Below are 56123 nucleotides of genomic sequence, written 5' to 3' on the forward strand. Positions count from 1 at the left end.
CCGCCGTGTCGAACCAGTCGTCGACGCTGCCGTCCCCCGGGTCGGCGTGCGGGGTGTCGGGGAGGGTGCCCGCCGGGCCGTCGTAGACGGTGTCCCACCAGCCGTCGTCGGGCCGGGGCGGCTGTGCGGGTGCACCCTGCTTGCTCATCTGGCGGCTCCTGCTCGGTCCGTGGGTCGCGCGCCGCCCCCGGCGGGCCGGGCTCGACGTCATTGTTCTCCAAGTGCAACGACCCTGTCCGGGTTTCGGCGACAACCGGTCACCCATCGGAACATCCCGGCCACCGCGCCGACCAGCCGGTTCGTCGTCCGCGCCGCGGGTGCGGCGGCGTGGGCGTCACCGCCCGGTCGGCTTCCGGTTCGCCTCCGGTCGGCTCCTGGTCCGCTTCCGTTCCGTCCAGGCTTGCCGGATGTGCCCGGAGCAGGGTGTTTCCTGGAGATCCGGGCGTGTCGGCCCCCGAAAATGAGGGCCGATGGGGGGCATCGCTTCACACGTTCGGCTGATTAAATGTCCGCATGACCGCGTCGGCCCCCAGCTCGCCCCGACCGGGGTGGGCCGCACCGGCGGGCCGCCCGGTGGGTGCGCTGTTGGTCCTTCTGCTCGTCGCCCTGCTGACGATGCTGCCCTGCGCGGGCCAGGCGAAGGCCTTGGACGGGTCCAACCCTCCGGTGCCGGCCGCGGCCCCGGTCAGTGCCGTCAGCGTGGTCAGCGTCGAGGTCGCGACCGGACAGGCGCCCCACCCCGGCCACGGAGGCCGGGCCACCAGGCCCGCCAAGGCCGCGAAGCTCGTCGGCTCCGCCGGGACCGCCCAGGCTTCCCCCGGCGATCGAGGTGACCGAGGCGACCGGGCCTCCCCTGGCGACCCGGGCGACCGGAGCGACCCGGGCGGCAAGGCCGCGAAGGCCTCCGACCACCGCCGGATCGCCGAGGGCCAGAGCCAGGGGCACTGGATCCTCTGCACCGCCGACGGCGAGCCCCCGCGCAACAACGGCTGCTCCAGCCATCCGTACTGCCCGCAGGACGCCCAGCTGCCGAATCCCCCGCCGCAGCCGCTGCCCGTCGTGCCACCCGTCGCCCCGGCCGCGGCCGAGGCGCTGCCCCGGGTGGTGCCCGCCGGCCTGCTGGACGGTTCGCACTCGGCGCCCGACCTGCACGAGCTCCAGGTCCACCGGTCCTGAGCGGAACCCACCGCCGGCGCTGCCGCCGGCGGATCCGCCCCGCCTCACCTTCCAGCTGACCGTCGCCACCGACCGGTGCGCGGCGGAGACAAGGACACCGCCATGGGTTCCGCCTCCAAGCAGTCCAACAAGTCCGGCGGCAAGCAGGCCGGTCTCGACCGCCGCGCCCGGATAGCCGAGCTGCGCGCCGCCGAGCAGCGCCGCGACCGCCGCAACAAGATCGTCGCCTCGGTGGCGGCCGGTGTGCTGGTGATCGGCGCGATCGCCACCGGCACCTGGGTCGTCATGGACCAGAACCAGAAGAAGAAGGACAAGGAAGCCGCCGCCAACGCGGACATCCCGGGCGTGAAGACCTTCGGCGACCTGACCCGCAACCACGTCAAGGAGAAGGTCACCTACCCGATGACCCCGCCGGTCGGCGGCGACCACAACGCGATCTGGCTGGACTGCATGGGCCACGTCTACGACCAGCCGGTCGAGAACGAGCGCGCCGTCCACTCGCTGGAGCACGGCGCGGTCTGGGTGACCTACAACGGCAAGGCCACGCCGGACGACATCAAGACCCTGTCCGACAAGGTCAAGACCACCCCGTACTCGCTGATGAGCCCGTACCCGGACGAGCAGGGCACCATCACCCTGAACGCCTGGAGCACCCAGCTCGTCGTGGACAGCGCCAGCGACCCCCGGGTGAACCAGTTCTTCACCAAGTACGTCCAGGGCAAGCAGACCCAGGAGCCGGGCGCCTCCTGCACCATGGGGCAGATGTGACCGCCGACCCGGGCCGTCCCGAGGGGTCCGCTGCCAAGGGGTCCGCTGCCGAGGGAGGCGCGTCCGAGGCCGCTGTCGGGACGGCCGCCCAAGCCGTCACCGGAGCCGTCACCGCCGAGGACGGCGGGGCCGCCGCGCCGCGCCGCCGGCGGATGTGGTGGCCGGCCGCGCTGGCGGCCACCGTGGCGCTGGCGCTCGGGGTGCCGGCCCTGGTGGCGAGCGGGACCTCGGCCTCCGGCAGCTCGCTCTCCGTCCCGGCGGACGACTCGCCCGAGGCCGGGTTCGCCCGCGACATGGCGACCCACCACCAGCAGGCGGTGGACCTGTCGTTCGCCGTCCGGGACCGCACCGGTGACGAGCCGACCCGCACCCTCGCCTTCGACATCATCAACACCCAGGCCAACCAGCGCGGGATGATGATGGGCTGGCTGGACCAGTGGGGGCTGACGCAGCACGTGAACGCCAAGCCGATGGCGTGGATGAAGATGGGCCACGAGTACCAGGCGCACGACGGTTCGCTGATGCCCGGCATGGCCACCAACACCCAGATCGCGAAGCTGCGTTCGCTCAGCGGGCGGGACGCCGAGGTGTTCTACCTGCAGCTGATGATCGAGCACCACAAGGGCGGCGTCGAGATGGCCCAGGGCTACGTGGACCTGGCCAAGAACGACACCGAGAAGCGGCTCGCGCAGTCGATGGTGATCGCCCAGACCTCGGAGCTGCAGCTGATGACCGACATGCTCCAGGAACGCGGCGCCGCCCCCGGCGTGCCCGCCTCCTGAGCCGGCTCCCGAACCGGCTCCCGAACCGGCCCAGCGTTCTCGTTCCCCGGACGGCCGGGGCACGGCCGACGGTCCCGTACCGTCCGCGCCGCGCCCCGGCCGTCCGCCGTACCACCTCCCGGAGACCCCTCACATGACCCCCGACCCCGCCGGTGCCCCCACCGGTGCCGCCGACCCCGCCGGCGCCCCGGACCGCCGCTGGCTGATCGCCGGGCTGGGCAATCCCGGCCCCTGGTTCCGGCAGACCCGGCACAACGCGGGCTTCCTGGCCGTCGACCGGCTGGCCGAGCGGCACGGCGCCCGGTTCCGGCGGCGCGGGATCGCCACCCTGGTCGCGGAGATCGAGGTCGACGGCCGGCCGGTGCTGCTCGCCAAGCCGCTGTGGTTCATCAACCTGTCCGGCCGCCCGGTGGCCGCGCTGCTGCGCCGGTACGGCGTGCCGGTGGAGCGGCTGGTGGTCGTGCAGGACGACCTGGACTTCGCGTTCGGTTCCGCCCGGCTCAAGCGCGGCAGCGGGCCCGGCGGCCACAACGGGGTGCGCTCGGTGGGCGAGGTGCTCGGCACCCGCGACTTCGTCCGGCTGCGGTTCGGCATCGGGCGTCCGCCGAAGGGGCAGAGCGTCGGCGACTTCGTGCTGAAGAAGTTCTCGGACGACGAACTGGCCGTGATGCCCAGCGAGTTGGACCGTTGCGCGGACGCCCTGGAGACCCTGGTGCGGCTCGGCCTGAACCGCGCCCAGGACACCCTGAACGCCCGCCCCGCACCTGACGCCGGTCACGGTACGGAGGCCGGTCACGGCGCGAAGACCGGTCACGGCGCGGAGGCTGACCATGGCGGGCGCTGAGGACCTCCGGCGTTCCCTGTGGAGCGCCGGACCCGGCGACGACGCGCGGCAGGACGACGGGCGGTCGGCGCTGACCGCCGAGGCGGTCGCCGAGGCCGAGCACCTGCTCGGCGTCACCCTCCCCGCCGCCCTCCTGGAACTGCTGCACCACCGCGACGGCGGCGAGGTCGCGGACGACCGGAACGCCTTCCCCACCAGCCGGCCGACCTCGTGGAGCGGCGACCACGTGCCGTTCGACTGGCTGCTGGGCATCGGCCGCCGCGAAGGGGCGCTGTCCCTGCTCGACAGCCCGTACCTGGTCGCGGAGTGGGGTCTGCCCGCGCCGGTGGTCCTGTTCTCGGGCGAGGGACCGTGCTGGCTCGGGCTGGACTACCGGGACGGCGGCCGGGACGGGGAACCGTCCGTCACCTGGTTCGAGGCGGACCTCGGCCGGGAGTTCCCGCTCGCCCCGGACTTCCGGTCGTTCCTCGAAGGCCTCACCGCGGCCGACGACTTCGAGTGAGAATCCCCGGGCGCCCCTGGAGCGTGCCCGGTCCACAGGCTGCGGAACGGGCTGCGGAGCGGGTGGTGGGCCGGGCGGGTGAGGAGCGCGGCCGCCGCCGCGACCGCCGCGAGGGCGAACAGCACCGTCCGCCCACCGGACGCCGCGCCCGCCAGGTGGACACCGAGGACGGACAGCGCCATGCCGAGCGCCGTACCGAGGCTGCGCGCCATGTTCACCATGCCGCCGCCGACCGCCGAGCACTCCGCCGGGACGGCCCGCATCACCAGCGCGTTGTTGGCCGGCAGCAGCAGGCCCAGCCCGTACCCGGCGACCAGCAGCGGAGCGGCCGACGCGATCGAGGCCGGCAGCAGGGCGAACAGCAGCAGCCCGCCCGCCGCGACGGCCGCGCCGAGGCGGCACCTGGCCACGTCCGACCAGCCCGCGGGCAGCAGCCCGCCACCGACCGTCGCGGCGACGGCGAACGCGGCGGGCAGCAGAGTGACGAGCAGTCCGGCACCGGCCGTCGACACGCCCGCGCCGGTCAGCAGGACGGGGCCCAGCACCAACGGGCAGAACAGCAGCAGGTACCCGATCAGCGCGAGCACCAGGCCGGACCGCACACCCGGGGTGTTGACCAGCCCCGGCGCAAGGATCGGCCGCGCCGCCCGCCGCTCCTGGCGCACCAGCGCCACGGTGAGCACGGCGGCGGCAAGCAGCAGGACGGTGACGGCCCAGCCGGGCAGCGGCAGGCCGGAGGCGGTGGAGAGGGCGAGCAGCAGCGCTGTGGTCGCGCCGGTGAGCAGCAGCATGCCGGGCAGGTCGAAGCGGGCGTCGTCCCGCGCAGGACCGGCCAAGGGACCAGCCGAGGGACCCGCCGGTCGCCGCGTCCGGGGGCTGGGAACGAGGCCCCCGCCGCCCGTCCGGGTGCGCGGCAGCAGGTACCAGCCGGCCAGGATGCCGAACACCGCGATCGGCACATTGACCCAGAACACCCAGCGCCACGAGGCGTGTTCGACCAGCAGCCCGCCGAGGCTGGGCCCGAGCGCCAGCCCGAGGCCCTGAGCGGAGGCCTGGATGCCGAGCGCGCGCCGCATCGCGCGTTCGGGCACACCGCGTGCGACCAGGGCGACACTGTTGGCCTGCATCATCGCGGCGCCGACGGCCTGGACGGCGCGGCAGCCCACCAGGATCCAGAGGCTGCCGGCGAATCCGGCGCCGAGCGAGGAGAGGCCGAAGACGGCGAAGCCGCCGATGTACATCGTCTTGCGGCCGGCCAGGTCGGACAGCCAGCCGATCGGGGCCAGCAGGGCGACCAGGACGAGCAGGTAGGCCAGGGCGACCCATTCGACGGCGGCGAAGCCCGCGTCGAAGTGGTGGCCGATCGCGGGAAAGACCAGGGCGATGACGCTGGCGTCGAGCTGGCCGAGGAAAGCGCCGAGGCAGACCGTGCCGACGGCCAGCCAGTGGGCGTGGCGCCAGCCGGCGATGCCGCGGGGGCGGGGCCGCTCGGTGAGCAGCCGGGCGGCGAGGGCGGTGGCGTTCATGCCACAAATATATCGGATACAGATATGTTCTTTCTACGAGCAGCTCGCCCTGCGATACGAAGCGCCCCACAGGGCGTCCGTACCGCGTCCACATCGCGTCCGCACCCGCGTCCGCTAAGCGGACCGCGCCCCCGAAACGCCCTGTACCAGGAGATACGCTGTCCGCCATGCCGTCGTCACCGCACGTTCCCGATTCCGCCACCGAAGGCCCGGACCCGGCGGTCGAGCACGCCCGGCAGCTGACCGACACCGTCACCCGGCTGCGCCGCGCCCTGCGCAGCAGCATCCGCACCGACTACCCGTGGGAGTCCCTGCCGATGGCGCAGGTCGAACTCCTCCAGACCCTCGCCGCCGCACCGCTGCGGGTCGGCGAACTCGCCGCCCGGCAGCGACTCGCCCCCAACACCGTCAGCGGACTGGTCGGCAAGCTGCTCGACGCCGGCTTCGTCGACCGCCAGGCCGACCCCGGCGACCGCCGCACCGCCCGGATCGCCCTCACCCCGGCCGGCCGGCGCCAGCTGGACGACTGGCAGCACGCCCACGAACGCCGCATCGCCACCGCGCTCGGCACCCTCGACCCCGCCGACCGCGAGGCGGTCGTCCACGCCCTGCCCGCGCTGGAACAGCTCGCCCGTGCCCTCGCCCAGCCGGGCAGCGGTACCGGCACCGGCACCGACTGACACCGGCACGGACTGACACCGAGGGCCCACCCCGCGGACAAAACCACTGGTCACCGCCCCGGGCCGAGCACTACCCTCCCCGGCATGACCACCGCACGGGTACGGATCGAGCCCTGGACGGACGCCGACCTGGCGCTGCTGCGCCGGGTCAACACGCCGGAGATGAAGAAGCACGTCGGCGGACCGGAGACCGAGGAGCAGCTGCTCGTCCGGCACGGCCGCTACCTGGACTTCGTCCCGTCCGGCCTCGGCTGCATGTACCGGATCGTGCTGCTGCCCGACGACGGTGCCGCGGACGGCGAGGCCTCGGACGGCGCGGCTGCGTACGGCGGGACCGCCGCGGGCGAGGCCGTCGGCACGGTCGGCTACGGCACCCGGACCTGGGAGGGCGAGACCGTCCACGAGATGGGGTGGAACGTCCTGCCCGGTCACCAGGGCCGGGGCATCGCCGTCACCGCCACCCGCGCCGCCGTCGCGGCCGCCCGCCGCGAGGCCGCCCACCGGTACCTGCACGCCTTCCCCTCGGTGGACAACCCCGCCTCCAACGCGGTGTGCGCCAAGGCCGGGTTCACGCTGCTCGGCGAGACCGAGTTCGAGTTCCCTCCCGGCCGGTTCATGCGCAGCCACAACTGGCGGGTGGACCTGCGCGCCTCGGAGTGACCCGCCGGCTGGGAACGGGGCCCTGAACCGGGCTCGGAGCGGCGCCCGGAAGGGGTTCAGAAGAGGGTGCCGCTCTCCAGCTCCAGCAGTCGGCGCTTGCGGTCCACGCCCGCCGCGAAGCCGGTGAGCGAACCGTTGGCGCCGAGCACCCGGTGGCAGGGGCGCACGATCAGCAAGGGGTTGGCGCCCACCGCGCCGCCGACCGCCCGGACCATCCGCGGCTCCTGCCCGGCCAGTTCGGCGAGTTCGCCGTAGGTGACGGTCCTGCCGTACGGGATCTCGTCCAGCGCGGCCCAGATCCTGCGGCGGAACTCGGTGCCCACGGGTGCGAGCGGCAGGTCGAACTCGGTGCGCTCGCCCGCGAAGTAGGCGGTCAGCTGGGCGACCGGCTCGGCGAGCGCCTCCGGGTCGAGGACCCAGTCGTCGGCGGGCTCGGCCAGCGCGTACTTCTGGCCCGGCGCGGTGACGGTCGCCAGCGCGGCCGGCCCGCCGTCCTCGGGCAGGACGCCGCTGAGCAGCAGCCGGCCGAAGGGGCTCTCCATGGTCGTGTAGACGGTGGTGGTGGCGGCGGCGCTGTCCGTGGTGGCAGCGCTGTCGCTGCCGGTGGTCGGGTCGGTGATCGGGTCGGTGGTGCTCATGCTGGTGCGTTCTCCGTTCCGGTGCTGGTGGTCGCGGGGCCGGCCCACAGCCGGTGGACCGCGTAGGAGCGCCACGGCGCCCAGGTCTCGGCCGCGTGGGCGGCGGACTTCGGGTCGCCGGGGGCGCCGAGCCGGACGAGGCCGTGCTTGACGCCCACGTCGCTCGGGAGGAAGACGTCGGGGTCGGCGAGCGCCCGCATCCGCAGGTAGCCGACCGTCCAGGGGCCGATGCCCGGCAGGGCCAGCAGCCCGGCCGCGGCCTCCTCCCGGTCGACCCCGCTGTCGAGGCTCACCGTGCCCTCGGCCAGGGCCGCGCACAGTCCGGTGAGCGCGCGGCGGCGGGCGGCGGGCATCGCGAAGTCCTCCGGGTCGGCGGTGGCCAGCGCCGCCGCGGTCGGGAAGAGCAGTCGCAGGCCGCCGCTGGGCTCGGGCAGCTCGGTCCCGTACTTCTCGGCGAGCCGCCCTGCCAGGGTACGGGCCGCGCCGACGCTGATCTGCTGGCCGAGGACGGCGCGGACGGCGAGCTCGTGCGGGTCCACGTGGCCGGGCGAGCGCAGCCCGGGACGCTCCCGGACCAGCGGACCGAGCACCGGGTCGGCGCCGAGCTGCTCGTCGACCGCGAGCGGGTCGGCGTCCAGGTCGAAGAGGACGCGCAGGCGCTGGACGGCGGTCGGCAGGTCGCGCAGGTCGGCGAGGAACAGGCGGCAGTCCAGCCAGCCGCGGGTGCGCGGGTCGTCCGGCGCCAGGCCGTCGACCTCGGCGATGCCGTGGCCGTACGGCAGCGCGAGGGTGCGCCGGTACGTACGGACGCCGGGGAACGCACCGGGGACCACCTCCTCCACGCCGGGAACGGCCCGGAGGGCGAGGAAGTCGATCAGGTGCTCGCTGTCCAGCGGGCCGCGGTAGGCGAGGCGCAGGGTCAGGCCACCGGCCGGGGTGGCGGTGCGGCGGCCGGCGGCGACCTCGGCGCGCAGACCGCTGGGGGTGCGGTCGTAGACCTCGCGGACGGTGTCGTTGAACTGGCGGACGGAGGCGAAGCCGGCCGCGAACGCGACGTCGGTCACGGGCAGTTCGGTGGTCTGCAGGAGGAGCCGGGCGGTCTGGGCGCGCCGGGCGCGGGCCAGCGCGATCGGGCCGGCGCCGAGCTCGGCGGTGAGCTGGCGCTGCAGCTGGCGGGAGCTGTAGCCGAGCCGGCCGGCCAGGCCCGCCACGCCCTCGCGGTCCACCACGCCGTCGCCGATCAGGCGCATCGCGCGGCCGACCAGGTCGGCGCGGTGGTTCCACTCCGGCGAACCCGGCACCGAGTCGGGGCGGCAGCGCCGGCAGGCCCGGAAACCGGCGCCCTGGGCGGCCGCGGCGCTGGGGTAGAAGACGCAGTTGACGCGCTTGGGGGTCACGGCCGGGCAGCTCGGTCGGCAGTAGATGCCGGTGGAGGTGACGGCCGTGAAGAAGACGCCGTCGAAGCGGGCGTCTCGGCTGTCCACGGCTCGGTACCGGATGTCGTCGTCGATCACGTTGTCCAGTCTGCGGGATCGGGTGGGGGGTGACTGGCGGGAATCGGACATCGCCATTCGGGCACCGCCGGTGGGGGCTTCCCCCCTTCCCCCTCCCCACCCAGCGCCCAGCGCCCGCAGCCCAGCGCCCCCCCGCCCAGCGCCCGCCGGAAAATGCGCGGCCGTCCGGCCGGCCCGGGGCTACGCTCGCCCGCATGAGCGAGCAGCCCGGCGGCCAGCCTGCCGACCACCCCTACAGCGGCCCGGACGACCCGCGGGTCACCGCCCTGCCACCGGAGGAGTTCGCCTTCCCCGGTCCGTTGCGCGACCAGCTGGTCGCGGCCGTCCTCAGCGGCGCCAAGACCAGCACCACCGGACTGGTCGCCGACTACGAGCACGAGGGCGACCCCCTGCCGCAGGTCGGCGAGCTGGCCGCCGTCCTGGACTCGGACGGCCGCCGGGTCGCGGTGATCGAGACCACGGACGTCCGTGTGGTCCCGCTGGCCGAGGTCGATCTTCGGCACGCCCTGGACGAGGGCGAGGGGTACGAGAGCGTGGCCGAGTGGCGTACGACCCACGAGGGCTTCTGGCGCAGTCCGGAGATGCTCGCCGCCCTCGACGACCCGGACTTCACCGTGGACGACGCCACCCCGCTGGTCCTGCAGCGCTTCCGCCTGGTGGCCGACCTCCGCTGAGCCGGGTGGGCCCCCGCGGGGGTCGGCCGGTGACCGCCGGACGGCGGTCGGCCGGCCCCCGCGGGTGGAGGGCGACGATCCGTGGTCAACGCTTCATCGTGCCTCCGGCGGCCCGCATCGACTTGTGGATCGTCTTCCACCTCTGCAGTCGGGCCTTGGCCACCCGGGCGTCCGTGCGCGAGGCGATCCATTCGTTCTCGCGCTGGAGCTTGAGGTAGCTGTCCATCCGGCGCTGCGGCAGGGTGCCGTCGGCCAGCGCCGCCTGCACCGCGCAGCCTGGCTCGGTGTGGTGCCCGCAGTCCTGGAAGCGGCACTCCTCGGCCAGCTCCGCGATGTCGGCGAAGGCCAGGTCCACGCCCCCGCCACCGTAGAGGCCGACCTCGCGCAGCCCGGGGGTGTCGATCAGCACGCCCCCGCCGGGCAGCGGGATCAGCTCGCGGGTGGTCGTGGTGTGGCGGCCCTTCTGGTCGACCTCGCGGGCCTCCTGGACCGTCATCACCGCCGCGCCGGCCAGCGCGTTGGTGAGCGTGGACTTGCCGACGCCGGACTGGCCGATCAGCGCCGTCGTCCCGGGGGTGCACGCGCGCAGCACGTCCATGCCCTCACCGGTCTCGGCGCTCACGACGAGCACCGTGACCCCGGGCGCGATGCCCTCGACGTCGGCCCGGATGAAGTCGGCGTCGTCCACCAGGTCGGCCTTGGTGAGGACGACCAGCGGGTCGGCGCCGGACTCCCAGGCCAGGGCCAGGAAGCGCTCGATCCGCCCGAGGTCGGGGTCGGTCGCGAGCGAGGAGGCGATCAGGACGGTGTCCACGTTGGCCGCCAGCACCTGGCCGTCGGAGCGCTTGCCGGCCACCTTGCGGATGATCGCGGTGGAGCGCGGCAGCAGCGCGACGACGGCCGCCATCGGCTGGGCGTGGAGGTCCACGGCCGCCCAGTCGCCCGTGCACGGGCAGTTGATCATGTCGGCGTCGCCCACCGGCCGGGTGTCGAACCGGACGGTGCGCGGCTCGCCCGTCTCCGGGTCGGCGATCACGGCGTCGCACTGGCCGCGGTCGACCCGGACGATCCGGGCCGGAACCAGCCCGGCCTCGCCGAGCGGGGCGAACGACTCCTCGAGCTCGGACGTCCAGCCGTAGCCGGCGAGCACGGAGCCCTCGGCGGACTCCGGGGAAGAGGAGAGGAAAGAAGAAGAGGAAGAGGAGAAAGACGGAACGGAGGCAGCGTTGATCAACGCAGTGGCCCTTCGGGGGAGATGGTCCCGGCGGGCTACGACTGGCGCGAAGGGCTCAGCCGGCGGCCGGGAAGAGGAGGTGAACGCGAGTACTGCCCTGGGCAGCTATCGGGGCGACAACGACCACGGGGGTTCACCTCCTGCTCTCTACTCCTCGGGCGGCCCAATGGCCCCCGAACCGAACACGTCACACGCTAGCGGAGCGTCCCGAGCCCGCCAACCTATTTTTGACCTGCGAAAACGCGCTGGGCAGGGGCCAGGAACCCATCGAGGGGCCAAAGTTGGCCCATCGAACACGAGGGCCCTACCCGCCGCCGTACCGGTGCTTCAGGTTCGGGTCGTCCAGCCACCACGGCCGCATCCCCGTCTCCTCCTCCTCGGGCCGCCCGGCCGCCCGCGCCTCCTCGGCCGCCGCCTCGAAGCGGGCGTCCAGCTCGGCGTCCACGACCCGGATCTCCTCCCGGCCCCGCACCACCATCCGCCGCACCAGCGCGGCCAGGAACGGCAGCCCGACCAGGTCCCCCAGCACCCAGAACGCGTTGCCGCCCCAGGTCTGGTCCTGCGCCAGGCTCGGCCCCCACGGCCGCCCGAGCGCCGCGTAGTGGTGCTCGGCGACCAGGTGGCCGCCGTAGATCAGCACGATCCCGAGCCCCGCGTCGAAGATCACCTCGGCGAAGGTGATGAACAGCCCGACCAGGTCCGGGTACTCGTGCCCGACCGGGTCGATCTGCAGTCGCGGCCAGAAGTAGGCGAGGCCGAGCAGCACCAGCGTCACGTGCAGCAGCACGTTCCCGAACCCGCTGGACACCGACTCCTCGTACCAGGGCGTGAAGTAGAGCAGCCACGGCGGCGCCATCAGCAGCGCGGTGGAGACCGCCGGGAACATCAGCACCTTGGACGGGCGGCTGCGCAGCGCCCGCAGGATCCGCTCCCGCCGGGCCGGCGGCGCGGCGCCGAGCAGCAGCGAGACCGGCGCGCCCAGCGCCAGCAGCAGCGGGACGACCATCAGCAGCAGCACGACCTGCACGGCCCGGTCGGTGAAGAGGATCCGGTCGTAGACGCCGAGTCCGGAGCAGGTGCACCAGATCCACAGCAGCAGTCCGCCGAGGAACGCGGTGGTGCGGCTGGGCTGCCAGCGCTCGCCGCCGGACCGGTGGACGGTGCGCACCGCCGTCAGGTACCAGGCGCCGAGCAGCACCGAGAGGGTGAGCACCAGCGGTTCGGCGGTCCAGGAGGTGGCCAGGTCCGACCACTGCCACGGGGGCGGCCCGCTGTACGCGAGTGCGACGGCTCCGCCGCCGGCCGTGCCGTCCATCCGTCCGTCCACCTCACTCGTGCCGCGAGTCCCGCTCGCCCTGCTCGTCCCGCGAGTCCCGCGAGTCCCGCGAGTCCCGCTCGCCATGCTCGTCCCGCCCGCCGATGACGCGCCTCCCTGCGGCTCCTGACGCGCCTCTCCGGCCGGCTCGTGACGCGCCTCTCCGGCCGGCTCGTGACGCGCCACCCCGACCGGCTCATGATGTGCCTCCCCCGTCGGCCCGCCGCACCCGGGGCCCGCCTCTATACCCGCCCCTGAACAAGGCTTTACCCAGCCCCAACAATGCTTTGCCCAGGCAAAGTTCTGCCCCAGGATCCCCTCCGTCCGCAACCGCCGCGGAGGCCGGGACGTCTGGCAGGATGCCCGTCGGCGACACCCGCCACGGGGGGTGACAAGGGGACGACACGAGGTGCGAAGCACTGCACGCGGCGACGGCCGCCGGCTGGCCGCGCGCCACCGCAACATCGAGCTGGGCCTGCTGGCACTCGCGGTGGCCGTCTGTCTGGCCGGACACATCGAGGCCGATCTGGCGCTGACCGGCTCGATGCCGCCCGGGCTGCTGGTGCACGGCCTGTCGCTGGGCGCCCTGGCCGGGGCCGCGCACCTGGCGGTGCGCCGGTTCGCGCCGTACGCGGACCCGCTGATCCTGCCGCTGGGCGTCTTCCTGACCGGCTTCGGACTGGTGCTGCTGGACCGCCTGGACTTCAGCTACAAGGCCGCGCACAGCGCCAAGGGCGACTACCAGAAGCTCCCGGCCGCGCCCTCCCAGCTGATGTGGGTGTTCATCTCGGTGGCGGTGGCGCTCGCGCTGATCGTGCTGGTCAAGCACCACCGGTTCTTCCAGCGCTACGTCTACCTGCTGATGGCGGGCGCGCTGATCCTGCTGGCCGCGCCGGTGGCCTCGCCGAGCGACAGCTTCGGCGCCAAGCGCTGGATCCGGCTGTTCGGCCTCTCCTTCGAGCCCGACGAGTTCGTGAAGGTCGCGATCACGATCTTCTTCGCGGGCTACCTGACGGCGTCCCGGGACGCGCTCGCGCTGGCCGGCCGCAAGATCTGGGGGATGACCCTGCCGCGCGGCCGGCACGCCGGACCGGTGCTGGCGATCTGGGTGGTCAGCCTGCTGGTGCTGATCTTCGAGCGCGACCTGGGCACCTCGCTGATCTTCTTCGGCGTCTTCATCGTGATGCTGTACGTGGCGACCGAGCGCACCAGCTGGGTGGTGCTCGGCCTGCTGATGGCGGTCGGCGGCGCGGCGGTGGTCGGCACCGTGGAGCCGCACGTGCACGGCCGGGTCGAGGCCTGGCTCCACCCGCTCGACTACTACAAGCCGGTGCACGACAAGGCGATCTCCGAGCAGCCCGCCGAGGCGCTGTTCAGCCTGGGCACCGGGCACCTGACCGGGACGGGACTGGGGTCGGGCCGACCCTGGCTGATCGGCTTCGCCGGGCGCAGCGACTTCATCTTCACCACCATCGGCGAGGAGCTGGGCCTGGCCGGGGTGACGGCCGTGCTGCTGGTCTACGTGCTGCTGATCCAGCGCGGCCTGCGCACCGCGGTCGGCCTGACCGACCCGTTCGGCAAGCTGCTGGCCACCGGCCTGTCGGCGGCGCTGGCGCTGCAGGTCTTCGTGGTCGTCGGCGGGGTGAGCGGGCTGGTCCCGCTGACCGGGAAGGCGCTGCCGTTCCTGGCCGCCGGTGGTTCGTCGCTGCTGGCGAACTGGCTGATGGTCGCGCTGCTGATCAAGTTGAGCGACTCCTCGGGGCGCACCGCCCTGGAGCCGGCCCCCGCCTCCCCCGAGCCGCCCCCGGTCCGGGCCCGCCCCACGGAGAGCGATCCGACCCCTGCCGGATCCACGCCCATCGGAGCGACGCCTGCCGGATCCACGCCCGCCGGATCCACTCCCGTCGGACCCACGCCCGTCGGACCCACGCCCGCCGGAGCGACGCCCCTCCCGTCCACCACCCCGCAGCGGCCCGCCGCCACCCTCTGACCCCGGCGGAGCCAGCATCTGACACCCCGCGGACGGAAAACGGGCGGGGCCTCCCCCGCACCCGCGGAAGAGGCCCCGCCCGTCCATCACCCGTTCCGCCTACCGCTGCTCCCACGGCGGCCGGGGCGGTCGCGGCGGGTACCCCGGCACCTCCTGCCCCGGCGGCCCGGACAGCCCCGGCGGCACCTGCGAGGACCCGGCGGGCGCGCCCGGCGGCGGCCCGGACGGCCGGTCGCTGTCCGGCGGCGGCGGGGCGGGCCGGTGGTGGGGCCCGCCGCGGGCGGTGAGCCGGCCGCGCACGTTGTCGGCGGCCAGCACGTCGGCCCACCGTTCCGGGTACTCGGAAGGCACGTCGACGTCCTCGCCGTCCTCGTCGCCCCATTCCTCCTCGACGCCGTCGGCGAGCCCGAGCTCGCGGGCGCGCCGGGCCCGTTCGACGGCCCGCCGGGCGGCCACCTCGCGGACCACCGCGGCGGCGGCCTCCTCGTGGGCGCGTTCGTTCTCGGCGCGGGCGTCGGCGGTCTCCAGGGTGGGCCAGCGGCGGTCTATCGCGGCGTTCATGGCGGCGCCGATGAGGACGGCGAGGGCCACCACGAAGATCCACAGCAGTACGGCCACCGGCGCCGCCAGCGAGCCGTACACCGAGGGGCCCTCGACCGAGCTGACCAGGTAGACCCGCAGGCCGACGCTGCAGAAGACCAGCACCACCAGGGCGACCAGGGCGCCGGGGAGGTCCTCGCGCCAGGGGGTGGAGACCGGGACGGCCAGGTGGTAGAGCGTGGTGAGCGAGACGATCAGCAGCACGATCGCGACCGGCCAGTAGGCGGCGCCGACCAGTCCGGCGATGCCGGGTACGGCGTTCTCCACCAGTCCCGGACCGGCCATCAGCAGCGGCAGCACCAGCGAGCCGATCACCAGGGCGCCGAGGTAGAGGCCGAGGGACAGCATCCGGGTCTTGACGATGCCGCGCTTGCCGTCGAGCCCGTACATGACGGTGATGGTGTCGATGAAGATGTAGAGCGCCCTGGAGCCCGACCACAGCGACAGCAGGAAGCCGATCGAGACGAGGTCGGGCCGGGTGTGGTCGAAGACCTGGTTCAGCAGCGGGACCACGACCTCCTTGACGGAGGAGTCCGACAGCACCGTCCCGGAGGCCGAGACGATGTCGTGCTTGAGCCGGTCGATGGTGCCCGCGCCGAGGAACTCGTCCAGGTAGCCGAGGGTGCCGGCCAGGCCGAGCAGCAGCGGCGGGATCGACAGCAGGGTGAAGAAGGCCGCCTCCGCGGCGAGGCCGGTGACCCGGTACTCCACACAGGTGTTGGTGGTGTCCTTGACCAGTTCCCACGCCGTACGGCGCCAGCCGGCCCGCTTGGCCGCGCGCCGGGAGCCCTTGCCCCGGCGCCTGGAGGGCCGCTCGGGGGCCGGTCTGCTCGTATCGCCTGCTGCTTGCACAGGGCTAACGGTATCGGGCCGGGGCACTCCGGTTGATCTCCCCGGGGTGCGGGCGCGTGGCCGGGTGCCCGGGCGGGGAGCGGCGGGAACCTCCGGACGTCCCACATACCGAAACCCTAGAGTCCAGTATTCGGATGTTAGTGGACCGCGAGTCCCGGGCCGTGCGAATCTCTTGCCATGCGTAGCGCCGGAACCACCCTAGTAGGTCGACTTCACGTCGATCTCCTTCGCGTGTCCAGCGCCATCTGTCCGGTGACCTGAGCCCATCCCCGCCGCACCACCGCACCCGGCGCCGCCCGTTCCCGCCAGCCCCGCCGCAGCGGATGCGCAGGCGCCCACCCGGCCACGGTCACTGCCCTCCCGGTCCTGAGAAACCCGCAGGTCAGAGCAGTGCCGCACGGCCGAGCACGCCCCGCGACCCGACCAGCGCCAGCGCCACCTGCCCGAAGGACTTCACCATGGCCACCTCTCCCGAGACCGTCGAGCCCACGGCCGACCGCCCCGCCGAGCACCGCCCGGCCGCGGCCCGCAAGGTGACCCGCCACCGCGGCGAGGGCCAGTGGGGCATGGGGCACCACACTCCTCTGAACGCCAACGAGCAGTTCAAGAAGGACGACGACGGTCTCAATGTGCGGACACGTATTGAGACGATCTACGCGCACCGCGGCTTCGACTCGATCGACCCCGCCGACCTGCGCGGCCGGATGCGCTGGTGGGGCCTCTACACCCAGCGCAAGGAAGGCATCGACGGCGGCAAGACCGCGATCCTCGAGCCGCACGAGCTGGACGCCGAGTTCTTCATGCTCCGCGTGCGCATCGACGGCGGGCAGCTGACCGTCCCGCAGCTGCGGGCGGTCGCCGAGGTCTCCGAGCAGTACGCCCGGGGCACCGCCGACCTGACCGACCGGCAGAACATCCAGTACCACTGGATCCGGATCGAGGACGTCCCGGCGATCTGGCAGAAGCTGGAGGCCGTCGGCCTCTCCACCACCGAGGCCTGCGGCGACACCCCGCGCGTCATCCTCGGCTCCCCGGTGGCCGGCATCGCCGTGGACGAGATCATCGACGGCACCCCCGCCATCGAGGAGATCCAGCGCCGCTTCATCGGCAACAAGGACTTCTCCAACCTGCCGCGCAAGTTCAAGAGCGCGGTCTCCGGCTCCCCGCTGCTGGACGTCGCGCACGAGATCAACGACATCTCCTTCGTCGGCGTGGTCCACCCCGAGCACGGCCCGGGCTTCGACCTGTGGGTCGGCGGCGGCCTGTCCACCAACCCCAAGCTGGGTGTGCGGCTGGGCGCCTGGGTCCCGCTGGACGAGGTGGCCGACGTCTACGGCGGCGTCATCGGCATCTTCCGCGACTACGGCTACCGGCGCCTGCGCAACCGCGCCCGGCTGAAGTTCCTGGTCGCCGACTGGGGCGTGGAGAAGTTCCGTCAGGTGCTGGAGGACGAGTACCTGAAGTACGAGCTGGTCGACGGCCCCGCCCCGGCCGAGCCCGCCGGCCGCTGGCGCGACCACGTCGGCGTCCACCCGCAGAAGGACGGCAGGTTCTACATCGGCTTCGCGCCCCGCGTCGGCCGGGTCGACGGCAAGCTGCTCGGCCGGATCGCCGACCTCGCCGCCGCCCACGGCAGCGACCGGCTGCGCACCACCGCCGAGCAGAAGATGCTGATCCTCGACATCGCCGAGGAGCACGTCGAGTCGGTGGTGGCCGGCCTGGAGGAGCTCGACCTGAGGGTCACCCCCTCGCCGTTCCGCCGCGGCACCATGGCCTGCACCGGCATCGAGTACTGCAAGCTCGCCATCGTCGAGACCAAGGAGCGCGGCCGCACGCTCATCGACGAGCTGGAGCAGCGCCTGCCGGACTTCGCGGAGCCGCTGACCATCAACATCAACGGCTGCCCGAACGCCTGCGCCCGCATCCAGGTCGCCGACATCGGCCTCAAGGGCCAGCTCGTCACCGACGAGAACGGCGAGCAGGTCGAGGGTTACCAGGTGCACCTCGGCGGCGCGCTCGGCCTGGAGGCCGGCTTCGGCCGCAAGGTCCGCGGCCTCAAGGTCACCAGCGCCGGCCTGCCCGACTACGTCGAGCGCGTGCTGACCCGCTACCAGGCCGACCGCACCGAGGGCGAGCGCTTCGCCCAGTGGGCGGCCCGGGCCAACGAGGAGCAGCTGTCGTGAGTGGGCACAGCCGGCGAAACGAGGTGGGCGCATGAGCGAGCGAGCCGCCCCTTTCTTCTGCCCCTACTGCGGGGACGAGGACCTGCGCCCCTCCGAGGCCGGGCACGGCGCCTGGGAGTGCCACGGCTGCCGCCGCGCCTTCCAGCTGAAGTTCCTCGGCCTGCTGTCACCGACCAACCACGGGGGGACGTCCCATGAGCAGCACCGCGACTGACCACGAGGCGGCCGCCGTCCGGGCCGGTCGCGAGCTGGAGGAGGCGACCCCGCAGGAGATCCTGGCCTGGGCCGCCGAGACCTTCGGCAAGCGGTTCTGCGTCACCTCCTCCATGGAGGACGCGGTCGTCGCCCACCTCGCCTCCTCGGTGTTCCCCGGTGTGGACGTGGTGTTCCTGGACACCGGCTACCACTTCCCGGAGACCATCGGCACCCGTGACGCGGTGGCCGCGACCATGCCGGTCAACGTCATCACGCTCACCCCGCTGAAGACGGTGGCCGAGCAGGACGCCGAGCACGGGCCGGCCCTGCACGACCGCGACCCGGACCTGTGCTGCTCGCTGCGCAAGGTCGAGCCGCTCAACCGCGGTCTCGGCGGGTACGACGCCTGGGCCACCGGCCTGCGCCGCGACGAGTCGCCGACCCGGGCGAACACCCCGGTGGTCTCCTGGGACCCCAAGCGCCGCAAGGTCAAGATCGCGCCGATCGCCCGGTGGACGCAGGAGGACGTGGACGCCTACGTCGCCGCCAACGGCGTGCTGCTCAACCCGCTGCTGTGGGAGGGCTACACGTCGATCGGCTGCTCGCCGCTGTCCTGCACCCGCAAGCCCGCCGAGGGCGAGGACGCCCGGGCCGGCCGCTGGTCGGGCTCCGGCAAGACCGAGTGCGGCATCCACCTCTGACCACCCTGATCGGCCACCCGCCCGACCACCCCGCCCGTCCACCCGCTCGACCACCCCGCCCGACCACCCCGTAAGGACTGACACCGTGACAGCTCACACCCTGGCCGCCGACGGAGCCGCAGAGGCGGCCCCCACGGCCGGCCCCTGCGAGCGCGGCGCCACCGTGTGGCTGACCGGGCTGCCGAGCGCCGGCAAGACCACGCTGGCCTTCGCGCTGGCCGATCGGCTGCGCGCCGAGGGCCACAAGGTCGAGGTCCTGGACGGCGACGAGATCCGCGAGTTCCTCTCCAAGGGCCTCGGCTTCTCCCGCGAGGACCGGCACACCAACGTCACCCGGATCGGCTTCGTCGCCGAGAAGCTCGCCGCCAACGGCGTCAAGGTGCTCGCCCCGGTGATCGCCCCGTTCGCCGACTCCCGCGCCGCCGTGCGCGAACGGCACGCCGCGGCCGGCACCGACTTCCTGGAGATCCACGTCGCCACCCCGGTGGAGCTGTGCGCCGAACGCGACGTCAAGGGCCTGTACGCCAAGCAGGCGGCCGGCGAGATCTCCGGCCTGACCGGCGTGGACGACCCGTACGAGGCACCCGTGGACCCCGAGCTGCGGCTGCAGACCCAGGGCCGCGCGGTGGCCGAGAGCGCCGCCGAGCTGCACGCCTTCCTGACCGAGAGGGGCCTCGCATGACCACCGCGACCGACAGCCCGGTCCGTACCGACGACCCCGGCCAGAATTCAGGGGGGCCTTTCGCGCTGTCCCACCTGGACGCGCTGGAGGCCGAGTCGGTGCACATCTTCCGCGAGGTCGCGGGGGAGTTCGAGCGCCCGGTGATCCTCTTCTCCGGCGGCAAGGACTCCATCGTCATGCTGCACCTGGCGCTCAAGGCCTTCGCGCCCGCGCCGGTGCCCTTCTCCCTCCTGCACGTCGACACCGGGCACAACTTCCCCGAGGTCATCGCCTACCGCGACCGCGTCGCGGCCGAGCACAACCTGCGCCTGCACGTCGCCCACGTCCAGGACTTCATCGACGACGGCCGGCTGCGCGAGCGCCCGGACGGCACCCGCAACCCGCTGCAGACCGTGCCGCTGCTGGACGCCATCGAGTCCAACCGCTTCGACGCGGTCTTCGGCGGCGGCCGCCGCGACGAGGAGAAGGCCCGCGCCAAGGAGCGCGTCTTCTCCCTGCGCGACGAGTTCGGCGCCTGGGACCCGCGCCGCCAGCGCCCCGAACTGTGGTCGCTGTACAACGGCCGGCACGCCGTCGGCGAGCACGTGCGGGTCTTCCCGCTGTCCAACTGGACCGAGCTGGACGTCTGGCAGTACATCGAGCGCGAGGGCATCGAGCTCCCGGAGATCTACTACGCCCACGAGCGCGACGTCTTCGCCCGCAGCGGCATGTGGCTGACCGCCGGCGAGTGGGGCGGCCCCAAGGACAACGAGCCGGTCGAGCGGCGGCTGATCCGCTACCGCACCGTCGGCGACATGTCCTGCACCGGCGCCGTCGACTCCGACGCCACCACCATCCAGGCCGTGATCGCGGAGATCGCCGCCAGCCGCCTCACCGAGCGCGGCGCCACCCGCGCCGACGACAAGCTGTCCGAGGCCGCGATGGAAGACCGCAAGCGCGAGGGGTACTTCTAATGAGCACGACCATCGAGACCACCGCCACCTCGCTGCTGCGCTTCGCCACCGCCGGCTCCGTCGACGACGGCAAGTCCACCCTCGTCGGCCGGCTGCTGCACGACTCCAAGTCGGTGCTGGCCGACCAGCTGGAGGCCGTCGAGCACGCCTCCCGCAACCGCGGCCAGGAGACGCCCGACCTGGCGCTGCTCACCGACGGCCTGCGCGCCGAACGCGAGCAGGGCATCACCATCGACGTCGCCTACCGCTACTTCGCCACCCCCCGGCGCCGGTTCATCCTCGCCGACACCCCCGGGCACGTGCAGTACACCCGCAACATGGTGACCGGCGCCTCCACCGCGGAGCTCGCCGTCGTCCTGGTCGACGCCCGCAACGGCGTCGTCGAGCAGACCCGCCGGCACGCCGCCGTCGCCGCGCTGCTGCGGGTGCCGCACGTGGTGCTGGCCGTCAACAAGATGGACCTGGTCGACTACGCGGAGCCCGTCTTCGCCGCCATCGCCGCGGAGTTCACCGCCTACGCCGCCTCGCTCGGCGTCAAGGACGTGCTGGCGGTCCCGATCTCCGCCCTCGCCGGCGACAACGTCGTCGAGCCCTCCGCGCACATGGACTGGTACGGCGGCCCGACCCTGCTGGAGCACCTGGAGACGGTGCCGGTCGGCAGCGACCCCAGCGCCGAACCGGCCCGCTTCCCGGTCCAGTACGTGATCCGCCCGCAGACCGAGGAGCACCCCGACTACCGCGGCTACGCCGGCCAGCTGGCCTCCGGCGTGCTGCGCGTCGGCGACCCCGTCACCGTCCTGCCCTCCGGCCTCACCACCACCGTCGCCGGTATCGACGCCCTCGGCCGGTCGACCGACATCGCCTGGGCCCCGCAGTCCGTCACCGTCCGGCTCACCGACGACCTCGACATCTCCCGCGGCGACCTGCTCGCCGCCGGCCCGGCCCCCGCGCCGACCAAGGACATCGAGGCCACCGTCAGCCACCTCAACGAGCGGCCGCTGCGCGCCGGGGACAAGGTGCTGCTCAAGCACACCACCCGCACCGTGCGCGCCCTCGTCAAGGAGATCTCCTACCGGATCGCTCTGCCGACCAAGCCTGGCGACACGCTCGAACAGCGCTCCGGCGCCGAGGGGCTGAACGTCAACGACATCGGCCACGTGGTGCTGCGCACCGCCGAGCCGCTGGCCCTCGACACCTACTCCGCCAACCGTCGCACCGGCTCCTTCCTGCTGATCGACCCGGCCGACGGCACCACCCTCACCGCCGGCATGGCGGGCGAGGCCTTCGAGACCGTACGCACCACCGACGCACCCGACGCACCCCAAGAGGAGGACTGGGTCTGATGCCCAGCGAGGCGTTCTCGGGCATGGACAAGGAAGGCGGCCGCATCGGCAGCGGCGTCCTCGGCAGCGGCCAGGGCGGCCTGACCCGATGTGCGGGCCGACAGGGCTGAGAACGCCCTGTCACCGGGCTGTCTTCCCCCACAGCCGCCCGGCTTGCCCCGGCACTCCGCTGCCGCGCGCACCACCTTCCGCCCGTCCACCCGGGACCGCCTCCTGACGGTCCGTCCGCGAACAGGACTCACCATGGCACCGAACCAGGCACCTTCCCACGGCATTTCCTCCCATGGGCGCACCCGCCCCAACGCCGGCCGGATCAGACGCACGGCGGCGGCCGCGGCGGCCGGCCTCACCGCGGTGGCCCTGCTGTCGGCCTGCAGCTACGGCTCCAAGGCCGACAAGTCCTCCGACACCAAGGCCAACGCGGCGGCCACCGCCGGGGATTCCGGCGCGAAGCTGTCCGCCGACACCGTGAAGATCGGCTACTTCGCCAACCTGACCCACGGCACCCCGCTGGTCGGCCTCCAGGAGGGCTTCTTCCAGAAGGAGCTGGGCGCCACCCAGGTCAAGACCCAGGTCTTCAACGCCGGCCCCGCCGAGATCGAGGCGCTCAACGCCGGCTCGATCGACATCGGCTGGATCGGCCCCTCCCCGGCGATCAACGGCTACACCAAGTCCGAGGGCAAGTCGCTGAAGATCATCGGCGGTTCGGCCTCCGGCGGGGTCAAGCTGGTGGTCAACCCGGACAAGGTCTCCTCCCTGGACGACCTCAAGGGCAAGAAGATCGCCACCCCCCAGCTGGGCAACACCCAGGACGTGGCGCTGCTCAACTACCTCGCGGGCAAGGGCTACAAGGTCGACGCGGCCTCCGGCGCGGGTGACGTCTCGGTGGTGCGCACCGACAACAAGGTCACCCCCGACGCCTACAAGTCCGGCTCCATCGACGGCGCCTGGGTCCCCGAGCCCACCGCCTCCAAGCTGGTCACGCTCGGCGCGAAGGTCCTGCTCAACGAGAAGGACGTCTGGCCGGACAAGAAGTTCGTGATCACCAACATCATCGTCTCGCAGAAGTTCCTCAAGGAACACCCGGACGTGGTGGAGGCCGTGCTGCGCGGCTCGGTGAAGACCAACGCCTTCATCAAGGCCAACTCCGACAAGGCCAAGGCCGACGCCAACGAGGCGATCAAGAAGGAGGCCGGGAACGCGCTGGAGCCGGCCGTCCTCGACCCGGCCTGGGCCGACATCGACTTCCTGGACGACCCGCTGGCGAACACCCTGCAGGCCGAGGCCGACCACGCCGTCACCGCCGGGCTCCTCAAGAAGCCCAGCCTCAACGGCATCTACGACCTCACCCTGCTGAACAAGGTCCTCGCCGCCCAGGGCCAGGCCGCCGTGGCGGACGCCGGGCTCGGCACCAAGTAACGCCCGAGGCACCGCCGTTCGTCCCCGACTCCGCGGTCCGGCCCCCGCCCGCCCCCGGTCGATCCCCGATCGATGCCCACCGGGACGGGCGGGGCCCGGGCCACGGCCCCGACCCGCAGCCCCCGCAGCCCCGCAGACCACTCACCAGGAGGTGCCCGGATGACCACGGCACTGACCACCTCGGCGGACGCCCCCGGCGCCGACGCCCACGGCGGCGCGCCCGCCGTCCGGATCTCGCACGTGCACAAGTCCTTCGGCCGCCCCGGAGCGCAGACCCACGTCCTGGACGACATCACCCTCGACGTCGCGCCCGGCGAGTTCGTCACCCTGCTCGGCGCCTCGGGCTGCGGCAAGTCCACCCTGCTCAACCTGGTCGCCGGCCTCGACAAGCCGAGCGCCGGCGCCATCGAGGTCACCGGCGGCCGCCCCGCCCTGATGTTCCAGGAGCACGCGCTGTTCCCCTGGCTCACCGCCGGGAAGAACATCGAACTCGCCCTCAAGCTGGCCGGCCTGCCCCGCCCCGAGCGCCGCCCCGAAGCCGAGCGGCTGCTCGAACTCGTCCGCCTGCAGGGCGCGTACGGCAAGCGGGTGCACGAGCTGTCCGGCGGCATGCGCCAGCGCGTGGCGATGGCCCGGGCGCTCGCCCAGGGCAGCAAGGTGCTGCTGATGGACGAGCCGTTCGCCGCGCTCGACGCCATCACCCGCGACGTGCTGCACGACGAGATCACCCGGATCTGGGCCGAACGGCAGCTCTCCGTCCTCTTCGTCACCCACAACGTCCGCGAGGCCGTACGGCTCGCCCAGCGGGTCGTGCTGCTCTCCTCCCGCCCCGGCCGGGTCGCCCGCGAGTGGCGGATCGACCTGCCGCAGCCGCGCCGCATCGAGTCCTCCGGCGTCGCCGACCTGTCCATCGAGATCACCGAAGAACTGCGTGGGGAGATCCGTCGCCATGGCCAGCACTGACACCACCCCCGTCCTGGAGAAGACCGACCGGGCCGGGAAGGCCCCGAGCGACACCGCCGACGTCGGCGCGGGCCTGGACGCCCTCGACGCCGTCACCGCCCACCGCGGCTCGATCGGCCAGGCCCTGCGCACCAAGGCGCTGCCGCCGCTGATCGGCGTGCTCGTCGTGCTCGCGCTCTGGCAGGGGGCGTACAGCCTGCACGTCACCTCGTCGTACAAGCTGCCCAGCCCGGCGGACGTGTGGCGCTCCGCGCAGGACCTCTGGTACCAGGGCACGCTGTTCTCGATCATCTGGACCAGCGTCTGGCGCGGCCTGTCCGGCTTCCTGCTCGCCGTGGTCATCGGCACCCCGATCGGGCTGGTGGTCGCCCGGATCAGGCCGGTGCGCACCGCGATAGGCCCGGTCCTGCAGGGCCTGCAGTCGCTGCCCTCGGTCGCCTGGGTGCCCGCCGCGGTCATCTGGCTCGGCATCAACGACCAGATGATGTACGCGGTGATCCTGCTGGGCGCCGTCCCCTCCATCGCCAACGGCCTGGTGGCCGGCATCGACCAGGTGCCGCCGCTGTTCCTGCGGGCCGGACGCACCATCGGCGCCACCGGCCTGACCGGCGCCCGGCACGTGCTGATCCCGGCCGCGCTGCCCGGCTACCTGGCCGGCCTCAAGCAGGGCTGGGCGTTCTCCTGGCGCTCGCTGATGGCCGCCGAACTGGTCGCCTCCTCCCCCGACCTGGGCCGGGGCCTCGGCCGCTTCCTGGAGGACCAGCGCGAGTTCTCCGACATGTCCGGGGTGCTGCTCGGCATCATCCTGATCCTGTTCGTCGGCATCGCCATCGAGCTGCTGGTGTTCACCCCGGTCGAGCGCCGGGTGCTGCGCAACCGCGGCCTGCTGGCCACCGGCAAGTGAGGCACCGCTGATGCCCGCCCTCCTCCTCATCGCCCACGGCAGCCGCGACCCGCGCCACGCCGCGACCGTGGCCGCGCTCGTCGAGGAGGTGCGGGCCCAGCGGCCCGGCGTCGAGGTCGCCACCGCCTATCTGGACCACTGCGCGCCGCGGATCCCGCAGGTGGTCGGCCGGCTGGCGGACGCGGTGGCCGTCCCACTGCTGCTCAACCGGGCGTTCCACGCCAAGCACGACATCCCCGCCGCCCTGCGCGCCGCCGGCTCCCGACTGCCGGTCGCGGACGTGCTCGGTCCGTCCCCATTGCTGCTCGCCGCCCTGGACCGCCGGCTCGCCGCAGCCGGCCTGGACGTCTCCTCCCCTGCCGTCCGTTCCAGCACCGGCGTGGTGCTCGCCGCCGCGGGCTCCTCCGACCCGGCCGCCGGCGCCGCGACCCGCGCGGTGGCCGCCGAGTGGCGGCGCACCCGCGGCTGGGCCGCCGTCGAGGTCGCCCAGGCCTCCGCCGCCGGCCCCCGCGTCCCCGACGCCCTCGCCGCCCTGCGCGCCGCGGGCGCCACCCGCACGGCCGTCGCCCCCTACCTGCTCGCCCCCGGCCTCCTGCCCGACCGCATCGCGGCGGCATCGGACGGCGCCGACGTCCTGGCCGACGTCCTCGGCCCCGCCCCCGAACTGGCCGCCCTCCTCCTGGAGCGCTACGACGAGGCCCGCCACACGGCGTCGGCCGTCCCGGCCCTCACCGCCTGAGCGGGGACGGGGTCACCGAGACCTCTTCTCCGCCTCGTGCATGCGTTCGGCGCGCCCGACGGCATCCCAACTCGGTGCCTGCTCGAAGGTCAAGGCGATCCGGGCCGCACGCTCCTGCTTCCGGTGCTGCTGGTACCGCGCGACCGCTGCGGCGATCACGCTCAACGGCAGCGGTTCGTCCGTGTCCGCGATGGCGGCCTCGATCCACTCCCGCATGATGGCGGTCGGCTTCAACCCCCGCTCCCGAGCCCGACGCCGCACCTCGTCCATCACCGGCTTCGGCAGCCGCAGCGAAGTGGTGATCATCACCAACTCGGCGGGCTCGGAGCCGGCGGTCGTCCCGCACACCCTGTCGTGCTCGGCGGTCGCTTCCGCCCCCGCGTCGTCGTCCGTCACCCGCTGCCCTCCGTTCGTTCCGCAATGAAGCCTGCCACCGGCACACGCACGCGACTGGCTTCCCGTCACTCGGACGAATGACGGCGCCCGGGAGCAGTGACGGCGCGCGCGGCGGGGGCCGCGCGCGCCGTGGGGGCGGTGCCGGTCAGGCCGGCAGGTTCCACTTCTGGTTGGCGGCGCCGTTGCAGTCCCAGATGCCGAGCTGGTTGCCGTTGGTGGTGGAGAAGCCGAGGTCGTCCAGGCAGCGGCCGGACTGCGGGTTGAGCAGCGAGCCGTCGGGGCGGACCTGCCACTGCTGGGCGCCGGTGCCGTTGCAGTCGTACGTCTGGACCACGGTGGCGTTGCCGGTGTGTCCGCCCTGGACGTCCAGGCACTTGCCGAGGGCGCGGATGGTGCCGTCGGTGCCGATCTTCCAGGTCTGGTTGACGTTGCCGAGGCAGTCCCAGATCTGGACGGGGGTCCCGTTGGCGGTGCTGCCACCGCGCACGTCCACGCACTTGTTCGCGTAGCCGCTGATCTGGCCGACCGGGCCCGCCGGGACGGGGGAACCGTTCACGATCCAGCCGCCGGTCGCCATCATCGGGTAGAAGCAGCCCGCGTAAGCGCTGGTGTTACCGGTGACCCAGCCGCTGCTCGAACCCGAGAAGGTGGGGAACCCGTTGCTGTCGAAGCCCTGGCAGGTGACCGCGAGCCGCCAGGTCTGCTGCGGGTCGATGCCCGAGCAGGTGCCGAGGAAGCCGACGCCGCTCCTGCCGACGGTGCAGCTCGCGGCGGTCTGGGCGGACGGCGCGTTCTGAGCGGCGCTCTCGGCGGCACCGGCGGCGGGCGCGGTGAGCGCGGCGGCTCCGGCGAGCAGGGCGGTGGTGAGCAGGGTGGCGGTACGGCGCATGGCGGGGCTCCTTGGGGGTGAGGGGGAATCGGTCGGTACTGCCGGGGGCATCAGGCGGGCAGGTGCCAGACCTGGTTGGCGGCGGTGGCGCCGAAGCAGTCCCAGATCTGCAGGACCGCGCCGTTCGCGCTGGAGACGCCCCGGACGTCCAGGCAGCGGCCGGACTGCGGGTTGACCAGCGAGCCGTCCGGACGGGCCCGCCACTGCTGGGCGCCGCTGCCGTTGCACTCCCAGGTCCGCACCAGGGTGCCGTTGCCGGTCCGCCCGCCCTCGACGTCCAGGCAGTTGCCGACGGCCCGGACGGTGCCGTCGGCGCCGACCTTCCAGGTCTGGTTCACGTTGCCCAGGCAGTCCCAGATCTGGGTCTGGGTCCCGTTCGCGGTGCTGCCGCCGCGCACGTCCAGACACTTGCCGGCGATCCCGGTGATCTGGCCGACCGGGCCCGCGGGAACCGCCGGACCGAACTCGATCCGGCCCGCACCGGGCATCAGCGGGTACATGCACCCGGTCCTGGCGGTGCCGCTGCCGGTGACCCAGTCGCTGACCGCACCCGAGTAGACGGGCACGTGCCAGGTCCAGTCGTAGCCCGCGCAATCGACCGCGACGCGCCAGGTCTGCTGCGGGTCGAGGCCCGAGCAGCTGCCGTTGGGGACCAGGTCGACGTCGGTGACGGTGCAGCTCCCGACGCCGCCCGGGCCCGGGACGGTGGTGGACGCCGCGTTCCGGGTGGTGCTCTCGGCGGCTCCGGCGGCGGCGGGCGCGGTGAGCGCGGCGGCACCGGCGAGCAGGGCGGTGGCGAACAGGGCGGCGGTACGACGCACGGGGAGAGTCCTTCCGGGGAGGGTGAACCGACCGGCCCGCATGTGAAGCAATCGTGGTGATAATGCGATCTTCATGTGGGCCGCGCGAAAGCTTCGGGCAGGTCGTGTCCACGGTCAACGGGTGGGGTGAAGATCACGCCACCGGTCCGTCCACGCACGGAGCGTGTACGACACGGCTCCGGAACGCCCCGGGCAGGCCGGACGCGCGGCCGATCCGGCCTGATCGCGTACGGCCCGGCCCCCGGACGAGCGGGAGCCGGGCCGTCAGGCGATCCGGGGCCGAGCGGATGGCGGGTCAGATCCGACGCAGGGTGAAGGCGTCCGACGGGTGCCCCGCGACGGCGTCCGCGAGGCCGGCCGAGAGCTGGTAGACGCGGCCCGCCGGACCGGCGATGAGCGCCGTCGGGGTGGGGTCGGCGGAGGGCCGGACGGCCGTGAGCCGGGCGGTGCGCCAGTGGTCCTCGGAGCGCAGTTCGACCTCGGCGTCGCGGCCGGCCCCCAGGAGGGCGTTGGTGACGCCCGCGACGGAGCCGTCCGGTCGGCCGAGCAGGCCGTCCAGGTGGAGCAGGGACGCGGCGCCGTCGGCCACCTCGACCTGTCGCACGGCGGCCGGGTCCCAGAGCGGGACCTGCCACAGCGTGCCGTCGTCCCACTTGCCGACGACCAGGCGGCCCTCGCGCAGGACGATGCCGTTCAGGCCGTACGAACCCGGGGCGGGGGCCAGCCTCGGGTCGCGCAGCAGGACGGAGGCGGTGCCGTCCGGTGCCACCCGGTAGACGACCGGGGCGAAGGAGTCGGTGACGTAGGCGGTGCCGTCGGGGCCGACCGCGATGTCGTTGGCCAGGTGGTTCCCGCCGTCGGCGGCGACGGCGGCGAGGTCGGTGTAGAAGAGGCGGCGGCCGGTGTCCAGGTCGTAGGCGCCGATCCCGGCGATCTTCCCGAAGGTCGCCGGGCTGCTGTGCTCGCCGACGCCGTTGTCGAGGTCGGTGACCAGGACGCGGCGGTGGACGGGGTCGACCCGCAGGCCGGCGACCTCGGTCAGGGCCGGGTCCCGCACCAGGGTGCGCACGCTCCCGTCGGTGCCGACGGCGGAGACGGTCGCGTGCCGCAGCGAGCCGAGCAGGAAGCGGTGGTGGGAGGCGTCCCAGGCCCCCGCCTCGGGCACCAGGGTGGGCGCGTGGCCGGTGATCACGGCCGGGGCCGGGCGCCCGGCGGGCGAGGCGGCGGCCGCGGCGGCGGACGGGGCCGCGGGCAGTGCGCCGGCGGCGCCGATCAGGGTGGTCAATGCGCCCGCGACCAGGGTGCGGCGGAGAGTACGGTGCTGACGGTTGCTCATCGGAATTCCTCTGCGCGTGCGGTCCGTTGACGTGATCAAGCCTCGCGCGGACGGGCGGGCCGCAGCAGTGCGTGGGAGTACTGGTAGTTCGACTACCAGGGAGGACGGGGGACATGGTGGACGTTGACGACGCCCAGGAGCGCCGGACGGCGCTGTCGAGCTTCCTGCGCAGCCGCCGGGCGCGGCTGACGCCCAAGGAGGTCGGGCTGGCGCCGGGGGTGCGGCGGCGCACTCCGGGGCTGCGGCGGGAGGAGCTGGCGCTGCTCGCGGGGGTGGGGGTGACCTGGTACACGTGGCTGGAGCAGGGGCGGGACATCCACCCGTCCCCGGAGGTGCTGGCGAGCCTCGCCCGGACGCTGCGGCTGGACCGGGCGGAGACGGCGTACCTGTTCCGGCTGGCGGGCAGCCACCCGCGGGACGGCGAGGTGGCGGCGCCGGGGGACGTCCCGGTGCCGCTGCTGCGGCTGATGCGCGCGCAGTGGCCGGCGCCGTCCTTCGTGATGGACGCCAACTGGGACATCCGGGCCTGGAACCCGGGCGCGGACGCGCTGTTCGGCCTGACCGGCCGGGCACCGGACGAGTGCAACCTGGCCTGGGTGGTGTTCGGCAACGCGGTGCACCGGGCCCGGGTCGAGCAGTGGGAGGTGCACGCCCGCCACTTCCTGGCGCAGCTGCGCTCCGCCTACGCCGAGCGCGGCGGGGAGGCGACGGCCGTCGGGCGCCACCTGGCCCGGATGATCCAGCAGGTCCGCGGCGAGTACCCGGAGGCGGACCGCTGGCTGGACGAGCACCAGGTCGCGGAGCGCGGCGGCGCGCGGAAGGTGATCCGCCACGAGGTGGTGGGCGAGCTGCGGATCGACCAGCACGTGCTGCTGGCCACGGAGGGCCTGCAGCTGATCGTGATGGCCCCGCGGGACGCCGAGACGGAGCAGCGGCTGCGCGCCCTGGCGCCGGCCCCGGCGGTGGCGGCGACGGTCTGAGTTGGGGGCCCGCCGCCCCGAAGCCGCCCCGACGCCGCCCCGACGCGGGTGCCGGGGCGGCGGACCGGCACCGAGGACGCCCCGGTGGCCGGTCCCGGACGCCCCGGAGACGCCGAACGGCCCGGCCCCCGTGGTGACGAGGGGGCCGGGCCGTTCGGGCGGAGCGTCAGTCGAACTTGCGGCGCTGGCGCCCGCTCCCGTAGTTGGAGCCGGACTTGGAGCCGCTGCCGGGCTTGGCGCGCCCGGAGGAGCGGCCGATGAAGCCGGCCGCCTGGGGGCGGTCACCCTGGGGGCGGTCGGCCTGGGCGGCGCCGGCCGCCCCCATCCGCTGCTTGGGGCGGGGACGGCGGGGGTTGCCGTTCATGTCGACGTCGGCGGGCAGGCCGGAGCGCTTGCCGGCGCGGCGGCGCGGGGCGCCCTTGGCTCCGGCGCGCCCGGCCGTCTCGTCCGCCGGGGCGGAGGCGGCGGCCTGGACCACCGGCACGGCCAGGGTGACCGGGACGCCGCTGGGGGTGCGGGCGCCGGTGATCCGGGCCAGGTCGGCGTCGCCGGGGCGGATCTTGGTGACGGTCGGGCGGATCCCGGCCACCGTCATCAGCCGGTTGACCTCGCGGCGCTGCTCGGGCAGCACGAGGGTGACGACCGTGCCGGACTCGCCGGCCCGGGCGGTGCGGCCGCCGCGGTGCAGGTAGTCCTTGTGGTCGACCGGCGGGTCCACGTTGACGACGAGGTCGAGGCCCTCGATGTGGATGCCGCGCGCGGCGACGTTGGTGGCGATCAGCGCGGTGATGTGGCCGTCGCGGAACTGGTCGAGGACCCGGTTGCGCTGCGGCTGGGACTTGCCGCCGTGCAGGGCCGCCGCCTTGACGCCGTTGGCGAGCAGCTGCTTGGCGAGCCGGTCCGCGCCGTGCTTGGTGTGCACGAACATGATCACGCGGCCGTCGCGGGAGGCGATGTGCGCGGTGGCGGAGGCCTTGTCGGTCTGGTCGAGCTGGAGGACGTGGTGGTCCATGGTGGTGACCGCGCCGGCCGACGGGTCGACCGAGTGGGTCACCGGGTCGGTCAGGAAGCGCTTGACCAGCCGGTCGACGTTGCGGTCCAGGGTGGCGGAGAACAGCATCCGCTGCCCGCCCTCGGCGACCTGCTCCAGCAGCTTGGTGACCTGCGGCAGGAAGCCCATGTCGGCCATCTGGTCGGCCTCGTCCAGGACCGTGATCGCCACGTCGGAGAGGTTGACGTCACCGCGCCCGATCAGGTCGTCCAGCCGGCCCGGGGTGGCGACCAGGACCTCGGCGCCGCGGCGCACCGCGTTGGCCTGCCGGTTGATCGACATGCCGCCGACGACGGTGGTGATCCGCAGGTTGACGGCGGTGGCGTACGGGGTGAGCGCGTCGGTGACCTGCTGGGCCAGCTCGCGGGTGGGCACCAGGACGAGCGCCAGCGGGTGGCGGGCGACGGCGCGGCTCCCGGCGGTGCGGGCGAGCAGCGGCAGGCCGAAGGCCAGGGTCTTGCCGGAGCCGGTGCGGCCGCGGCCGAGGACGTCGCGGCCGGCGATCGAGTCGGGCAGCGTGGCGCCCTGGATCGGGAACGGCTCGGTGACGCCCTCGCGGGTGAGCGCGGAGAGGATGCCCTTCGGCAGGTCGAGCTCGGCGAAGGTGGCCGCCGGGGGCCGGGGCGGGGTGCCCTGGACGACGGTGAAGTCGGTGGCCTCGGGCACGGCGGCGCGGCTCTGCTTGGGGGCGCCCTGCTTGGGGGCGCCGTTGCGGCCGCGGGGCTTGCGCGGGCGGTCGCCGTCGCCGGTGCGGCGGGCCGGGTCGGTGCCGCGGCCGGTGCGGTCGGTGGTGCGGGGGCCGCGGTCGCGCGGCGTGCGGGCAGGGGTGGTCACAGGATCTCCGTCGGTCGGTCGGCAGCCCGCGGTGCGGGCTGGTCGGCCGTCGGAAGTGAGTGCGCCGCCCCGGCCGTACTGCGGCATGAGCGGGGGCCCGCACCGTGCGGTGCGGGCCCCCGCTTCGCGATTATCGCGAGTCAGCGTGGAGGCTGACGTCAGCCGATGATCTGGATGTTCTCGGCCTGCGGGCCCTTCTGGCCCTGGGTCACGTCGAACTCGACCTTCTGGCCCTCGAACAGCTCACGGAAGCCCTGAGCCTGGATGTTCGAGTAGTGGGCGAAGACGTCAGCGCCGCCACCATCCTGCTCGATGAAGCCGAAGCCCTTTTCGCTGTTGAACCACTTCACGGTGCCGGTAGCCATAACCGTCTCCTCATACTGGGGCATCAGGGACCCACACCTCGTGGATCCCCAAGTAGCCGCGATCCCCATCCGGAGACTGAAACACCGGACAAAACAAATGCGCCTGTTGGTTGGAACCAGCAGGCGCACATACACGTTCATGGGAACCAAAACTGCAACTGAGTCGACTGTAGCACGGTGACACCCCGGGCGACCGGGGATTTTCCGCCGAACAGATCACGTTTGGCGCCCCCGGGAACAGGGCAAGCGGCGCCCCGCCGAAGCGGGGCGCCGCCTGTGGATCCCCGGCCGGTCCAGGATCCCTCCGGTACCGGCCGGGGATCGTTCCGGGACGGCCGCGGTCAGTGCCGGCCGGCCGGCTCCGGGACGCCGTGCGTGCCCGCCAGCGGGGCCGGACCGTCGCCGTGGCCGTGGCCGTGGCCGTGGCCGGGCTCGTCGGCGTGGCCGGGCCACCAGGCGCGGTGGCCGAGCAGCGCGGTGAGCGCCGGGGTGAAGAACATCGCCATCACGAAGGCCGCCAGCACGATGCCGAAGGCCAGCGAGAAGCCGAGCTCCATGAAGAGGACGTTGCCCGCGAGCATGAAGGTCGCGAACGACGCCGCCAGGATGAAGCCGGCCGCCGCGACGGTCGGGCCGCCGTGCTTGACGGCCTCGCTGGCCGCCTCGCGCGGGCTGCGGCCCTCGCGGGCCTCCTCGCGGAGGCGGGAGATGATCAGGATGTTGTAGTCCGTGCCGATCGCCACCACGAACAGGTAGATGAAGATCGGCAGCATGAACATCAGGCCCTGCTCGCCCTTGATGTTCTGGAACACCAGGGTGGTGGCACCGAGGGTGCCGCCGAAGCCGAGGCCGACCGAGGCCATCAGGTACCACGGCGCGACCACGCTGCGCAGCTGCAGGCCCAGGATGAGCATGATGATCAGGGCCGCGATCGGGAAGACCAGGGTGTAGTCGTGCACCATCGCGGTGTTGATGTCCTTGTACACCGAGGTGATGCCGCCGACCAGGGCCTTGCTGTCGGCCGGCGCCGAGGCGTGGGCGGTGTCGCGGACCTTCTCGATGGTGTCGATGGCCTTGTTGGAGGCCGGCGCGTCGTTCAGCATCACCGTGAAGTCACCGGTGGTGCCCTCGGCGTTGATCGCCTTGTTCTCGGTGCTCGGCGTGACGACGGAGGCCACCCCGGGGACGCCCTGGAGCTTGCCGGCGAAGTCCTTGATCGCGGAGTCGCTGAGCTTGGCGCCGTTGGTGCTGGTCAGGTAGACGTGGCTCGGGTCGGCGGCGCCGGCCGAGAACGCGGTCATCAGCTTGTCCTGGACGACCATCGACTCCTTGCCCTTGGGCATGGAGCTGCCGGCCAGGTCGTAGGTGCCGTTGTAGTTGACGCCGGCCAGGGTCAGCACCAGCAGGATGCCGCCGGAGACCAGGGCGACCAGGCCGGGCTTCTTGCCGGTCATCCGGCCGAACGCGGCGAAGCGGGCGTTCTTCGGCTCCTGCATCCACTTCTTGCCGGGCCAGAAGACGCCCTTGGACGGGATGACGGCGAGCACGGCCGGGGCCAGGGTCAGCGAGACCAGGGCGGTCGCGATGACGGCGATGGCCAGCGCCGGGCCGAGCGCGGTGAACATGCCCAGGCTGGAGAGGATCAGCACGGCGAAGGCGACGGCGACGGCACCGGCGGCGGAGGCGATCGCCTCGCCGACCCGGCCGACGGCGTTGGCCACGGCCGTCTTGCGGTCCTCGCCCAGGCGCAGCCGCTCGCGGTAGCGGAAGGCGAGGAAGAGGAAGTAGTCCGTGCCGACGCCGAGGACCACGATGATCAGGATCGCGGAGGTCATCGGGGAGGACTTGAGGTCGAAGATCTTGATCGCGTCGGCGATCAGGCCGTTGGCCACCGGCATCGCGATGACCAGCGAGAGCAGGACCGGCAGGAGGCCGGCCAGGATGCTGCGGAAGATGATGCCGACGATCAGGATGACCAGCACCAGGCTGAGGCCCATGACGATGGCGTCGGTGGAGCCGGAGGCGTCCTTCTGGTCCAGGGAGCTGGCGGCCTGACCGCCGACCTGGAACTTCAGCCCGGTGCCGTCGGCGAGCTTGGAGCCCTCCTCACGCAGCTTCTTGGCCGCGTCGGGGTACTCCTCGGTCTGCATCTTGGTCTTGTCGATGGCGACCATGGACAGCGCGTACTTGCCGTCCTTGGACTTCGAGGCCTTGGCGTCGACCGGCAGGATCTTCTCGACCGCGGGGATGTGCGCGGCGGTCAGACCGTTGACGACCTTGTCCATCGAGGCCTGGTCGGCGTCGTTCAGCGCCTGGCCGTCGTTGCGCTCGAAGAGCAGCAGCGCGGCGGGGGTGAAGCTGGACGGGAACGCCTGCTCCTGGAGCTGCGCCGCCTGGATCGACTCGTAGTGCTTGGGCAGGAATGCGGACTCGTCCGTCTGGGAGGTGACCTTCGGGGCCGACGCGACGATGGCGAGCATCGCGACGACCCAGGCGAGGATCACCCACCAGGCACGGCGAACGACGAAGTGTCCTAGTCGGTGGAACATGCTCGTGTGCCTCCTGGGCATGGTTCACCGCAGCCCTTGGGGGACGGGACGCTGGGCGACGGCAGGACCGGCCGGGCGTACACGGGATGCACGCCCTTGCCGGTCGGCAGGTAAGTAGGTTCGGGCATCATCTTACGAGTACTTGCTTGCCGCCCGGCAAGGAGCCCCCGTATTCCAACCCCCGGTACAGGACCGCCCCGAAACGGCCCCGGCCCAGTTTCCCCCGAACGCACCCCGCTTGACCTCGTGCTCCGGGTGGAGTCATCTCCCCCTCAGGGTGGAGTCGCGTCCCCTACCCCCTAGGTGGAGTTCTCGGGGTCGAGGGGTAGGGAAAACCCCACCCCGCCCCCGAGGGAAGCCCCAGGGACGGGTCACCCGCCAGCCGGATTACCGCCCAACCCCCTTCTCCCTAATGTCTGTTGGGACGCCGGGACCGCAGCCGGCGCGCAGCGGAGGCGGCCTCCGCGACCACCGCCGCCACCGCTCCCGTCCGGCGACGAACGCCGTACTCCCAGGGGGGAAGCACCCGTGAAGCCCGTACAGGCCAGACCCGCGAAACCCGGACTCGGCATGGCCGCCGCGATGGGCGCCTGGAGCGCCCGGAACCGGAAGACCGCCGTCTTCGGCTGGCTGCTCTTCGTCGTGCTGGCCACCGTGCTCGGCGGCGCGCACGGCAGCACCAAGGTGACCGAGGCCGAGTCGATGCCCGGGCAGGTCGCCCGGGCCGCGCGGATCCTCGACGACGCCGGGCTGAAGAGCCCGGCGAGCGAGACCGTCCTGGTCCAGAGCCCCACCCGCAGCGCCGACGACCCCGAGTTCCGCACCGCCGTCGGCCAGGTGACCGCCGCCGTGAACGGCACCGGCAAGGCCGCCGAGGTCCGCTCGCCGTACGAGACCAAGGCGGTCTCCCAGGACGGCCACTCGGCGCTCGTGCTGGTGACGCTCAAGGGCGACCAGGACGAGGCGGTCGAGAACGTCCAGGCCGTGCTGGACGCGGTGGCCGGCGTACAGAGGCAGAACCCCGGACTGACCGTGGTCGAGCTCGGCGACGCCAGCTCCGGCAAGTGGATCAAGGACCAGTTCAAGAACGACTTCGCCCGCGCCGAGTGGACGGCCGTGCCGCTCGCCCTCGGCATCCTGCTGGTCGCCTTCGGCGCGCTGGTCGCCGCCGTCCTGCCGGTGGTGCTCGCGCTCACCGCCTTCATCGCGGCCGGCGGGCTGGTCGCGCTCACCAGCGGCCTGCTGCACACCAGCGACGACGCCAGCTCGGTGATGCTGCTGGTCGGCCTCGCCGTCGGCGTCGACTACTGCCTCTTCTACCTGCGGCGCGAGCGCGAGGAGCGGGCCGCCGGGCGCGACGCGCGGACCGCGCTGGCCGTCGCCGCCGCCACCAGCGGCCGGGCGGTGCTGGTCTCCGGCGTCACCGTGGTGGTCGCCATGGCCGGCATGTTCCTCACCGGGATCGCCGACTTCCGGGCGATGGCCTTCGCCACCATCCTGGTCGTGATCACCGCCGTACTCGGCTCGCTCACCGTGCTGCCCGCGCTGCTGTCCATGCTCGGCGACCGGGTCGACAAGGGCCGGCTGCCCCTGCTCGGCAAGCTCCGCCGCCCGGACGTCGCCCAGACCGGGGGACGCTTCTGGAACGCGGTGCTGACCCCGGTGCTGCGCCGCCCGCTGGCCGCCACCCTGCTCGCCGGGGCGTTCCTGCTGGCCCTGGCCACGCCGCTGCTCACCATGCACACCGCCAACCTCACCTTCCGGCAGCAGCTGCCCGCGGGCAACGCGCTGGTCGCCGCCTCGCAGAAGATCGAGGCCGCCTTCCCCGGCAGCCCCGCCCCGGCCACCGTCGTCATCAAGGCCGCCGACATCGACTCCCCCGCGATGACCGCCGCGATCGCCGACCTCAAGGCCAGGGCGCTGGCCAGCGGCCGGATGCACGGCCCGGTGGAGGTCGCCGTGCACGCCGACAAGAACATCGCCACCGTCGACATCCCGCTCAACGGCACCGGCAACGACGCCACCAGCAACGACGCGCTGAAGACCCTCCGCGAGGACCTGGTGCCCGCCACCGTCCTCAAGGTGCCCGGCACCGAGGCCCCGGTCACCGGGCGCACCGCCGGGTCGTACGACTTCAACGCCCAGATGACCGGCTCGATGCCGCTGGTGCTCGGCTTCGTGGTGCTCTTCGCCTTCCTGCTGATGCTCACCTCCTTCCGCTCGCTGGCCGTGGCCGGCACCGCCGTGGCGCTCAACCTGCTCTCGGTGGGCGCCGCGTACGGGGTGCTGACGCTGGTCTTCCAGCACGGCGTGGGCGCCTCACTGCTGGGCACCGCCGGGGTCGGCGCGGTGGAGTCCTGGGTGCCGCTGTTCCTCTTCGTGATCCTCTTCGGGCTCTCGATGGACTACCACGTCTTCGTGGTCTCCCGGATCAAGGAGGGCCGCGACCGCGGGCTGCCGACCCGGGCCGCGATCGCCCACGGCATCCGCTCCACGGCCGGGGTCGTCACCAGCGCCGCGGTGATCATGGTGGCGGTGTTCGCGGTCTTCGGCACCCTGTCCATGCAGGCGATGAAGCAGATGGGCGTCGGCCTGGCGGTCGCCGTACTGATCGACGCCACGGTGATCCGCGCGGTGCTGCTGCCCTCGGTGATGACCCTGCTCGGCGAGCGCAACTGGTACCTGCCGCGCTGGCTGGGCTGGCTGCCGGACCTCTCGCACGGCGAGTCCGTGCCGCCGCTCGGCGCCGCGAGCACCCTGCCGGGGCAGCCCGGCACCCCCGCCCCCGCGCCGGAGGGGGCGCGGCACCGCAGGATCGAGGTCTGACCCGACCGCGGTGACGCGAACCACGCCGGGCCCCGCAGCGAGCGGGGCCCGGCGTCCGTGCGTCATGATGATCACCGCCCGGGCCCCCGGGTGGACACCGCCGGAACGGAGCCCAGTCATGACCCCCTTCGACGAGGGCCGCGCCCGGCTGCTGCTCGCCCTGGCCTGCGCGAGCGCCGGACTCCCGGCCCCCGGCGACGCCCGGCTGCTCGCGCTCGGCGAGAACGCCGTCTTCGACCTCGGCGACCCGGCCGTGGTCGCCAAGGTCGGCCGCGCCCCCGAGCTCTCCGACCGGGCGCACCGCGAACTGACCGTCGCCCACTGGCTGGCCGGACAGGACGTCCCGGTGGTGCGCCCATACGACGCGGTGGCGCCCGAGCCGCGGCTCGCCGACGGGCACCCGGTCACCTTCTGGCACCGGCTCGCGCCCGCCGTCCGCCCCGCCCGGCCGGTCGACCTCGCCCCGCTGCTGCGCACCCTGCACCGGCTGCCGGTGCCGCCCGTGCCGCTCGGCCGGCGCGACCTGCTGGCCCCGGTCGAGCGCTGGCTGGCCTCCGCCGACGGGCACGTCGACCCCGCGGACGTCGCCTTCCTGCGCGACCGCCGGGACGCCTTCGAGGCCGCCCTGCCCGGCCTCGCCCCGCGGCTGGACCCCGGCGTGATCCACGGCGACGCGCTGCCGCGCAACGTCCACGTCGGCCCGGACGGGCCGGTCCTGCTCGACCTCGAATTCGTCGCGGACGACCTGCGCGAGCACGACCTGGTGGTCCTCGCCCTCGCCCAGGACCGCTACGGCGTGCCCGGCGAGGAGTACGAGGCGTTCACCGAGGCGTACGGCTGGGACGTGCGCGAGTGGCCCGGGTTCACCGTGCTGCGCGGGGCCCGGGAGACCGCCAGCGCCTCCTGGGTGGCGCAGCAGGCGGCGAGCAACCCGGCCGCGCTCGCGGAGTTCCGGCGGCGGGTCGACTCCCTGCGGGACGGGGCCACCGAGGTGCGCTGGTACCCGTTCTGACGGCGGGCCCGTACCTGTTCCGGCGCGCGGGCGCCTCCCGGGGCGGGTGTGAGAAGTCTCCCGGGCGGGAGCGTTCCGGCCCGCAACCGGGGCACGTACGGTGGGCGTCCTATCGGACAGTCATCCCGCCCGAGAGACCCCGAGAGCCCCGCCCCGAGAGATCGGCACCGCCCGCGCACCTCAGGAGCCGCCGCCATGCACCGGACCTCCCGCCGCCCCTCCACCCCGCCCACGTCCCGCTCCCGGCGCCGGCTGATCGCGGGCTGCGTCGCGGTGGCCGCCGTCCTGGGACTGACCGCGTGCGGGACCGCCAGCGGCGCCCTCCAGCCGCCGAGCACCGCGGCGCAGCCGAGCGGCGCCACGCAGCCGAGCGGCACCGCGGCCACCACCATCGCCCCGGCCCCCGGCTCCGACGGGATCCCGCCGGCCACCGGCTCCGCGCCCGCCACCACCCCGGCCACGCCGTCCGCCCCGGCCGCCCCCGTGAAGCCGCGCACGCCCTCGCCGACGGGCACCCCCTCGCCGGAGAACGCCCCCTCCGCCCCCGCGTCGCCGACCGCCCCGGCCGCGTCCTCCTCGCCCGCCCCGCCGCCCGCGCACCCCGGGGCCGGCCCGGTGATCGGCTCCACCGCCTCCGGCGGCCGGACCGTCGCGCTCACCTTCGACGACGGCCCCGGCCCCGCGACCGGCCAGATCCTCGACCTGCTCGCGCAGTACCACGCCAAGGCGACCTTCTGCCAGATCGGCCAGAACGCCGCCGCCAACCCGGCCCTGGTCAAGCGCGTCCTGGCCGCCGGGCACCGGCTCTGCGACCACAGCGTCCACCACCCCCAGCCGTTCGCGAAGCTCCCGCACGACAAGGCCGTGTACGAGATCACCGCGGCCCGGGACATGATCGTCCAGGCCGGCGGCCCGGGCACCGAGGTCCACTGGTTCCGCGCCCCCGGCGGCGGCTTCAACGCCGACAACGAGCAGATCACCGCGGGCCTCGGGATGGCCTCGCTCGGCTGGTCCGTCGACCCTCGCGACTGGTCCCGCCCCGGCGTGCCGGCCATCGTCTCCACCGTGCAGAAGCAGCTCAAGCCGGGCGGCGTGATCCTCCTGCACGACGGCGGCGGCGACCGCGGCCAGACCGTGGCCGCGCTCAAGCAGCTGCTGCCCTGGCTGGTCGCCCAGGGGTACGCCTTCGACTTCCCGGCGGCCTGAAGCCCGTCTCCTGAAAGGCCGGCCCTCCCCGACGGCCGGGGCCGACCGTAGGGTGGCCCGCATGACCGGCCCCACCACCACCGAACTCGTCGCCGCCGTACCGGGACTGGCCCCGTACCTGCGGCCCGCCACCCTGCTCCACCCGTACGCCGCGACACCCGACCCGCGGGCGAGCCGGATCGGCGGCCCCGCGCTGTGGCCGGCCGGCGCGCCCTGGCCGCGGTGCACCGCCGAGCACCTGGCCGACGAGTACCGGGACGTCTCCGCCGCCGACCGCGCGATCTGGGAGGCCATCGCCCGGGCGGAGCGCGAACGGGCCCGGAGCAACGGCGGCGTGCACGTCGTCACCCCCGACGAGGCCGCCGAGCAGCGCCGGATCATGGACGGTGCCGACAGCATCGACCTGATCGCGTGGCACACCCACCGGAAGGTCGCCGAGCGGCCCGCCGCCGACACCGCCCTGGTGCCGCTCGCGCACGTCCGCGCCGAGGACGCCCCGCACCTGCCCTGGCCGGAGGACGCCGACCGGCTCCAGGTGCTCTGGTGCCCCAACGACCACCGGGAGCTCCCGAACACCCGCTACTACTACGGCCCGAACGTCGAACTCCACTGGCAGCGCGCCGCCGACCTCGCCCCGGTCACGCCCCCGGCGCCCCGGCGCAGCGAGGACGGATACCTGCCCACGCCGTGCGCGCTGCGCCCCGAGCAGATCCTGGACCTGCCCGACCAGGACGAGCTGCCGGAAGAACTCCACGAGGCCGCCGAGGAGTTCGCCCAGCGGTACGGCCTGGAGTACCACCGCGCGCTGTCCTGCGCCGAGGGCTGGAAGCTCGGCGGCTGGCCGTCCTGGCACTCCACCGACCTGGTGCCGGTCGACTGCGGCTGCGGCGCCCGGATGGTCCACCTGCTGACCGTGGACAGCGGCCTCGCCCCGGACGTGTCCGTGGGACGCTTCGGCGAACTGCGCGTCTTCGTCTGCCCGACGGACCTCGCGCACCCGGTGGGCCTGGACCTGCAGTAGCGCCGGCCCGGCCGGGCCGGGGCCCGCCCGCCCGACTAGCGGGCGGGCCGACTAGCGGGCGGGCCAGCGCGGGTCGACCACCGCCTGCGGGTCCTTACCGCGGCGCAGCCAGGCCTGCAGGCCCTCCGCCCAGTCCCGGTACCAGTCGATCTGCCGCCGGTGCAGCTCGCCCGGCGCCACCTCCCCCACCTCGGCCGGGTAGCGCCCGGCCAGGGCGACGGCGACCCGGACGGCGGCCAGCGCGTCACTGCCCGCCTCGTGCGCGTCCGTCAGCTCCACCCCGTACACCTCGCAGACCCGCTGCAGGGTGCGCGAGCCCTTGCGGTACTTGTCCACGGCCCGGTCGATCACCAGCGCGTCCAGCACCGGCCCGACCGGCCCGCCCAGGCGCTCGGCGAGCGTCGCCAGCCCGTACCGGCGCAGCTCGGCGTCGAGCAGCGACAGGTCGAACGGCGCGTTGAACGCCACCACCGGCCGCCCGGCGGCGATCCGCTCGCACAGCCCGGCGGCTATCTCCTCCACGGCCTCCGCGGCCGGCCGGCCCTTGCCCCGCGCGACCTCGTCCCCGATCCCGTGGATCGCCTCCGCCTCGGCGGGTATCGGCACTCCGGGGTCGAGCAGCCAGTGCGCGGCCCCCACCCGGGCGGCCCCGACCGTGTCCACGAGCGCGGCCGTGACGATGCGGTCCACGGCCGGGTCGGTGCCCGTGGTCTCCAGGTCGAAGCCGACCAGTGGCTGCTGCCACCAGCTCATCAGGTGTGTCCTTCCGTCCTACGGCTCGAAACAGCCCCTATCATCACCCGCCCCACCGACAACCCGGTCCGCGGGCCCACCGCACCCCGGTCGGGAGGCGGTCGCGGAACGGTCGCGGAACGGTCGCGGGCGGTCCGGCTACGGCACGGGCCGGGGCGCCGGGCGGGACAGGTGGACGTCGATCTGGTCCTGCTGGGTGACGGTGAATCCGTGCCGCTCGTACAGCCGTTGGGCGGCGCTGCCGCGCAGGACGACGAGGTGCACCGGCTCCCCGGCGGCGTCGGCCTCGGCGAGGAGGTGGCGCAGCACGTCGGTGCCGAGGCCGCGGCCCTGGAGGTGCGGGGCGAGGTAGAACATCTCCAGGTGGCGCCCGCCGTGCCCGTCGGGGCGGACCGTGACGGAGCCCGCGAAGGCTCCTTCGACCAGCAGCAGGGAGGTCCACCTGGTGGAGAAGGCGTCCGCGACCCGCCGGCGGGAGCGGTCCGGGTGCCAGCGGCCGAGGCGTTCCAGGTCGGCGCGCATGACCTGGTCCTTGAGGTCGGTGACGCGTTCGAGGTCCTCGGGCGCGGCGGGTTCCAGGGTCCAGGCGGGAAGGGCAGGAAGGGCGGGAAGACTGTTCACGGCCCGCAGTCTGGCAGCGCCGTCACCGCCGCGACCAGGCCTTTTCTCAGGATGCGGTCCCCTGGACGGTCCTCAGGACGCAGTCCCCGGGGTACGGCCCTCAGGACACCGGCCGGGAGTCCGCCCAGACCCCTTCGAACTCCTCGCGGTAGACCTCCAGCAGCCCCGGCTCGGTGCCGCCGGGCTGCTGGCCGGCGCCGCCGCGCAGCACCAGCGCCGGGGACTCCATGCCGCGGGCGCGGCGCAGGTAGGGCTGGATGACGCCGAGGTCGCGGCCCTGCCGGCGGCCGCCCGCCTGGCCGGTGGTGCGGGGGCCCTCGACCAGGTAGGCGGTGAAGCGCGGGGTCTCGTCGAAGACCCTGATCTCGAAGCCGCCCTGGTCGCGCAGCCGGGCCCGGACCCGGCGCACGTGCATGATGTTCATCTCGATCGAGCGGGACAACTCGTTCCGCCCGAGGCCGAGTTCGCGTTCGCGGCGGCGCACCGCGCTGCTCGCCGGGTTGAGGAACAGCAGCCGTACCCGGCAGCCCTCGCCGGCCAGTTTCACCAGGCGCTTGCCGGTGTAGTTCTGGCAGAGCATGCCGAGGCCGATGCCGAGCGCGTCGAGCCGCCGGGCGCCGTCCAGCAGGTCCTCCACGGGCAGGTCGCGCTGCAGCCGGACCCGGTCGGCGTGCACCGCGACCACGTCCGCGTACCGGCCGGCCACCAGGGACTCGACCACGTCGGCGGGCACCCCGCCCGCGCCGCCGTCCAGAACGGCCAGCAGCCGGGCGGCGGCCCGCTCGGTCTGGGCGAGGACGGTCTGGGTGAGCACCCGGTTGCGGGAGACGACGTGCCGGGCCACCTCCAGCTCGTCGAGGGCGAGCTCTATCTCGCGCCGGTCGGCCAGGTACGGCTCGAAGCAGGGCCAGTGCTGGACCATCAGTTCGCGCAGCTGGGGCAGGGTGAGGAAGACCAGCGGGTCGTCGTCGGCCGGGTCGAGCAGGTAGCCCTTGCGGCGGCTGACCTCGCGCACCGCGCCGGCCCGGTGCGCCCATTCCTCGCCGGCCGGCCCGGCGGCGGCGGTGACCCAGTCCTCGCCGTGTGCGGGGGCGTAGATCGGGTGCAGCACCTCGTCCACCAGGGAGCGCAGCCGCTGCTCGACCAGGTTGAGCCAGACGTAGGCGCGGCCGGAGAGCCGTACCCGCTGGTAGGCGTCCTCCCACTCGGCGGCGGACCAGGCCAGCGCGGGTATCTCGACCGGGCCGCTCTGGGCGGGCACCAGCGCGCGGCCGGTCAGGGTGGGGCGCATGACCACCGTGGGCGCCTCGCTGCGGGCCGCGCCCCGGTGGGGGCCGTCGGGACCGGAGCCACGGCCGCCAGCGGGGAACACCATGCGCCACCTCATCTGCGGCTGACCCCCGCGGACGCGGGGACCGTTGACGGGCCGTTGACTAGCACCGGGTCGGCCGGGACGGCCGGACGATCAAGGGTACTGCCCGTCGAGAGCCGACCGCAGCCGGATGGTCGACGGCCGGGCCCCACGCCGAAGCCCGCCCGCGCCCGCACCAGCGGCATCACTCTTCACACGAATGCCCGCCGGACACTCGTTCGGACCAACCCGGGCCGGTTCTCCCGGCCGCCGGGGAAGGGCTCGGGGAGTATGCGGGCTGTGCCGTGCGTCACGGCGCGCGTGCCCGGCCGCCCGGCCGGGCAGAAGAGCGTCCGGGTCCGGGCAGACAGTCGGACCGATTGTCGGACTAACTGTCAGTTTCCGTCTGCAGTAAGGAAGTTGAGGAGTCATGCAGGTCTGGCCCGGTACGCCCTACCCGCTCGGCGCCACCTACGACGGGGCCGGCACCAACTTCGCCGTGTTCTCCGAGAGCGCGGACCGCATCGAGCTGTGCCTGCTCGACGAGGACGGCTCCGAGACGGCCGTCGAACTGCGCGAGACGGACGCCTTCGTCCGGCACGCCTACCTGCCCGGCGTCCAGCCCGGCCAGCGCTACGGCTTCCGGGTGCACGGCCCGTACAACCCGGGCCTGGGCCAGCGGCACAACAGCGCCAAACTGCTCCTGGACCCGTACGCCAAGGCGATGAGCGGGAACATCGACTGGGACGAGTCGGTCTACGGCTACCATTTCGGCGCACCCGAGCGCCGCAACGACCTCGACTCCGCCCCGCACACCATGCACTCGGTGGTGATCAATCCGTACTTCGACTGGGGCACCGACCGGCCGCCGCGCACCGACTACCACCGGACCGTCATCTACGAGGCCCACGTCAAGGGCCTCACCCGGCTGCACCCGGGCATCCCCGAGGAGATCCGCGGCACCTACGCGGGCCTGGCCCACCCGGCGGTGATCGAGCACCTGGCCAAGCTCGGCGTCACGGCGATCGAGCTGATGCCGGTCCACCAGTTCGTCCGCGACCACCGGCTGCGCGACCTCGGCCTGGCCAACTACTGGGGCTACAACACCGTCGGCTTCTTCGCCCCGCACTCCTCCTACTCCTCCACCGGCGACCGCGGCCAGCAGGTGCAGGAGTTCAAGTCGATGGTCAAGGCGCTGCACGCGGCCGGCATCGAGGTGATCCTGGACGTCGTCTACAACCACACCGCCGAGGGCAACCACCTCGGCCCGACGCTCTCGCTGCGCGGCCTGGACAACGTCTCCTACTACCGCCTCGCCCAGGACCAGCGCTTCTACGAGGACACCACCGGCACCGGCAACAGCCTGCTGATGCGCAGCCCGCACGTGCTCCAGCTGATCATGGACTCGCTGCGCTACTGGGTCACCGAGATGCACGTGGACGGCTTCAGATTCGACCTCGCCGCCACCCTCGCCCGGCAGTTCCACGAGGTGGACCGGCTCTCCTCCTTCTTCGACCTGGTCCAGCAGGACCCGGTGGTCTCCCAGGCCAAGCTGATCGCCGAGCCCTGGGACCTCGGCGAGGGCGGCTACCAGGTCGGCAACTTCCCGCCGCTGTGGACGGAGTGGAACGGCATGTACCGGGACACCGTGCGCGACCTGTGGCGCGGCGAGAACGCGGCCCTCGCCGAGTTCGGCTCCCGGCTCACCGGCTCCTCCGACCTCTACCAGGACGACGGCCGCCGGCCGATCGCCTCCATCAACTTCGTCACCTGCCACGACGGCTTCACCCTGCGCGACCTGGTCTCCTACAACGAGAAGCGCAACCGGGCCAACGGCGAGGACGACCGCGACGGCGAATCCTTCAACCGCTCCTGGAACTGCGGCGTCGAGGGCCCCACCGACGACCCGGCCGTCGAGGAGCTGCGGGCCCGCCAGCAGCGCAACTTCATCGCCACCCTGATGCTCTCCCAGGGCGTGCCGATGCTCTCGCACGGCGACGAACTCGGCCGCACCCAGCTGGGCAACAACAACACCTACTGCCAGGACAACGAACTCTCCTGGGTGCACTGGCCCGAGGGCGACGGGCCGGCGGCCCGGCTGCTGGAGTTCACCCAGGGGATGATCTGGCTGCGCCGCGACCACCCGGTGTTCCGGCGGCGGCGGTTCTTCCACGGGCGGCCGGTGTCGGCCTCCGGCGGCTTCGACGACCTCACCGACATCGCCTGGTTCACCCCGACCGGGGAGGAGATGACCAAGCGCAACTGGGGCGCCAGCTACGCCAAGTCGCTGACCGTCTTCCTGAACGGCTACGCCATCTCCGAGCCGGACCGGCGCGGCGGGCGGATCGTCGACGACTCCTTCCTGCTGATGTTCAACGCGCACTTCGAGCCGCTGGAGTTCACCGTGCCGGCCGGCCACGGGCAGGAGTGGCAGGTCGTGGTCGACACCGCCGAGCCCCGGCTGCCCGCCCCGGGGACGGGGGCCCGGGTCAAGGCGGGGGACACGCTGTGGCTCACCGACCGCTCGCTGATGGTGCTGCAGCGGCCGGCCTGAGGCCCGCCGGGGTGACCGGGCGCGGGGGCCGGGCGTTCACCTGTTCGGATCAGCAGCGGGTCTTGGCGGCGGGCTCCCCCGGGTACCTATGGAGCTATGACCTCCGCCGCCGAGCCCGCGCAGCCCCGCCCGGCCGCCCCCCGCCCCGGCGGCCCGCCCGCCCCTCCCGACGGCCCGCCCACCGCCAGCTACCGCCTCCAGCTCCAGCCCGGCTTCACCCTGCGCGACGCCACCGCCGCCGTCCCCTACCTGGCCGCCCTCGGCGTCTCCCACCTGCACCTCTCCCCGCTGCTGGAGGCCGTCCCCGGCTCCACCCACGGCTACGACACCGTCGACCACACCCGGATCAGCGAGCAGCTCGGCGGCGAGCCGGCACTGCGCGCGCTGGCCGCCGCCGCGCACGCGCACGGCCTGCGGCTGATCGCCGACGTGGTGCCCAACCACATGGCCGTGCCCGTCCCCGAGCGGCTCAACCGGCCGCTCTGGCAGGTGCTGCGCGACGGGCCCGACTCGCCGTACGCGCGCTGGTTCGACATCGACTGGACCGCCCAGCCCGGCCCCGCCGACGCCCCCGGGCGCGGCCGGGTGCTGCTGCCGCTGCTCGGCGACCGGCTCGGCGCCGTCCTCGACCAGCTCACCGTGGACGGCGCCGTCCTGCGCTACCACCGGCACGAGCTGCCGCTGCGGCCCGGCACCGAGCACCTGCCGCTGCCCGAGCTGCTCGGCCGCCAGTGGTACCGGCTCGCCTGGTGGCGGCTGGCCCGCACCGAGCTCAACTACCGGCGCTTCTTCACCGTCAACGAGCTGATCGCCCTGCGGGTCGAGGACCCGGTGGTGTTCGCCGCCACCCACGCCGTGCTGCTGGGGCTGCACACCGACGGCGTCCTGGACGGCTTCCGGATCGACCACCCGGACGGGCTCGCCGACCCGCGCGGCTACCTGCGCCGCCTCGCCGCGGCCACCGGCGGGGCGTCGGGGACCACCGGCGGGGCGTCCGTGACCGCCCCCGGCGCGTACATCGTGGTCGAGAAGATCCTCACCGGCGAGGAGCGGCTGCCCGAGGACTGGCCGGTCGCCGGCACCACCGGCTACGACGCGCTGCGCCGGATCGACGGCCTGCTCACCGACGGGGCGGGCGCCCGGAGGTTGGCCGGGGCGTACGAGTCCTTCCTGCGCGGCGGCCCGGTCCGGGAGCCCACGGAGGAACCGGACCGGGACCTCTCGGCGGACCCGCACCCGGCGGTGGCCGAGGCCCGGCGCGGACGGGCCGACATGACCGGGCCGCACGGCGAGCTCGCCGCCGAGGTCGAACGGCTGGTGCGGACGGCCCTGCGGATCGGCGCCGCCGAGCCCGCGCACGCCGACCACGCGCCCTGGCAGCTGCGCGCCGCGCTCGGCCGGCTGCTCACCGGCTACCCGGCGTACCGGCCGTACGCGCGGCCCGGCGAGGCGCCGCCGGCGGTCTCCCGCGAGCAGCTGCGGGCGGCCCTGGACGGCTCCACCGACCCGACCGACCGGCTGGTGGCCGCCCTGGCGCTCGGCGAACTGGGGCGCGGCCCGGACCACGACGAGTTCTGCGTGCGCTTCGCCCAGACCGCCGCGGCGGTGGCCGCCAAGGGCGTCGAGGACACCGCGTTCTACCGCTGGAACGCGCTGCCGGGGCTGAACGAGGTCGGCGGCGAGCCCTCCCGGCCCGGGCTGAGCCCGGCGGAGTTCCACGACTGGTGCCGCCGGCAGGAGCGGGACTGGCCGCACGGCATGACGGTGCTCTCCACCCACGACACCAAGCGCAGCGCCGACGCCCGCGCCCGGCTCGCCGTCCTCGCCGAGCAGCCCGAGGCCTGGGCCGCCGAGGCCACCGCCTGGTCCGCCGCGGCAGGGCCGGCAGCCCCCGGACTCGACCGCGACGCCGACTGGCTGCTGTGGCACACCCTGGTCGCCGCCTGGCCGATCACCCCGGACCGGCTGGTCGCCGCCCTCCTCAAGGCCGTCCGCGAGGCCAAGCTGCACACCTCCTGGACCGAGCCGGACCCGCCCTACGAACGCGCCCTGGAGGCCCGGGCCCGCGCCGTCCACGACGACGCCGGGCTGCTCGCCCGGATCGAGGGCACGGTGCGCGCCCTCGCCCCCTACGCCCGCGCCAACACCCTCGCCGCCGCCCTGCTGCACCTCACCGTGCCGGGCGTGCCCGACCTCTACCAGGGCAGCGAGGAGCCGCTGTACACCCTGGTGGACCCGGACAACCGGGGCCTGGTCGACCTCGGCGCGCTGGCCGTGCGGCTCACCGACTCGGCCACCCCCCGGCCCGGCGACCTCGCCCGCGAGAAGCTGCACCTCACCGCCGCCGCGCTGCACCTGCGCCGGGCCCGCCCGCTCGGCCCGTACCGGCCGCTGACCGCCGTCGGCCCCGCCGCCGACCACCTGACGGCCTTCGCCCGGGGCGAGGACGTGGTCACCGCCGTCACCCGGCTGCCGTACGGGCTGGAGCGGGCCGGCGGCTGGCGGGGCACCGCGCTGGAGCTGCCGGCGGGCGGGCCGTGGACGGACGAGCTGACCCTGCGGGACTTCCCGGCGGGCCCGGTGCCGGTGGCCGAGCTGCTGGCGACCCTCCCGGTGGCGCTGCTGACGAGGAGGGGCTGAATGCCGGCCTACGAGGTGTGGGCACCCCGCGCCGAATCCCGGGTCGACGTCGAAGTCGACGGTGTGGCACACGCGTTGGCCCGCTGCGCGGACCGGTCCGGCTGGTGGTCCGGCGAGGCCCCGGCGGGCGACTACGCCTTCCGCCTGGACGGCGGCCCGCCGCTGCCCGACCCGCGCTCACCGTGGCAGCCGGCCGGCCCGGACGGCCCGAGCCGCCCGGTGGACCACGCCGCGTTCCGCTGGTCCCGGACCGGCTGGCGCGGCCGCGCGCTGCCCGGCGCGGTGCTCTACGAGCTGCACATCGGCACCTTCACCGCGCGCGGCACCTTCGACGCCGCCGCCGAACACCTGGACCACCTGGTCGAGTTGGGCGTCGACTTCGTCGAGCTGATGCCGGTCTGCCCGTTCCCCGGCCGGCACGGCTGGGGCTACGACGGGGTCTCGCTCTGGGCCGTCCACGAGCCCTACGGTGGGCCCGAGGGGCTCAAGCGCTTCGTCGACGCCGCCCACCGCAAGGGCCTCGGCGTCGTCCTGGACGTCGTGCACAACCACCTCGGCCCGTCCGGCAACTACCTGCCCGCGTACGGGCCGTACTTCACCGACCGGCACCACACCCCGTGGGGCTCCGCGGTGAACCTGGACGCCCCCGGCTCGGACGAGGTGCGCGCCTACCTGATCGGCAGCGCGCTCGCCTGGCTGCGCGACTACCGGATCGACGGCCTGCGGCTGGACGCCGTGCACGCCCTCGCGGACGACCGGGCCGTCCACTTCCTGGAGGAACTCTCCTCCGAGGTACGGACGTTGGCCGTCGCCACGAACCGCCCGCTGTTCCTGGTCGCCGAATCCGACCTCAACTCCCCGCGCACCACCGCCGCCCGCGAGGCCGGCGGCCAGGGCCTCACCGCCCAGTGGAGCGACGACTTCCACCACGCCCTGCACTGCGCGCTGACCGGCGAATCCCAGGGCTACTACGGGGACTTCGCGCACGAGCCGCTCGCCGCCGTCGCCAAGACGCTCACCCGGGGCTGGTTCCACGACGGCACCTGGTCCTCCTTCCGCGGCCGAAGCCACGGACGGCCGTTCCCCGCCGGTGAGGGCCACCGGCTGCTCGGCTACCTGCAGACCCACGACCAGATCGGCAACCGGGCGCTCGGCGACCGGCTCTCCCCCGCGCTCCCCGCCGGCCGGCTCGCCTGCGGCGCCGCCCTGGTGCTCACCTCGCCGTTCACCCCGATGCTGTTCATGGGCGAGGAGTGGGGCGCCGCGACCCCCTGGCAGTACTTCACCGACCACACCGACCCCGGCCTCGCGGAGGCCGTCCGGCAGGGCCGGCGGCGGGAGTTCGCCGAGCACGGCTGGTCCGCCGAGGCCGTCCCCGACCCGCAGGAGCCCGCCACCGTCCTGCGCTCGGTCCTCGACTGGACCGAGCCCCGGCGCACCCCGCACGCCGAACTGCTCGACTGGTACCGGACGTTGATCCGGCTGCGGCGCGACCGGCCGGAGCTCTCCGATCCCGACCTCGGCGCGGTGCGCGCGGACTTCGACGAGACGGCCGGCTGGCTGGTGGTGCACCGCGGACCGTACCGGGTCGCGGTCAACCTCGGGCCGCGGGAGGCCGCGCTGCCGCTCGGGGCCGCCGGGCGAGAGCTGGTCGCGGCCTTCGGCCCGGCCGCGCTGGACGGCACCGCGGTACGGCTGGCGGCGGACGCCGTGGCCGTGGTCGCGGTGGCTGCGGACGCGGCGTAGGGCGCGTGGGACCGGTTCACCACAGGAAGGTGCCGATCCGCTCCCGCAGCGCGGGCGCGTCCAGGCCGTAGGCGGCCAGGTGCTCCGGGATCGAGCCGTAGTGCCGGTGCTCCTCGCGCGGCACGCCCAGTCCCAGCATCCGGTGCGGGCGGTCGGCCAGCGCCTCGTGCGCCGCGTTCGCCGAGGTGCCCGCCAGGTACGGCTCGACCAGCACCACGTCGGCCCGGTCCCCGACCGCCGCACGCAGCCCGGCCGCGTCGAAGGGGCGCACCGTCGCCGCGTACAGCACGGTGGCGTCCAGGCCCTCGGTGGCCGCGAGCACCGCGTCCAGCATCGGCCCGACGGCCAGCACCACACCGCGCGAGCCGGTGCGGACGGTGGTGAAGCGGCCCGGCTCGACCGCCACCGGCTCCGCGTTCTGGTGCGCCGAGAGCCGGACGTACACGTTGCGGTCGCCGTCCGCGTAGGCGTGCCGCAGCAGTTGCTCGGCCTCGTCCGGGTGGCCGGGGACGTGGACGGTCCAGTCCGGCAGGGTGTCCAGCAGGGCGACGTCGCCCGGGGACATGTGGGTACGGCCGCCGGCCGGCCAGTCGTAGGAGCCGGCCGCGCTGACCAGGACGGCGCCGACGCCCTGGTGGGTCAGGTCCAACTTGACCTGCTCGAAGGGCCGTTCGATCAGGAAGCTGGCGAAGGTGTGGGCGATCGGGCGCATCCCGGTGAGCGCGAGGCCGCCCGTGGCGCCGATCAGCAGCTGCTCCCGGATGCCGACGTTGACCACCCGGTCGGGATGGCGCTCCTGGGCCGGGGTGAAGGCGGCCGCCGTGATGTCGGCGAGCACCACGGCCAGCCGGGGGTCCTCGTCCAGCAGGCGGGAGGTGACGTCGACGAAGCGGTCGCGCATGGTGTCCATCGGTGAAGTTCCTTTCGGGGGTGCGTGCTCAGCGTGCTCGGCGTGCTCTGGCGGGCGTCCTGGTCGTGGCGTCCTGGTCGGGGCGTCCTGGTCGGGGCGTCCTGGTCGGGGCCGGACGCTCAGTGGTTCTCCTTGGGCTCCACCCGGGCGACCACCACGTGCGGGCGGCCCGGGTGCTCGGCGGTGAAGGCCCGGTGCAGCGCCTCGTGGTCGCGGCCGTCCACCGTCGCGGTGGACCAGCCCTCGGCCGCGAAGCGCTGGGCGATGCCGCCCCGCCAGCCGTGCGTGGCCGAGGTGTTGTCGATCACCACCACGTGCAGCCGGTCCAGCCCGGACGCCCCGGCGAAGGCCACCGCCTCGTGGTTGGAGCCCTCGTCGAACTCGGCGTCGCCGACCAGCACCCACACCGCCGGGTCGGCCAGGCCCTGCGCCCGCAGCCCGAGTGCCGTGCCGACGCCCAGCGGGAGCCCGTGCCCGAGCGAGCCGGAGGAGATCTCCACGCCGGGGACCAGCGTGCGGTCCGGGTGGTGGCCGAGCGGCGAGTCGTAGCCGCCGAAGCTCGCCAGCACCTCGGGGTCGATGAAGCCCTTGGCCGCCAGCACCGCGTAGTACGCCATCGGGCCGTGGCCCTTGGAGAGCAGGAAGCGGTCGCGGTCCTGGTCCTCGGCGGTGGCCGGGGTGACGCGCAGGACCCGGTCGTACAGCACCCAGAGCACGTCCAGGGTGGAGGTGGCGGCCGGCCCGTGCTTCTCGGCGCCGGTCATCCGGCCCATCAGCGCCGGCAGGTCCTCGAACCGGGTGCCGGGACGGGCCTCCGGCAGGTCCTCGGAACGGGCGTCGGTCACGGTGTCCGCGGTTGCGTTCGTCGTCATGACCACGATGGTGCAACTTAAAGCCGACTTGAGGTCAAGCGGTTACAGTGGGTGCCCATGACCACCCTTCCGGACAGCCACCGAGCCCCCGGCCCGCACCACAGCGACCTGCTCACCATCGGCCAACTCGCCGACCGCAGCGGCCTCGCCGCATCGGCGCTGCGCTACTACGAGACCCTCGGCCTGATCCACGCCACCCGCACCTCCGGCGGCCAGCGCCGCTACACCCGCGGCACGCTGCGCCGGATCGCGTTCGTCCGCGCCGCCCAACGGGTCGGCCTCTCCCTGGACGAGGCCAGGGTCGCCCTCGACCGCCTCCCCGACCGCCCGGCGCCCAGCCGCGCCGAATGGGACCGGGTCGCCGAGTCCTGGCAGAGCCGGATCGACGAACAGATCGCCGAACTCGAACTGCTGAAGCTCAAGCTGTCCGGCTGCATCGGCTGCGGCTGCCTCTCACTGTCCCGCTGCGCCCTCTACAACGCCGGCGACCGCGCCGCCGAGGCCGGCCCCGGCGCCCGCTACCTGCTCACCCGCGACCCGGCCGGCGGGCCCGAGCCGGTCTCCCCCGACGCCGACGCCTGCGGAGCCGGTGAACGCGGGTGAAAACGGTTTGGCGTGCCGGCCCCGCCCCGCCTACCGTGCGCCCATGCTGCCCCTGGTGGAGACGGACGAGGACTGGGACGCGGTCGTCCCCGACGAAGCGGTGATGCGCCCCGGCGCCGCGGCCCTCTGCGCCCGGCTCGGCGTCGGCGGCCTGCCGCTGGAACGCTTCGCGGAGGGCTCCGTCCCCGTCTACGCCGTCGGCGACGAGCACGTCCTCAAGCTGTTCCCCGCCCCCAGCGCCCAGGACGGCCGCACCGAGGAGCGCGTCCTCGGCCACCTCCGGGGAGCGCTGCCGATCCCCACCCCGGAGGTCCGGGCGGCCGGCGCGTACGTCAACGGCTGGCACTACGTCCTGATGTCCCGGCTGCCCGGCGAGGGCCTCGCACCCGCCTGGCCGCGCATCCCGCGGCCCGACCGCGAACGGATCGCCCACGACTGCGGCGAGGCGCTCGCCGCCCTGCACGCCCTCGACCCCGAACCGCTCGCCGACGCGCTCGGCCCCGGCGACTGGCCCGCCTTCCTCGCCCGCCAGCGGGCCGGCGCCGTCACCCGGCAGCGCGAGCGCGGCCTGCCGGAGGCCTGGGCGGAGCAGATCCCCGACTTCCTCGCCGCCGCCCCGCTCCCGGCGGCCCCCGGACGCGCCCTGCTGCACACCGAGTTCATGCGCGAGCACCTGCTCACCGACCCGACCGCCGGCTGGCGCCTCACCGGCCTGTTCGACTTCGAGCCCGCGATGATCGGCGACCCGGCCTACGACCTGGTCGCCGTCGGCCTCTTCACCACCCGCGCCGACCCGGGCTTGCTCGGCCGACTGCTGGCCGCGTACGGCCGCCCCTTCGACCCCCGCCTGCTGATGGCGTACACCCTGCTCCACGTCTACAGCAATCTGCCCTGGTACCTACGGGAGTTGAAGCCGACGGCGCGCACGCTGGACGACCTCGCCGAGGAGTGGTTCGGGGTGGCTCAAGGCTTCGGATCGGTGCGCAGCAGGCTGTAGACGACCCCGTCCCGCCACTCGCCGTCCCGGAAGGTGGCGCCGCGCCGCACGCCCTCGCGGGTGAAGCCGGCCTTCTCCAGGGCGCGCTGCTCGGCGACATTGGTGACCTCGGTGTCCGCCTCCAGCCGCATCACCGTCGTGTGCGCGAACAGGTAGCGCGCCAGCTGCCGTTGGGCCTCGGTGCCGAGACCCCGGCCGCACAGCTCCGCGCGGAGCTGGATGCCGATGTTCCAGTAGGACGTGTTGGGACCGGCGTTCACCCGACGCCAGGAGACGAAGCCCGCGAACTCGCCCCCGGCCCGGACCGCCAGCGCCGACTGCTCGTCGGAGAACAGGCCGTTCTCGGCCCAGATCCGGCGGAACCGGCCGGGGTCACGCCAGCCGAACCACTGGAACGGAGCCAACTGTTCGGGGCCGGCGACCAGCGCGTCCAGCTGCGGGAGGTCGGTCTCGGCGATCGGGCTGAGGGCGATCGGGCTGAGGGCGATCGGTTCGTCGGTCATACCGACCCCAACGGCCCTCACCCGTACGTCGGTTCCTCAGCGGTTCCTCAGCGCGCGGGCCGGGGGTCGGTGCGCAGCAGGCTGTAGAGCACCACGTCCCGCCATTCGCCGTCGCGGAAGGTCTGCGCGCGCTGCACGCCCTCACGGGTGAAGCCGACCTTCTCCAGCACGCGCTGCTCGGCACGGTTGGCGGACTCGGTCTCCGCCTCCAGCCGCATCACCGGCGAATGCGCGAACAGGTAGTCGACGAACAGCCGATGGGCCCGGGTGCCGATACCCCGGCCGCGCGCCCCGGGCAGCAGCTGCGCGCCCAGATTCCAGTACGGGGCGGCCGGGGACGCGCTTTCCCGCATCGCGGCGGCATAGCCGCAGAATTCGCCGCCGGCGGTGATCGCGAGCGTCCACTGCTCATCCGTGAGCAGCCCGTTCTCGCCCCAGACCCGGCGGATGCGGTCCGGCTGCCGCCAGCCGGACCACAGGTGTTCGCCCATGACGTCGGGGTCGTTCAGGAGGGAGAGGAACTGCGGGAAGTCGGCTTCGGCTATCGGGCGCAGGGAGATCTGTTCCTGGTTCATGCCTGCGAGAACGCCCGCTCGGGCGCGGCGGTTCCGCAATCGGCCGAGGAATTCCGGCAGATCTCTTTTCGTCGCGGATTTACTGCGCTGACATTCTCTTTACTGCGCCGGAGCCCCCTTTACCGCGCCCGAATTCCCTTTACTGCGCCTGACGTCGGGCTGCACGCGCGAATCGAGCGGGCGACCCGGAATCCCACGTCGTCGATCCCCAGCGTCGGGTGGCTGCGGCGGCGGACGGAGGCGCGGCAGCTCCAGTGCTCGTCGAACCAGCCGCCGCCGCGCAGGACGCGGTAGCTGCCGTACACCTCGGGGTCGTACAGGTCCCAGCACCACTCCCACACGTTGCCGAGCAGGTCGTACAACCCGTAGGCGTTCGGGAGGAGTTCGCCCACCTCGTGCGGGCGCTCGCCGGAGTTCGCGCGGTGCCAGGCGATCTCGTCCAGCGGGCCGTAGCGGGGGCCGTCCGTACCGGCGCGGCAGGCGTGTTCCCATTCGGCCTCGGTGGGCAGCCGGTAGCCGTCGGCGGCACGGTCCCAGACCACGTCCTCGCCATCCGACTGGTAGGCGGGGGTGAGGCCTTCGCGGCGGGAGAGCTCGTTGCAGTACCGGACGGCGTCGTGCCACGACACGCTGTGCGCTGGGTGGCGGTCACCGGCCACGCCCTCGTACTGCTCACGGGTGACCGGACAGGCCGCCAGCTCGAACGAGGCGACGTCGACGGCCCAACTGCGCTGGGTGCGACGGTCGGAGAGCGTGACCCGGCCGGCCGGTACGGTGATCATCCGGCGATCCTACGGCTTGCCCCACTGGCGCCCGCCCCGCCACGCGCCCGAGGATGAGTTCCGTCCTGGCGGAACATCGGAAGGGTGGCGACG

At 73.8% G+C, this 56123-nt stretch carries 52 protein-coding genes and 1 pseudogene (2 of these 53 cut by a window edge); 31 read left to right on the top strand and 22 right to left on the bottom strand.

All coding sequences use genetic code 11. The features are described 5' to 3' along the window. Positions 1-148 carry the start of a PP2C family serine/threonine-protein phosphatase gene (locus IE332_RS08840; protein ID WP_189914805.1) on the bottom strand. It extends 1511 nt beyond the left edge of the window, so the window shows 148 of its 1659 coding nt (coding positions 1-148); the start codon lies at positions 146-148; its stop codon lies off the left edge, out of view. Between the two features lie 437 nt (positions 149-585). Between IE332_RS08840 and IE332_RS08845 the strand changes: the two genes are divergently transcribed. From IE332_RS08845 to IE332_RS08865, 5 genes and pseudogenes are all read left to right on the top strand, one after another. Continuing rightward, the gene (locus IE332_RS08845) at positions 586-1176 is read left to right on the top strand and encodes a hypothetical protein (protein WP_189914807.1); all 591 of its coding nucleotides are present in this window, start codon (positions 586-588) and stop codon (positions 1174-1176) included. Between the two features lie 102 nt (positions 1177-1278). Beyond that, positions 1279-1944: a thioredoxin-like domain-containing protein gene (locus tag IE332_RS08850; protein WP_189914809.1), complete on the top strand. Its 666-nt coding sequence runs from the start codon at positions 1279-1281 to the stop codon at positions 1942-1944. Between the two features lie 152 nt (positions 1945-2096). Next, on the top strand, positions 2097-2726 hold the full coding sequence (locus IE332_RS08855) for a DUF305 domain-containing protein (RefSeq protein ID WP_189915355.1): 630 nt from the start codon (positions 2097-2099) through the stop codon (positions 2724-2726). Between the two features lie 133 nt (positions 2727-2859). Continuing rightward, the gene (pth, locus tag IE332_RS08860; RefSeq protein WP_189914812.1) at positions 2860-3570 is read left to right on the top strand and encodes an aminoacyl-tRNA hydrolase; all 711 of its coding nucleotides are present in this window, start codon (positions 2860-2862) and stop codon (positions 3568-3570) included. Beyond that, positions 3557-3982 (top strand): annotated as a pseudogene (locus IE332_RS08865) (SMI1/KNR4 family protein); the annotation flags it as partial. The gene pth and the pseudogene IE332_RS08865, both read left to right, overlap by 14 nt. On the opposite strand, the gene IE332_RS08870 reads toward IE332_RS08865, so the two are convergent. After that, positions 3940-5598 carry an MFS transporter gene (locus IE332_RS08870; protein ID WP_268256544.1) on the bottom strand — a complete coding sequence of 553 codons (1659 nt, stop codon included), beginning with the start codon at positions 5596-5598 and terminating at the stop codon, positions 3940-3942. The pseudogene IE332_RS08865 and the gene IE332_RS08870 overlap by 43 nt on opposite strands. Before the next feature lie 167 nt (positions 5599-5765). Here IE332_RS08870 and IE332_RS08875 point away from each other — a divergent pair, with 167 nt between their 5' ends. After that, positions 5766-6278 (top strand): MarR family winged helix-turn-helix transcriptional regulator, encoded by a 513-nt coding sequence (locus IE332_RS08875; RefSeq protein WP_189914816.1) that lies wholly within the window; start codon positions 5766-5768, stop codon positions 6276-6278. Between the two features lie 84 nt (positions 6279-6362). Further along, a complete protein-coding gene (locus IE332_RS08880; RefSeq protein WP_189914818.1) occupies positions 6363-6938 on the top strand; it encodes a GNAT family N-acetyltransferase in 576 nt (191 codons plus the stop codon). A gap of 56 nt (positions 6939-6994) precedes the next feature. On the opposite strand, the gene IE332_RS08885 is transcribed toward IE332_RS08880, so the two are convergent. Beyond that, positions 6995-7480, bottom strand: coding sequence for a methylated-DNA--[protein]-cysteine S-methyltransferase (locus tag IE332_RS08885; protein ID WP_229928494.1), 486 nt, complete (start codon positions 7478-7480; stop codon positions 6995-6997). Positions 7481-7572: 92 nt separating this feature from the next. Next, the gene (locus IE332_RS08890) at positions 7573-9147 is read right to left on the bottom strand and encodes a DNA-3-methyladenine glycosylase 2 family protein (RefSeq protein WP_444542937.1); all 1575 of its coding nucleotides are present in this window, start codon (positions 9145-9147) and stop codon (positions 7573-7575) included. A gap of 137 nt (positions 9148-9284) precedes the next feature. Between IE332_RS08890 and IE332_RS08895 the strand changes: the two genes are divergently transcribed. Next, entirely contained in the window at positions 9285-9764 is a 480-nt protein-coding gene (locus IE332_RS08895; protein WP_189914822.1) for an ASCH domain-containing protein, read from the top strand. Between the two features lie 85 nt (positions 9765-9849). Here IE332_RS08895 and rsgA read toward each other — a convergent pair whose 3' ends face one another. Together rsgA and IE332_RS08905 are read right to left on the bottom strand one after the other, a co-directional pair. Then, complete coding sequence (gene rsgA / locus IE332_RS08900) at positions 9850-10914, bottom strand: ribosome small subunit-dependent GTPase A (protein WP_229928453.1); 1065 nt, start codon at positions 10912-10914, stop codon at positions 9850-9852. A gap of 388 nt (positions 10915-11302) precedes the next feature. Beyond that, positions 11303-12313 (bottom strand): cytochrome c oxidase assembly protein, encoded by a 1011-nt coding sequence (locus IE332_RS08905; protein WP_189914824.1) that lies wholly within the window; start codon positions 12311-12313, stop codon positions 11303-11305. A 409-nt stretch (positions 12314-12722) separates the two neighbouring features. Between IE332_RS08905 and IE332_RS08910 the strand changes: the two genes are divergently transcribed. Further along, positions 12723-14303: an FtsW/RodA/SpoVE family cell cycle protein gene (locus IE332_RS08910; RefSeq protein ID WP_229928454.1), complete on the top strand. Its 1581-nt coding sequence runs from the start codon at positions 12723-12725 to the stop codon at positions 14301-14303. Positions 14304-14402: 99 nt separating this feature from the next. On the opposite strand, the gene IE332_RS08915 is transcribed toward IE332_RS08910, so the two are convergent. Beyond that, positions 14403-15755, bottom strand: coding sequence for a YihY/virulence factor BrkB family protein (locus tag IE332_RS08915; RefSeq protein ID WP_189914826.1), 1353 nt, complete (start codon positions 15753-15755; stop codon positions 14403-14405). Between the two features lie 177 nt (positions 15756-15932). On the opposite strand from IE332_RS08915, the gene IE332_RS42340 reads away from it, so the two are divergent. The 11 genes from IE332_RS42340 to IE332_RS08965 all read left to right on the top strand — a co-directional run bounded on the left by IE332_RS42340 (position 15933) and on the right by IE332_RS08965 (position 25837). Further along, a complete protein-coding gene (locus tag IE332_RS42340; protein ID WP_373313697.1) occupies positions 15933-16016 on the top strand; it encodes a putative leader peptide in 84 nt (27 codons plus the stop codon). A 197-nt stretch (positions 16017-16213) separates the two neighbouring features. After that, a complete protein-coding gene (locus IE332_RS08920) occupies positions 16214-17938 on the top strand; it encodes a nitrite/sulfite reductase (RefSeq protein ID WP_189914828.1) in 1725 nt (574 codons plus the stop codon). Positions 17939-17969: 31 nt separating this feature from the next. Then, positions 17970-18152 (top strand): hypothetical protein, encoded by a 183-nt coding sequence (locus IE332_RS08925; RefSeq protein WP_030060859.1) that lies wholly within the window; start codon positions 17970-17972, stop codon positions 18150-18152. Beyond that, positions 18133-18834: a phosphoadenylyl-sulfate reductase gene (locus IE332_RS08930; RefSeq protein WP_189914830.1), complete on the top strand. Its 702-nt coding sequence runs from the start codon at positions 18133-18135 to the stop codon at positions 18832-18834. The genes IE332_RS08925 and IE332_RS08930 overlap by 20 nt, the downstream gene beginning before the upstream one ends. Before the next feature lie 100 nt (positions 18835-18934). Beyond that, positions 18935-19516 carry an adenylyl-sulfate kinase gene (gene cysC / locus IE332_RS08935; protein ID WP_189915366.1) on the top strand — a complete coding sequence of 194 codons (582 nt, stop codon included), beginning with the start codon at positions 18935-18937 and terminating at the stop codon, positions 19514-19516. Beyond that, positions 19513-20469, top strand: a complete 957-nt coding sequence (gene cysD, locus IE332_RS08940) for a sulfate adenylyltransferase subunit CysD (RefSeq protein WP_189914838.1) — start codon at positions 19513-19515, stop codon at positions 20467-20469. Before cysC ends, cysD begins: the two co-directional genes overlap by 4 nt. Next, positions 20469-21812 (top strand): sulfate adenylyltransferase subunit 1, encoded by a 1344-nt coding sequence (locus tag IE332_RS08945; RefSeq protein ID WP_189914847.1) that lies wholly within the window; start codon positions 20469-20471, stop codon positions 21810-21812. The genes cysD and IE332_RS08945 overlap by 1 nt, the downstream gene beginning before the upstream one ends. 243 nt (positions 21813-22055) lie before the next feature. Next, positions 22056-23231: an aliphatic sulfonate ABC transporter substrate-binding protein gene (locus tag IE332_RS08950; protein WP_189914849.1), complete on the top strand. Its 1176-nt coding sequence runs from the start codon at positions 22056-22058 to the stop codon at positions 23229-23231. Between the two features lie 159 nt (positions 23232-23390). Next, the gene (locus IE332_RS08955) at positions 23391-24194 is read left to right on the top strand and encodes an ABC transporter ATP-binding protein (protein ID WP_189914851.1); all 804 of its coding nucleotides are present in this window, start codon (positions 23391-23393) and stop codon (positions 24192-24194) included. After that, entirely contained in the window at positions 24181-25098 is a 918-nt protein-coding gene (locus IE332_RS08960) for an ABC transporter permease (RefSeq protein ID WP_189914853.1), read from the top strand. Before IE332_RS08955 ends, IE332_RS08960 begins: the two co-directional genes overlap by 14 nt. Before the next feature lie 10 nt (positions 25099-25108). Continuing rightward, complete coding sequence (locus IE332_RS08965; protein ID WP_189914855.1) at positions 25109-25837, top strand: sirohydrochlorin chelatase; 729 nt, start codon at positions 25109-25111, stop codon at positions 25835-25837. Positions 25838-25849: 12 nt separating this feature from the next. On the opposite strand, the gene IE332_RS08970 is transcribed toward IE332_RS08965, so the two are convergent. From IE332_RS08970 to IE332_RS08985, 4 genes are all read right to left on the bottom strand, one after another. Beyond that, the gene (locus IE332_RS08970; RefSeq protein WP_189914857.1) at positions 25850-26233 is read right to left on the bottom strand and encodes a hypothetical protein; all 384 of its coding nucleotides are present in this window, start codon (positions 26231-26233) and stop codon (positions 25850-25852) included. Positions 26234-26378: 145 nt separating this feature from the next. Beyond that, a complete protein-coding gene (locus IE332_RS08975; RefSeq protein ID WP_229928455.1) occupies positions 26379-27122 on the bottom strand; it encodes an RICIN domain-containing protein in 744 nt (247 codons plus the stop codon). A gap of 50 nt (positions 27123-27172) precedes the next feature. Beyond that, entirely contained in the window at positions 27173-27943 is a 771-nt protein-coding gene (locus tag IE332_RS40830; RefSeq protein WP_229928456.1) for a ricin-type beta-trefoil lectin domain protein, read from the bottom strand. Positions 27944-28238: 295 nt separating this feature from the next. Next, positions 28239-29279, bottom strand: a complete 1041-nt coding sequence (locus IE332_RS08985) for a hypothetical protein (protein WP_189914861.1) — start codon at positions 29277-29279, stop codon at positions 28239-28241. A 113-nt stretch (positions 29280-29392) separates the two neighbouring features. Here IE332_RS08985 and IE332_RS08990 point away from each other — a divergent pair, with 113 nt between their 5' ends. Continuing rightward, positions 29393-30259 (top strand): helix-turn-helix transcriptional regulator, encoded by an 867-nt coding sequence (locus IE332_RS08990; RefSeq protein ID WP_189914863.1) that lies wholly within the window; start codon positions 29393-29395, stop codon positions 30257-30259. A 166-nt stretch (positions 30260-30425) separates the two neighbouring features. Here the strand turns inward: IE332_RS08990 and IE332_RS08995 are convergent, their stop codons facing one another. From IE332_RS08995 to IE332_RS09005, 3 genes are all read right to left on the bottom strand, one after another. Continuing rightward, positions 30426-32144: a DEAD/DEAH box helicase gene (locus tag IE332_RS08995; RefSeq protein WP_229928457.1), complete on the bottom strand. Its 1719-nt coding sequence runs from the start codon at positions 32142-32144 to the stop codon at positions 30426-30428. Positions 32145-32302: 158 nt separating this feature from the next. Further along, the gene (locus IE332_RS09000) at positions 32303-32509 is read right to left on the bottom strand and encodes a cold-shock protein (protein ID WP_030060364.1); all 207 of its coding nucleotides are present in this window, start codon (positions 32507-32509) and stop codon (positions 32303-32305) included. 341 nt (positions 32510-32850) lie between these two features. After that, the gene (locus IE332_RS09005; protein ID WP_189914866.1) at positions 32851-35058 is read right to left on the bottom strand and encodes an MMPL family transporter; all 2208 of its coding nucleotides are present in this window, start codon (positions 35056-35058) and stop codon (positions 32851-32853) included. Between the two features lie 570 nt (positions 35059-35628). Between IE332_RS09005 and IE332_RS09010 the strand changes: the two genes are divergently transcribed. The 4 genes from IE332_RS09010 (at position 35629) to IE332_RS09025 (ending at position 41123) form a co-directional block, all read left to right on the top strand. Next, entirely contained in the window at positions 35629-37884 is a 2256-nt protein-coding gene (locus tag IE332_RS09010; RefSeq protein ID WP_189915370.1) for an MMPL family transporter, read from the top strand. A 118-nt stretch (positions 37885-38002) separates the two neighbouring features. Next, positions 38003-38896 carry a phosphotransferase enzyme family protein gene (locus IE332_RS09015; protein WP_189914868.1) on the top strand — a complete coding sequence of 298 codons (894 nt, stop codon included), beginning with the start codon at positions 38003-38005 and terminating at the stop codon, positions 38894-38896. A 195-nt stretch (positions 38897-39091) separates the two neighbouring features. Beyond that, entirely contained in the window at positions 39092-40102 is a 1011-nt protein-coding gene (locus IE332_RS41830; RefSeq protein WP_189914870.1) for a polysaccharide deacetylase family protein, read from the top strand. Between the two features lie 61 nt (positions 40103-40163). Continuing rightward, positions 40164-41123 carry a hypothetical protein gene (locus IE332_RS09025; RefSeq protein WP_189914872.1) on the top strand — a complete coding sequence of 320 codons (960 nt, stop codon included), beginning with the start codon at positions 40164-40166 and terminating at the stop codon, positions 41121-41123. 51 nt (positions 41124-41174) lie between these two features. Here the strand turns inward: IE332_RS09025 and IE332_RS09030 are convergent, their stop codons facing one another. The 3 genes from IE332_RS09030 to IE332_RS09040 all read right to left on the bottom strand — a co-directional run bounded on the left by IE332_RS09030 (position 41175) and on the right by IE332_RS09040 (position 43872). Continuing rightward, the gene (locus IE332_RS09030) at positions 41175-41876 is read right to left on the bottom strand and encodes an exonuclease domain-containing protein (RefSeq protein ID WP_189914874.1); all 702 of its coding nucleotides are present in this window, start codon (positions 41874-41876) and stop codon (positions 41175-41177) included. 138 nt (positions 41877-42014) lie between these two features. Continuing rightward, entirely contained in the window at positions 42015-42497 is a 483-nt protein-coding gene (locus IE332_RS09035) for a GNAT family N-acetyltransferase (RefSeq protein ID WP_229928458.1), read from the bottom strand. A gap of 100 nt (positions 42498-42597) precedes the next feature. Beyond that, on the bottom strand, positions 42598-43872 hold the full coding sequence (locus IE332_RS09040) for a DUF5919 domain-containing protein (protein WP_373313689.1): 1275 nt from the start codon (positions 43870-43872) through the stop codon (positions 42598-42600). A 406-nt stretch (positions 43873-44278) separates the two neighbouring features. Between IE332_RS09040 and glgX the strand changes: the two genes are divergently transcribed. The 3 genes from glgX (at position 44279) to treZ (ending at position 50788) form a co-directional block, all read left to right on the top strand. Next, complete coding sequence (gene glgX / locus IE332_RS09045; RefSeq protein WP_189914876.1) at positions 44279-46402, top strand: glycogen debranching protein GlgX; 2124 nt, start codon at positions 44279-44281, stop codon at positions 46400-46402. Positions 46403-46498: 96 nt separating this feature from the next. After that, on the top strand, positions 46499-49042 hold the full coding sequence (treY, locus tag IE332_RS09050) for a malto-oligosyltrehalose synthase (RefSeq protein ID WP_189914878.1): 2544 nt from the start codon (positions 46499-46501) through the stop codon (positions 49040-49042). Further along, entirely contained in the window at positions 49043-50788 is a 1746-nt protein-coding gene (treZ, locus tag IE332_RS09055; protein WP_189914881.1) for a malto-oligosyltrehalose trehalohydrolase, read from the top strand. 16 nt (positions 50789-50804) lie between these two features. On the opposite strand, the gene IE332_RS09060 is transcribed toward treZ, so the two are convergent. Together IE332_RS09060 and IE332_RS09065 are read right to left on the bottom strand one after the other, a co-directional pair. Then, positions 50805-51698, bottom strand: coding sequence for a transketolase family protein (locus IE332_RS09060; RefSeq protein ID WP_189914883.1), 894 nt, complete (start codon positions 51696-51698; stop codon positions 50805-50807). Positions 51699-51817: 119 nt separating this feature from the next. Then, on the bottom strand, positions 51818-52570 hold the full coding sequence (locus IE332_RS09065) for a thiamine pyrophosphate-binding protein (RefSeq protein WP_189914885.1): 753 nt from the start codon (positions 52568-52570) through the stop codon (positions 51818-51820). A gap of 57 nt (positions 52571-52627) precedes the next feature. Between IE332_RS09065 and soxR the strand changes: the two genes are divergently transcribed. Together soxR and IE332_RS09075 are read left to right on the top strand one after the other, a co-directional pair. After that, on the top strand, positions 52628-53173 hold the full coding sequence (gene soxR / locus IE332_RS09070; protein WP_189914887.1) for a redox-sensitive transcriptional activator SoxR: 546 nt from the start codon (positions 52628-52630) through the stop codon (positions 53171-53173). A gap of 43 nt (positions 53174-53216) precedes the next feature. After that, entirely contained in the window at positions 53217-54170 is a 954-nt protein-coding gene (locus IE332_RS09075; protein WP_189914889.1) for a phosphotransferase family protein, read from the top strand. On the opposite strand, the gene IE332_RS09080 is transcribed toward IE332_RS09075, so the two are convergent. The 3 genes from IE332_RS09080 to IE332_RS09090 all read right to left on the bottom strand — a co-directional run bounded on the left by IE332_RS09080 (position 54137) and on the right by IE332_RS09090 (position 56030). Then, complete coding sequence (locus tag IE332_RS09080; protein ID WP_189914891.1) at positions 54137-54673, bottom strand: GNAT family N-acetyltransferase; 537 nt, start codon at positions 54671-54673, stop codon at positions 54137-54139. The genes IE332_RS09075 and IE332_RS09080 overlap by 34 nt on opposite strands. 47 nt (positions 54674-54720) lie before the next feature. Then, positions 54721-55248: a GNAT family N-acetyltransferase gene (locus IE332_RS09085; protein ID WP_189914893.1), complete on the bottom strand. Its 528-nt coding sequence runs from the start codon at positions 55246-55248 to the stop codon at positions 54721-54723. A 119-nt stretch (positions 55249-55367) separates the two neighbouring features. Further along, positions 55368-56030, bottom strand: a complete 663-nt coding sequence (locus IE332_RS09090) for a formylglycine-generating enzyme family protein (protein ID WP_189914902.1) — start codon at positions 56028-56030, stop codon at positions 55368-55370. 84 nt (positions 56031-56114) lie between these two features. On the opposite strand from IE332_RS09090, the gene IE332_RS09095 reads away from it, so the two are divergent. Further along, positions 56115-56123, top strand: the beginning of a protein-coding gene (locus IE332_RS09095) for an SRPBCC family protein (RefSeq protein WP_189914904.1). It continues 435 nt past the right edge of the window; only the first 9 of its 444 coding nucleotides appear in the window; it begins with the start codon at positions 56115-56117; the stop codon falls past the right edge of the window.

Origin of the sequence: Kitasatospora xanthocidica (assembly GCF_014656195.1) — a bacterium.
Taxonomy (GTDB): Bacteria; Actinomycetota; Actinomycetes; order Streptomycetales; family Streptomycetaceae; genus Kitasatospora; species Kitasatospora xanthocidica.

Bases quoted from the DNA above. Each gene is read 5' to 3' on its own strand.
- IE332_RS08850 (WP_189914809.1), top strand. From the start codon at position 1,279: ATGGGTTCCGCCTCCAAGCAGTCCAACAAGTCCGGCGGCAAGCAGGCC.
- IE332_RS08855 (WP_189915355.1), top strand. From the start codon at position 2,097: ATGTGGTGGCCGGCCGCGCTGGCGGCCACCGTGGCGCTGGCGCTCGGG.
- pth (WP_189914812.1), top strand. From the start codon at position 2,860: ATGACCCCCGACCCCGCCGGTGCCCCCACCGGTGCCGCCGACCCCGCC.
- IE332_RS08870 (WP_268256544.1), bottom strand. From the start codon at position 5,598: ATGAACGCCACCGCCCTCGCCGCCCGGCTGCTCACCGAGCGGCCCCGC.
- IE332_RS08875 (WP_189914816.1), top strand. From the start codon at position 5,766: ATGCCGTCGTCACCGCACGTTCCCGATTCCGCCACCGAAGGCCCGGAC.
- IE332_RS08880 (WP_189914818.1), top strand. From the start codon at position 6,363: ATGACCACCGCACGGGTACGGATCGAGCCCTGGACGGACGCCGACCTG.
- IE332_RS08885 (WP_229928494.1), bottom strand. From the start codon at position 7,480: ATGGAGAGCCCCTTCGGCCGGCTGCTGCTCAGCGGCGTCCTGCCCGAG.
- IE332_RS08890 (WP_444542937.1), bottom strand. From the start codon at position 9,147: ATGGCGATGTCCGATTCCCGCCAGTCACCCCCCACCCGATCCCGCAGA.
- IE332_RS08895 (WP_189914822.1), top strand. From the start codon at position 9,285: ATGAGCGAGCAGCCCGGCGGCCAGCCTGCCGACCACCCCTACAGCGGC.
- IE332_RS08905 (WP_189914824.1), bottom strand. From the start codon at position 12,313: ATGGACGGCACGGCCGGCGGCGGAGCCGTCGCACTCGCGTACAGCGGG.
- IE332_RS42340 (WP_373313697.1), top strand. From the start codon at position 15,933: ATGCGTAGCGCCGGAACCACCCTAGTAGGTCGACTTCACGTCGATCTC.
- IE332_RS08920 (WP_189914828.1), top strand. From the start codon at position 16,214: ATGGCCACCTCTCCCGAGACCGTCGAGCCCACGGCCGACCGCCCCGCC.
- IE332_RS08925 (WP_030060859.1), top strand. From the start codon at position 17,970: ATGAGCGAGCGAGCCGCCCCTTTCTTCTGCCCCTACTGCGGGGACGAG.
- IE332_RS08930 (WP_189914830.1), top strand. From the start codon at position 18,133: ATGAGCAGCACCGCGACTGACCACGAGGCGGCCGCCGTCCGGGCCGGT.
- cysD (WP_189914838.1), top strand. From the start codon at position 19,513: ATGACCACCGCGACCGACAGCCCGGTCCGTACCGACGACCCCGGCCAG.
- IE332_RS08945 (WP_189914847.1), top strand. From the start codon at position 20,469: ATGAGCACGACCATCGAGACCACCGCCACCTCGCTGCTGCGCTTCGCC.
- IE332_RS08950 (WP_189914849.1), top strand. From the start codon at position 22,056: ATGGCACCGAACCAGGCACCTTCCCACGGCATTTCCTCCCATGGGCGC.
- IE332_RS08955 (WP_189914851.1), top strand. From the start codon at position 23,391: ATGACCACGGCACTGACCACCTCGGCGGACGCCCCCGGCGCCGACGCC.
- IE332_RS08960 (WP_189914853.1), top strand. From the start codon at position 24,181: ATGGCCAGCACTGACACCACCCCCGTCCTGGAGAAGACCGACCGGGCC.
- IE332_RS08965 (WP_189914855.1), top strand. From the start codon at position 25,109: ATGCCCGCCCTCCTCCTCATCGCCCACGGCAGCCGCGACCCGCGCCAC.
- IE332_RS08975 (WP_229928455.1), bottom strand. From the start codon at position 27,122: ATGCGCCGTACCGCCACCCTGCTCACCACCGCCCTGCTCGCCGGAGCC.
- IE332_RS08985 (WP_189914861.1), bottom strand. From the start codon at position 29,279: ATGAGCAACCGTCAGCACCGTACTCTCCGCCGCACCCTGGTCGCGGGC.
- IE332_RS08990 (WP_189914863.1), top strand. From the start codon at position 29,393: ATGGTGGACGTTGACGACGCCCAGGAGCGCCGGACGGCGCTGTCGAGC.
- IE332_RS09000 (WP_030060364.1), bottom strand. From the start codon at position 32,509: ATGGCTACCGGCACCGTGAAGTGGTTCAACAGCGAAAAGGGCTTCGGC.
- IE332_RS09005 (WP_189914866.1), bottom strand. From the start codon at position 35,058: ATGTTCCACCGACTAGGACACTTCGTCGTTCGCCGTGCCTGGTGGGTG.
- IE332_RS09010 (WP_189915370.1), top strand. From the start codon at position 35,629: ATGGCCGCCGCGATGGGCGCCTGGAGCGCCCGGAACCGGAAGACCGCC.
- IE332_RS09015 (WP_189914868.1), top strand. From the start codon at position 38,003: ATGACCCCCTTCGACGAGGGCCGCGCCCGGCTGCTGCTCGCCCTGGCC.
- IE332_RS41830 (WP_189914870.1), top strand. From the start codon at position 39,092: ATGCACCGGACCTCCCGCCGCCCCTCCACCCCGCCCACGTCCCGCTCC.
- IE332_RS09025 (WP_189914872.1), top strand. From the start codon at position 40,164: ATGACCGGCCCCACCACCACCGAACTCGTCGCCGCCGTACCGGGACTG.
- IE332_RS09030 (WP_189914874.1), bottom strand. From the start codon at position 41,876: ATGAGCTGGTGGCAGCAGCCACTGGTCGGCTTCGACCTGGAGACCACG.
- IE332_RS09040 (WP_373313689.1), bottom strand. From the start codon at position 43,872: ATGGTGTTCCCCGCTGGCGGCCGTGGCTCCGGTCCCGACGGCCCCCAC.
- glgX (WP_189914876.1), top strand. From the start codon at position 44,279: ATGCAGGTCTGGCCCGGTACGCCCTACCCGCTCGGCGCCACCTACGAC.
- treY (WP_189914878.1), top strand. From the start codon at position 46,499: ATGACCTCCGCCGCCGAGCCCGCGCAGCCCCGCCCGGCCGCCCCCCGC.
- treZ (WP_189914881.1), top strand. From the start codon at position 49,043: ATGCCGGCCTACGAGGTGTGGGCACCCCGCGCCGAATCCCGGGTCGAC.
- IE332_RS09060 (WP_189914883.1), bottom strand. From the start codon at position 51,698: ATGGACACCATGCGCGACCGCTTCGTCGACGTCACCTCCCGCCTGCTG.
- IE332_RS09065 (WP_189914885.1), bottom strand. From the start codon at position 52,570: ATGACGACGAACGCAACCGCGGACACCGTGACCGACGCCCGTTCCGAG.
- soxR (WP_189914887.1), top strand. From the start codon at position 52,628: ATGACCACCCTTCCGGACAGCCACCGAGCCCCCGGCCCGCACCACAGC.
- IE332_RS09075 (WP_189914889.1), top strand. From the start codon at position 53,217: ATGCTGCCCCTGGTGGAGACGGACGAGGACTGGGACGCGGTCGTCCCC.
- IE332_RS09080 (WP_189914891.1), bottom strand. From the start codon at position 54,673: ATGACCGACGAACCGATCGCCCTCAGCCCGATCGCCCTCAGCCCGATC.
- IE332_RS09085 (WP_189914893.1), bottom strand. From the start codon at position 55,248: ATGAACCAGGAACAGATCTCCCTGCGCCCGATAGCCGAAGCCGACTTC.
- IE332_RS09090 (WP_189914902.1), bottom strand. From the start codon at position 56,030: ATGATCACCGTACCGGCCGGCCGGGTCACGCTCTCCGACCGTCGCACC.